General features: G+C 39.7%; 52 protein-coding genes (1 of these 52 only partly in view). 14 read left to right on the forward strand and 38 right to left on the reverse strand.

Annotation, left to right across the window (positions count from 1 at the left end; genetic code table 11):
- Nucleotides 1-362: the final stretch of a serine hydrolase gene (locus M3P19_RS16515; protein ID WP_313791631.1), read on the forward strand. Its footprint begins 655 nt before the window's first position; the window shows 362 of its 1017 coding nt (coding positions 656-1017); its start codon lies beyond the left edge, outside the window; its stop codon occupies nt 360-362.
- A 17-nt stretch (nt 363-379) separates the two neighbouring features.
- Here M3P19_RS16515 and M3P19_RS16520 read toward each other — a convergent pair whose 3' ends face one another.
- From M3P19_RS16520 to ftsY, 12 genes are all read right to left on the reverse strand, one after another.
- Entirely contained in the window at nt 380-1999 is a 1620-nt protein-coding gene (locus M3P19_RS16520) for a Gfo/Idh/MocA family protein (protein ID WP_249658808.1), read from the reverse strand.
- Nucleotides 1996-2484: a DoxX family protein gene (locus M3P19_RS16525; protein WP_249658809.1), complete on the reverse strand. Its 489-nt coding sequence runs from the start codon at nt 2482-2484 to the stop codon at nt 1996-1998. The genes M3P19_RS16520 and M3P19_RS16525 overlap by 4 nt, the downstream gene beginning before the upstream one ends.
- A gap of 92 nt (nt 2485-2576) precedes the next feature.
- The gene (gene rimO, locus M3P19_RS16530) at nt 2577-3884 is read right to left on the reverse strand and encodes a 30S ribosomal protein S12 methylthiotransferase RimO (protein ID WP_249658810.1); all 1308 of its coding nucleotides are present in this window, start codon (nt 3882-3884) and stop codon (nt 2577-2579) included.
- Nucleotides 3885-4025: 141 nt separating this feature from the next.
- A complete protein-coding gene (locus M3P19_RS16535; RefSeq protein WP_249658811.1) occupies nt 4026-4544 on the reverse strand; it encodes a cupin domain-containing protein in 519 nt (172 codons plus the stop codon).
- 3 nt (nt 4545-4547) lie between these two features.
- A complete protein-coding gene (locus tag M3P19_RS16540) occupies nt 4548-5159 on the reverse strand; it encodes an FMN-dependent NADH-azoreductase (protein ID WP_249658812.1) in 612 nt (203 codons plus the stop codon).
- A gap of 60 nt (nt 5160-5219) precedes the next feature.
- Nucleotides 5220-5603, reverse strand: coding sequence for a RidA family protein (locus M3P19_RS16545; RefSeq protein ID WP_249658813.1), 384 nt, complete (start codon nt 5601-5603; stop codon nt 5220-5222).
- Nucleotides 5604-5650: 47 nt separating this feature from the next.
- A complete protein-coding gene (locus M3P19_RS16550; protein WP_249658814.1) occupies nt 5651-6490 on the reverse strand; it encodes a sigma-70 family RNA polymerase sigma factor in 840 nt (279 codons plus the stop codon).
- Between the two features lie 58 nt (nt 6491-6548).
- Complete coding sequence (locus M3P19_RS16555) at nt 6549-7418, reverse strand: DUF2911 domain-containing protein (protein ID WP_249658815.1); 870 nt, start codon at nt 7416-7418, stop codon at nt 6549-6551.
- A 16-nt stretch (nt 7419-7434) separates the two neighbouring features.
- Nucleotides 7435-8838: a sialate O-acetylesterase gene (locus M3P19_RS16560; protein ID WP_249658816.1), complete on the reverse strand. Its 1404-nt coding sequence runs from the start codon at nt 8836-8838 to the stop codon at nt 7435-7437.
- Nucleotides 8835-10988 carry a GDSL-type esterase/lipase family protein gene (locus tag M3P19_RS16565; RefSeq protein WP_249658817.1) on the reverse strand — a complete coding sequence of 718 codons (2154 nt, stop codon included), beginning with the start codon at nt 10986-10988 and terminating at the stop codon, nt 8835-8837. Before M3P19_RS16565 ends, M3P19_RS16560 begins: the two co-directional genes overlap by 4 nt.
- A 175-nt stretch (nt 10989-11163) precedes the next feature.
- A complete protein-coding gene (locus M3P19_RS16570) occupies nt 11164-11562 on the reverse strand; it encodes an RDD family protein (protein ID WP_249658818.1) in 399 nt (132 codons plus the stop codon).
- Nucleotides 11563-11565: 3 nt separating this feature from the next.
- Complete coding sequence (ftsY, locus tag M3P19_RS16575; RefSeq protein WP_249658819.1) at nt 11566-12522, reverse strand: signal recognition particle-docking protein FtsY; 957 nt, start codon at nt 12520-12522, stop codon at nt 11566-11568.
- A 171-nt stretch (nt 12523-12693) separates the two neighbouring features.
- Here ftsY and M3P19_RS16580 point away from each other — a divergent pair, with 171 nt between their 5' ends.
- The gene (locus M3P19_RS16580; RefSeq protein WP_249658820.1) at nt 12694-14607 is read left to right on the forward strand and encodes a hypothetical protein; all 1914 of its coding nucleotides are present in this window, start codon (nt 12694-12696) and stop codon (nt 14605-14607) included.
- Between the two features lie 49 nt (nt 14608-14656).
- Here M3P19_RS16580 and M3P19_RS16585 read toward each other — a convergent pair whose 3' ends face one another.
- The 10 genes from M3P19_RS16585 to recR form a co-directional block, all read right to left on the reverse strand.
- Nucleotides 14657-14809, reverse strand: a complete 153-nt coding sequence (locus tag M3P19_RS16585) for a DUF4295 domain-containing protein (RefSeq protein ID WP_090299557.1) — start codon at nt 14807-14809, stop codon at nt 14657-14659.
- A gap of 38 nt (nt 14810-14847) precedes the next feature.
- A complete protein-coding gene (gene rpmG / locus M3P19_RS16590; protein WP_136468368.1) occupies nt 14848-15030 on the reverse strand; it encodes a 50S ribosomal protein L33 in 183 nt (60 codons plus the stop codon).
- Between the two features lie 26 nt (nt 15031-15056).
- Nucleotides 15057-15284: a 50S ribosomal protein L28 gene (gene rpmB, locus M3P19_RS16595; protein WP_249658821.1), complete on the reverse strand. Its 228-nt coding sequence runs from the start codon at nt 15282-15284 to the stop codon at nt 15057-15059.
- Nucleotides 15285-15356: 72 nt separating this feature from the next.
- Nucleotides 15357-16604 carry a competence/damage-inducible protein A gene (locus M3P19_RS16600; RefSeq protein WP_249658822.1) on the reverse strand — a complete coding sequence of 416 codons (1248 nt, stop codon included), beginning with the start codon at nt 16602-16604 and terminating at the stop codon, nt 15357-15359.
- Entirely contained in the window at nt 16605-16943 is a 339-nt protein-coding gene (locus tag M3P19_RS16605) for an Hpt domain-containing protein (protein WP_249658823.1), read from the reverse strand. It lies immediately after the preceding gene.
- The gene (locus M3P19_RS16610) at nt 16943-17554 is read right to left on the reverse strand and encodes a fumarylacetoacetate hydrolase family protein (protein WP_249658824.1); all 612 of its coding nucleotides are present in this window, start codon (nt 17552-17554) and stop codon (nt 16943-16945) included. The genes M3P19_RS16605 and M3P19_RS16610 overlap by 1 nt, the downstream gene beginning before the upstream one ends.
- A 17-nt stretch (nt 17555-17571) precedes the next feature.
- Nucleotides 17572-18348, reverse strand: coding sequence for a 3'-5' exonuclease (locus M3P19_RS16615; protein ID WP_249658825.1), 777 nt, complete (start codon nt 18346-18348; stop codon nt 17572-17574).
- A gap of 5 nt (nt 18349-18353) precedes the next feature.
- Nucleotides 18354-19136 carry a carboxylesterase family protein gene (locus tag M3P19_RS16620; protein WP_249658826.1) on the reverse strand — a complete coding sequence of 261 codons (783 nt, stop codon included), beginning with the start codon at nt 19134-19136 and terminating at the stop codon, nt 18354-18356.
- Nucleotides 19137-19202: 66 nt separating this feature from the next.
- Nucleotides 19203-20546, reverse strand: a complete 1344-nt coding sequence (locus M3P19_RS16625) for a dihydrolipoamide acetyltransferase family protein (RefSeq protein ID WP_249658827.1) — start codon at nt 20544-20546, stop codon at nt 19203-19205.
- A gap of 93 nt (nt 20547-20639) precedes the next feature.
- Complete coding sequence (gene recR / locus M3P19_RS16630) at nt 20640-21260, reverse strand: recombination mediator RecR (protein ID WP_249658828.1); 621 nt, start codon at nt 21258-21260, stop codon at nt 20640-20642.
- Between the two features lie 76 nt (nt 21261-21336).
- On the opposite strand from recR, the gene M3P19_RS16635 reads away from it, so the two are divergent.
- On the forward strand, nt 21337-22818 hold the full coding sequence (locus tag M3P19_RS16635) for a sodium:solute symporter (protein WP_249658829.1): 1482 nt from the start codon (nt 21337-21339) through the stop codon (nt 22816-22818).
- Here M3P19_RS16635 and M3P19_RS16640 read toward each other — a convergent pair.
- Nucleotides 22802-23161, reverse strand: coding sequence for a CoA-binding protein (locus M3P19_RS16640; protein ID WP_249658830.1), 360 nt, complete (start codon nt 23159-23161; stop codon nt 22802-22804). The two genes, M3P19_RS16635 and M3P19_RS16640, sit on opposite strands and share 17 nt — an antisense overlap.
- Nucleotides 23162-23507: 346 nt before the next feature.
- On the opposite strand from M3P19_RS16640, the gene M3P19_RS16645 reads away from it, so the two are divergent.
- On the forward strand, nt 23508-25964 hold the full coding sequence (locus tag M3P19_RS16645) for a TonB-dependent receptor (protein ID WP_249658831.1): 2457 nt from the start codon (nt 23508-23510) through the stop codon (nt 25962-25964).
- A gap of 96 nt (nt 25965-26060) precedes the next feature.
- Here the strand turns inward: M3P19_RS16645 and M3P19_RS16650 are convergent, their stop codons facing one another.
- From M3P19_RS16650 to M3P19_RS16665, 4 genes are all read right to left on the reverse strand, one after another.
- Nucleotides 26061-26600: a pyridoxamine 5'-phosphate oxidase family protein gene (locus M3P19_RS16650; protein WP_249658832.1), complete on the reverse strand. Its 540-nt coding sequence runs from the start codon at nt 26598-26600 to the stop codon at nt 26061-26063.
- Nucleotide 26601: 1 nt separating this feature from the next.
- A complete protein-coding gene (locus M3P19_RS16655) occupies nt 26602-27609 on the reverse strand; it encodes a 3-oxoacyl-ACP synthase III family protein (protein ID WP_249658833.1) in 1008 nt (335 codons plus the stop codon).
- Between the two features lie 93 nt (nt 27610-27702).
- The gene (locus M3P19_RS16660) at nt 27703-29013 is read right to left on the reverse strand and encodes an ABC1 kinase family protein (RefSeq protein ID WP_249658834.1); all 1311 of its coding nucleotides are present in this window, start codon (nt 29011-29013) and stop codon (nt 27703-27705) included.
- A 6-nt stretch (nt 29014-29019) separates the two neighbouring features.
- Entirely contained in the window at nt 29020-29676 is a 657-nt protein-coding gene (locus tag M3P19_RS16665) for a TetR family transcriptional regulator C-terminal domain-containing protein (RefSeq protein WP_249658835.1), read from the reverse strand.
- A 333-nt stretch (nt 29677-30009) separates the two neighbouring features.
- Here M3P19_RS16665 and htpG point away from each other — a divergent pair, with 333 nt between their 5' ends.
- A complete protein-coding gene (htpG, locus tag M3P19_RS16670) occupies nt 30010-31896 on the forward strand; it encodes a molecular chaperone HtpG (protein ID WP_249658836.1) in 1887 nt (628 codons plus the stop codon).
- A 76-nt stretch (nt 31897-31972) separates the two neighbouring features.
- Here htpG and M3P19_RS16675 read toward each other — a convergent pair whose 3' ends face one another.
- Together M3P19_RS16675 and M3P19_RS16680 are read right to left on the reverse strand one after the other, a co-directional pair.
- The gene (locus M3P19_RS16675; RefSeq protein ID WP_249658837.1) at nt 31973-32371 is read right to left on the reverse strand and encodes a hypothetical protein; all 399 of its coding nucleotides are present in this window, start codon (nt 32369-32371) and stop codon (nt 31973-31975) included.
- Entirely contained in the window at nt 32358-32942 is a 585-nt protein-coding gene (locus tag M3P19_RS16680; RefSeq protein WP_249658838.1) for an RNA polymerase sigma factor, read from the reverse strand. The genes M3P19_RS16675 and M3P19_RS16680 overlap by 14 nt, the downstream gene beginning before the upstream one ends.
- A 136-nt stretch (nt 32943-33078) precedes the next feature.
- Between M3P19_RS16680 and M3P19_RS16685 the strand changes: the two genes are divergently transcribed.
- From M3P19_RS16685 to M3P19_RS16695, 3 genes are all read left to right on the forward strand, one after another.
- Complete coding sequence (locus tag M3P19_RS16685; RefSeq protein WP_249658839.1) at nt 33079-33432, forward strand: DUF6249 domain-containing protein; 354 nt, start codon at nt 33079-33081, stop codon at nt 33430-33432.
- A 61-nt stretch (nt 33433-33493) separates the two neighbouring features.
- Nucleotides 33494-34132: an MOSC domain-containing protein gene (locus M3P19_RS16690; protein ID WP_249658840.1), complete on the forward strand. Its 639-nt coding sequence runs from the start codon at nt 33494-33496 to the stop codon at nt 34130-34132.
- Nucleotides 34133-34411: 279 nt separating this feature from the next.
- Nucleotides 34412-35569, forward strand: a complete 1158-nt coding sequence (locus tag M3P19_RS16695) for an Omp28-related outer membrane protein (protein ID WP_249658841.1) — start codon at nt 34412-34414, stop codon at nt 35567-35569.
- A 339-nt stretch (nt 35570-35908) separates the two neighbouring features.
- Here the strand turns inward: M3P19_RS16695 and M3P19_RS16700 are convergent, their stop codons facing one another.
- Nucleotides 35909-36259 carry a hypothetical protein gene (locus tag M3P19_RS16700; RefSeq protein WP_249658842.1) on the reverse strand — a complete coding sequence of 117 codons (351 nt, stop codon included), beginning with the start codon at nt 36257-36259 and terminating at the stop codon, nt 35909-35911.
- A gap of 203 nt (nt 36260-36462) precedes the next feature.
- Between M3P19_RS16700 and M3P19_RS16705 the strand changes: the two genes are divergently transcribed.
- Together M3P19_RS16705 and M3P19_RS16710 are read left to right on the forward strand one after the other, a co-directional pair.
- Nucleotides 36463-37338 carry an AraC family transcriptional regulator gene (locus M3P19_RS16705; protein WP_249658843.1) on the forward strand — a complete coding sequence of 292 codons (876 nt, stop codon included), beginning with the start codon at nt 36463-36465 and terminating at the stop codon, nt 37336-37338.
- A gap of 1 nt (nt 37339) precedes the next feature.
- On the forward strand, nt 37340-37936 hold the full coding sequence (locus M3P19_RS16710; RefSeq protein WP_249658844.1) for an alpha-ketoglutarate-dependent dioxygenase AlkB family protein: 597 nt from the start codon (nt 37340-37342) through the stop codon (nt 37934-37936).
- On the opposite strand, the gene M3P19_RS16715 is transcribed toward M3P19_RS16710, so the two are convergent.
- Entirely contained in the window at nt 37929-38699 is a 771-nt protein-coding gene (locus tag M3P19_RS16715; protein ID WP_249658845.1) for a S1/P1 nuclease, read from the reverse strand. The two genes, M3P19_RS16710 and M3P19_RS16715, sit on opposite strands and share 8 nt — an antisense overlap.
- Before the next feature lie 164 nt (nt 38700-38863).
- On the opposite strand from M3P19_RS16715, the gene M3P19_RS16720 reads away from it, so the two are divergent.
- Genes M3P19_RS16720 through M3P19_RS16735 form a run of 4 tightly spaced genes read left to right on the forward strand, consistent with a single transcriptional unit; the run spans nt 38864 to nt 43894 of the window.
- Nucleotides 38864-41062 (forward strand): DUF5916 domain-containing protein, encoded by a 2199-nt coding sequence (locus M3P19_RS16720; RefSeq protein WP_249658846.1) that lies wholly within the window; start codon nt 38864-38866, stop codon nt 41060-41062.
- Nucleotide 41063: 1 nt separating this feature from the next.
- Nucleotides 41064-41861 (forward strand): Cof-type HAD-IIB family hydrolase, encoded by a 798-nt coding sequence (locus tag M3P19_RS16725; RefSeq protein ID WP_249658847.1) that lies wholly within the window; start codon nt 41064-41066, stop codon nt 41859-41861.
- 33 nt (nt 41862-41894) lie between these two features.
- Nucleotides 41895-43157 (forward strand): DUF819 family protein, encoded by a 1263-nt coding sequence (locus M3P19_RS16730; RefSeq protein WP_249658848.1) that lies wholly within the window; start codon nt 41895-41897, stop codon nt 43155-43157.
- Nucleotides 43158-43201: 44 nt separating this feature from the next.
- Complete coding sequence (locus M3P19_RS16735) at nt 43202-43894, forward strand: DUF4369 domain-containing protein (protein WP_249658849.1); 693 nt, start codon at nt 43202-43204, stop codon at nt 43892-43894.
- Between the two features lie 8 nt (nt 43895-43902).
- Here the strand turns inward: M3P19_RS16735 and M3P19_RS16740 are convergent, their stop codons facing one another.
- From M3P19_RS16740 to M3P19_RS16770, 7 genes are all read right to left on the reverse strand, one after another.
- Complete coding sequence (locus tag M3P19_RS16740) at nt 43903-44175, reverse strand: hypothetical protein (protein WP_249658850.1); 273 nt, start codon at nt 44173-44175, stop codon at nt 43903-43905.
- Nucleotides 44176-44201: 26 nt separating this feature from the next.
- Nucleotides 44202-45170 (reverse strand): type I phosphomannose isomerase catalytic subunit, encoded by a 969-nt coding sequence (locus M3P19_RS16745; protein WP_249658851.1) that lies wholly within the window; start codon nt 45168-45170, stop codon nt 44202-44204.
- 1 nt (nt 45171) lies between these two features.
- Nucleotides 45172-45579: a 6-pyruvoyl trahydropterin synthase family protein gene (locus M3P19_RS16750; protein WP_249658852.1), complete on the reverse strand. Its 408-nt coding sequence runs from the start codon at nt 45577-45579 to the stop codon at nt 45172-45174.
- Nucleotides 45569-46105 (reverse strand): isopentenyl-diphosphate Delta-isomerase, encoded by a 537-nt coding sequence (gene idi / locus M3P19_RS16755; RefSeq protein ID WP_249658853.1) that lies wholly within the window; start codon nt 46103-46105, stop codon nt 45569-45571. The genes M3P19_RS16750 and idi overlap by 11 nt, the downstream gene beginning before the upstream one ends.
- A 73-nt stretch (nt 46106-46178) precedes the next feature.
- Nucleotides 46179-47090, reverse strand: coding sequence for a PorP/SprF family type IX secretion system membrane protein (locus M3P19_RS16760; RefSeq protein WP_283777971.1), 912 nt, complete (start codon nt 47088-47090; stop codon nt 46179-46181).
- A gap of 45 nt (nt 47091-47135) precedes the next feature.
- Nucleotides 47136-49157, reverse strand: a complete 2022-nt coding sequence (locus tag M3P19_RS16765) for an Ig-like domain-containing protein (protein ID WP_313791632.1) — start codon at nt 49155-49157, stop codon at nt 47136-47138.
- 20 nt (nt 49158-49177) lie between these two features.
- On the reverse strand, nt 49178-50666 hold a 1489-nt coding region (locus tag M3P19_RS16770; protein WP_249658854.1), incomplete at its 5' end, for a beta strand repeat-containing protein.

Below are 50666 nucleotides of genomic sequence, written 5' to 3' on the forward strand. Positions count from 1 at the left end.
AGCAGCAACGTGAGCTTTTATTGAAAGACATGCACACCTTACCCCCTGCAATTGGTTATGATCCGGATACTTATTACGACAGTTACGTCAAATTCTTGATGTTCGGCGATACGCAAGATCCAATGCCAAAGCATATCAAGATCTACAATAAAGTAGGTTATGCATATGGTACGCTAACCGATTGTGCTTACATCCAAGATAAAGAAAATGATATTGATTTCTTGGTGACCGCAACCATTTTGGTCAACAAAGATGGCATTTTCAATGACAATGCATACGAATACGACGAAGTTGGAATACCATTTTTAGCTCAACTAGGTCGAGAATTGTATCAATTGGAATTAGAACGTGATCGTAATTGATCAGAATCTAATTCAAATCATACTTCATTTGCTTGTGTAGGAGTGACCCACTTACCATTGTACAACAAGACCTCGTCAAAATCAATACCCTCAATAGGCACAATTTTTTCTGTTTTGGTATCCCATTCAATTTTTCTACCCAATTTCCAAGACAATCCGGCCATATGTGCAGCTATTGCTTCCTCAAATCCTTCTTTGATTCCACAACTTACCTTACCACCATTCTTGATGACACTTAACCATTCTCGCATATGTAAAAAGGTAGAATCTACCCGTACACCGTCGATATAGGTCCACATAAGGCCCTTATCTGCAAAGTATTGTGATGTTGCGGATGAAATTGCATCCGGGACGTTAGCTGCAGGGTTGTATTGATATATTGGGACATTAGGCTGCATTTTACCCAGTTCCAATTGCTCACCATAACGCGTGGAGGCACCGTCTGGCCATACTGTCAATCGGTTACCCAACTCCATTGTTGCATCGTGCCCCATTAATATGGTAGGTCTATTGAATGAGTTACCCAATGAAGCACTATAACAAAACGTCATTCCCTTTTCTTTGCCTTCAATTTGGCTGCTACCGGTTGAAAAATTGGGAAATTCCATATTTACCTGGAGTACGTCTGGTACATTTCTTCCATCATTGTGGGTATAGATTCCTCCAGAGGTAGAGACTGCTTCAGGAATACCCATATTCAAGACACAGTTCAACCGATCATAATCATGGGTCAGTAAATCCCCGGAAAGTCCGGAACCATATGCCCACCACTTACGCCACCTAAAAAAGTGGTTTTTATTAAAGGGCACTTTTGGTGCACTACCCAAGAATTGATCCCAATCTATAGTTTCGGTACTTGCCTGCTTATGGATGTCATAATTCCAAGCGCCGTTATCATCATTTCTATTGGTATTGGTCTGGATTAATGAAACGTGCCCCAATGTTCCTTTTTCCACTATATCCCGAGCGGTACTAAAACTCAAGGTTTGTCTATGTTGGTGGCCAACTGCAAAAATTGCTTTGGATGCCTTGGCCGCATCTTGCAGTGCATAGGTTTCATCTACGGTATGGGTCATGGGTTTTTCCACATACACATGAACATTGTTGTTCAATGCAGCAATTGACATAGGTGCATGCCAATGATCAGGTGTAGCAATGACCACGGCATCTACATCTCCACTCTGAATCATTTCAAGATATGTGGAATATCTTTTCATTTGGTTGTCCGATGTATTAAAGGATTTCAATGCTTTCTCCGCCCGAACATCAAAAACGTCACATACTCCCGTAAGTTTAACATTTAGCTTGTCTTGGTTTTCAAAGTCTTCCAACGCCTTAATGTTTGGGTCTTCCTCCGCAGCAATTCGCATTTCTTCCTTCCACTCATCTGTTGCAAATCCTAAAGACCTGCACAATTGTTCCCCTCTTATTCCAAATCCAATAATACCCACTCTTACAGGTTTTCCGGTGATTCCAGGCACTGTAGGTGGTAAAGAAGGACGTATGTTCAGCTGTTCCAAAATTGCAGATCTCTGTTTTCTTGAACTCATGGTGTTTGCAGCACCTGCCCACCAAACTGCTCCTAAAATGGGTAAACCACCTAATCCTTTTAGTAAATCTCGTCTAGTCCATTTCATTTTTTTTCAATTTTGGTTAAACGTCCTTTTTTTAAGTACCCAAGTCCGAAGTAATTCCCTGTTGGAAAATTATAGATGAGAATACATGCAGCCAATTCAATTAGATTTTTATTGACCAGCCAGTAATTGCCCTCAACATTTAATTGTTGAACACCTGGCAATGATGGATGCGCTAAATAGTATAGTGCAAGCAATCCAATACCGATTATGGCACTTTTTCTTTCAAAGACACCCAATACCAAACATACACCAACAATGAGCAATGCAGCCATATTCATTATATCCACCCAAGCAATGAATGGATCTTGTGCCAAAACAGTAAAAACGGGTTTAAATGGACCTTGAGCCGAAGCAAGATATCCAAAAGCTGTCCATTCAGGATTGAACAATTTCACCACACCTTCATACAGAAAGTGCCATCCAATGAGCACTCGTAGGAGGGTTACACTTAATTTGACCTTTCGGTCTCTAGTAGTACTGACCATAGTCCTATTTTTTTGAATTGAAACAAACTAACCAAAGCTACAACTCAAAATGAAATAGAAAAATGACAAATATCAAATTGAAGATTGACTTGTTAATTGGCGACTGGAGTGCCATATAAATCAAAGTCTGAGGCATCCGTAATTTCTATTTGCGTGAAATCTCCAATTTTCACGTAGTGTTTTGCAGCATCAACCAAAACTTCATTATCCACATCCGGAGAATCAAACTCTGTTCTACCTACAAAGTAATTGCCTTCCTTTCGATCAATAATGCAACGATAAGTCTTACCTATTTTCTCCTGATTCAATTCCCATGAAATTTGGGACTGAAGCTCCATAATTTCATTGGCACGTTGCTGCTTTATTTCCTCAGGCACATCGTCCTCCAAAGTGAAGGCATGGGTATTTTCTTCATGAGAGTATGTAAAACAACCCAAGCGTTCAAACCGCATTTGCTCTACCCAATCTTTCAAAACTTGAAAATCATCTTCCGTTTCTCCTGGATATCCGACAATCAAGGTAGTTCGAATGGTCATATCAGGAACTGCCGTTCTAAAATCCTGCAACAACTTAGTAGTTTTTGCTTTTGTAGTTCCTCTGCGCATACTTTTTAAAATGGGGTCGGCAATATGCTGTAGAGGAATGTCTATATAATTGCAGATTTTAGGTTCTTCACGCATAACCTCCAATACATCCATAGGAAAACCCGTTGGGAAAGCATAGTGAAGACGTATCCATTCAATGCCTTCCACCTTGACCAATGCCCTTAACAATTCAGCAAGGTTTCTTTTCTTGTAAAGATCCAATCCATAATAGGTTAAATCCTGCGCAATCAATATCAATTCTTTGACCCCCTTGACGGCAAGCTTGTTGGACTCCTCCACCAATTCATCAATGGTTTTACTCTTGTGTTTCCCACGCATTAGTGGTATTGCACAAAAAGAGCAAGGCCTATCACAGCCTTCTGCAATTTTTAAATACGCGTAATTCTTTGGTGTAGTGGTAAGCCTTTCGCCTAATAGCTCATGTTTGTAATCAGCTCCCAAGGCTTTGAGTAAATTAGGAAGGTCACTTGTACCAAAGTATTCGTCTACATTGGGAATTTCCTTCTGTAGGTCTGGTTTATAGCGTTCACTTAAACATCCCGTTACAAAGACTTTATCTACATCTCCCGCCTCCTTCTTTTGCACATACTCCAGTATGGTATTCACGCTTTCCTCCTTGGCGTTGGCAATGAATCCACAGGTATTTATAACCACCACATTCCCCTCTTCTTCATGAGCCACTTCCTTATTATTAGCTCTCAACTGACCCATTAAAACTTCAGAATCGTAAACATTCTTACTGCAGCCCAAGGTTACTACATTGATTTTATTCTTTTTAAGGGTTTTTGTGCGCATAGCTTGACTAAATGGTCTGCAAAAATACAACATGACCTGCAACTGGTGCTTTATATTCACCAATTGTTGGCAACAGCACCTTCCAAAACGCAAAAAAGTCCCAGAAAACCGGGACTTTCACTACATATAACACTTACCAAACTAATCCCGCGTTGGAATCATATTGGAAGTATCCACTGGAAAACTATCGTATTTGTTATATAATTTTAGGTACTTTTCAGGGTCAATTGGATCTTCTGAAAGCGTCTCCAATAAACCTCTAAAAAACCCTTCGCGTTTTTGGGATGGATTAAACAACAGGGTCAATTCGACAAATTCGTCCGTATCATTTTGAAACGAATGTGGGGTGAAGCGAGGGACATAAACAATTGAACCAGGAGGTGCTTTTATTATTTCTTCCCCTGCCTGAACTGTTAATATGCCCTTATCTACTATGAATGTTTCATCCATAAAACGGTGATAGTGAAGCTTGGCGCCAATTGCCATTGGCTTAAGCATGATTTTGTATACCCCTAATTGATCATTGGACATTTCACTTGTAACCTTGAAGGTGAAATCGATGTCTTTAAGCTCCAGCTTTTCTCCTTGATTCGGCAGTAAAACTGTCGCGTTGTTTTCCAATAGGTCATTAAAATAATCTTTAGCTATTATCCTCTGCATTTCCTAGTTCTTTAACGTGAGTTCCATTTGTTGTTTCAGTTGTTGTCTGTTGGGTTCCAACACCTCGGTTTTACTTGTGCCTTCCAGATAATATTTCCCATACATTTTCATTCCCATAAATCCGAATATTGTTTCCAAATACGGCTGTTGGAAATCTAAAGGCTCCATTGGTGTACCCTTATAAACTTCTCCTTTAGTGGTAATCAAATAAGCTGGTTTATCATTGAGTAACCCTTCATAACCATTTTCGCCCACTCTAAAAGTATGTCCAACCCGAACAACATGGTCCAAATAGGCCTTTAATGGAGATGGTATGTTCAGATTGTACAGTGGACTACTAATAATGACCTCATCAACTGATTTTAACTCGGTCACCAATTCATCCGATAGCTGTATGGCCCGCTTATGTTTATCGTCCATATCATCCACTTCCATATGAAATGCCTCAATGAGGTTGTTCTGCATATGTGGTAATTCCATGCTGGCCAAATCTCTTTGAATCACATTTCCGTCTGGATTCTTTTTAAGCCATTCAGTGACAAAGTAATCTGCCAACTCCCGCGAGTGTGAACCTTGTGTTCTAGCACTGCTATCTATGCGCAATAAAGTCTTCATAATTTTACTGTTTACTATAAGACAAGCAGCAACGGAAAAACGTGACGAATTTTGTTGATTCTATTGTTTTATCAAAGCAGTAACTTGAATTTCAATTTTCATTCTTTCATCAGAAAGGCCAGAAGAAATCATAGTTGCTGCGGGTCTAACCTCTCCAAAGTACTTTCTGAGCACGGGCCAACAAAACTTAAAATCACTCGAATTTGGCAAAATATATAGCACCCTAACTACGTCAGACATGTTGCTTCCAGCCTGATTTAAGGCCTCCTCGATGTTTTGCATACATTGTTCGGTTTGGTCAACTATATCTTCCTTAATGACCATTGTATTGTAATCAAATCCTGTGGTTCCTGACACAAATACCCATTTACCGTCCACAACCGCCCTGGAATAGGCTATTTCTTGCTCAAAGGTAGAACCTGAGCTAATCAATTTTCTTTTCATTTGATTCTAAAATTATAGGTGAATTGGTTCTTAAGAACCATACTGAATTAAGTCTCAGAAATTGCATTTAATTTATCTGGCGTGAGTTGTGCAAAGATTTTTTCGATTTTTCCATTTGAAATTTGAAAAATCTGACAATTCACCAATTTACTGTCCTCATAATACAGCAATGCAGGCTGATGATTTATATATCCAATTTCTATTTGCTGTTGACGCTGGTAGGTTTTATAAACATAGAGTAGCAGTTTTATGGCTGCCGTAACTCCATGGGTCAATTCGCGGACCACTTGGATTTCTCCACCGCCATCTGCAGCAAGGGATACATCTTCCGATAGTAACTTTTCCAAACTTTGAACATCGCCTTCGCGAATACTCCGGATATATCCTTGAAGAAATTCCTTTGAAGCATTGGTTGTTGAAATTGCTTTTCGATGCGATTGATACCCCTCAAGTTTTAACTTGGCCCTACTCAACAGCTTTCTAGAGTTCTGAAGGGTTAAATTTAAAACCGCCGCAATCTCCTGATGTGAATAATCAAATGCCTCCCTGAGCATGAATACAGCGCGTTCTTTTGATGAAAGTTTTTCTAAAAGTACCAACATAGAATAGGAAATAATCTCAGAACTATCCAATCCATCATAGTTGGAATCAGTGAAAACCGGCTCCGGCAACCACATGCTATCCGCATATGATCTTTGCAATTTCTTCTTCAGGTTTATGGACTCGTTTATGACTGACCTTATTAAATATCCAGTCTCATTTTCAATAGATTTTTTTGATTTTAAATGATATTTCACTACTATTTCCTGAACAGCGTCCTTGGCATCCTCTGTTGAGCCCAAAATGTTATAGGCATAGGGAAATAGTTGTTTTTGATAGTCTTCCATACAAGTATGACAATTGATTGGAGGAAAACGTGACAGGTTTTAAGTTTTTTTTAAAAAACTATTGTTTAACAACATTAGCTTCCCATTTTTCAATGTTTTTCGCATTCATACGCACAAACTCATCTTTTTCCAGGTCTTCAGCTATTTCCAATGATTTTTTTGCCGAGGCAATGGCTGCTTCATAATTGCCTAATGCCGCTTCAACCAGCGATTTTACACGATGAAAATAATAGGTATCACCTCCAAGCTCTAGTGCCATATTCAAATAGCCCAATGCTCGTTCATAATCCGTGGCCTGTTCTTGAAGGTATCTAGCCGCTTCATAATACGTTTGTGCTGTTGGATTTTCCTTTAGCTGCAATTCAATTTCCTTTTCCATTTGGGCATTTGTATCCACTTGTAGCGGAATCTCCACCATGGTATCGCCCCAAATTAGTTTTAGCTGCGCCGAATCATGTGTTATGGCATCCAATGTAATTAGGAAATTCTCTTGGTGATATGCTATTTTTTTCGGTGATACCTCTATACGAAACAGATCTTCTTCAGGCTTGTAGTTTTTTCTACCATCACCCCAATGCCCCGTGTTTTTGTGAAAGGCAATTTTCCATATACTTTCCTCCGGAAAAGCATATAGGGCATAGGTTCCTTTTGGCAATAAATTCCCTTTTACCATAACGTCAGTATCCACACTAAGTTTGGTACTCTCATTAGCACCTACTCTCCAAATTCGGCCATATGGCACCAGCCCACCAAAAATATGGCGTCCTTTAGCTGCCGGCCTTGAGTATTTTATCGTAATATTTGATAGGCCAATATCCTGACTAATTGTAGTAAAGGGACTGGCTTTAGGGTGGGTTATCTGGGCATTTACCGACGAAACCGCCAATACTACCATAAAACCTATTAATTGCTTTCCAAGATTTCCCATATTCCTTTGTTAACTATCAATCCAATTTAATTTCCCAGTCATCTGTCCGAAAAGCTGAGGCCGGTAAACCCTCAGCATTGTATAGGTTTGGTTCTGCTTTATCATAAAAAGCAAAACGAACGGCTTTTGGTTCCTTTACATTGCTCGAATATACCTCTACCGTATTCCCTTTAATTTTACCCTTGGCCTCGTAAAATACTTGATCTTCACCGGCTATGTAAAACTCTTTTAAGGTCTTCCCTTTCATTTGTAGCCCATTTTGTGCATGGTCAAAATGCAGAATGATTCTACTTCCTTTAAGCACCATCTCTTTATATACCGGTCCGCTATAAGTGACAGCTTCTACACCATAAGTCTTGGCCAAGGCCCAAAGGGCCAACCGTCTTCCTACTTCTTGTTTATTGGTTGGGTGAATGTCCTTTAAATTCCCAATATCATTGGTTACGGCCATTCCCGTGTTCGCTACGTTTTGCATCGTAAACAATTGTGCATCCCGCACTATTGCAGCTTTTAGGTCCTTTTTTTCAGCATCGTAATCAAAAGGTGCAATTTGGGCAAAATAAAATGGAAAATCCTTCTCCCATAAGTTCCGCCATGTTTCAATAAGCAACGGGAAAGATTTATAATAGGATTTGGCATTTGCCCGATTGGATTCGCCTTGGTACCAAATGGCTCCAGCGATGTTGAACTTGGTAAGGGGATGAATCATCCCGTTATACGCTGTACCGGGCAAATTTGGCCACCATTCAAACTCCTCTATTTGTTGTGATGCTTGCATTAAAGTTTCATCCTTTTCTAGAATTTCCTTAGGTATCCAAACTTCCACGGGTGTGCCACCCCAATTGGAACTAATAAGTCCAATAGGGACCGAAAGATTTTTATATAGTTTCCTGCCAAAGAAATAGGCCACCGAGCTAAAATCCTGCATGGAGGTTGGAGTACAGTTCACCCAACTTCCCGGTGTATCTTCCTGCGGGGTGGATGTCTTTCGTTGTGGCACCTGAAAGAAACGGATATCGCTATAATTGGCATTATTTACCTCTTCTTCGGCATTGTCCAACCCCATATTGGGTGACCATTGCATATTGGATTGTCCCGATGCAATCCACACCTCACCAATCAAAACGTTGGAATACCTTAATTCCTCATGTCCTTTGATTATGACTTGATAAGGTCCTCCAGCAACAGGTGTTGGTAGTTTTACGAACCACACCCCTTGATGTGCCTTTGTAGTAACCTCAGTATTGTTCCATGTGCCAATAACGGTAATGGTTTCGCTGGTATGGGTAGTCCAGCCCCAAATAGTGGCTTCCGAATTTTGTTGCAAAACCATGTTATCTGAAAGAATTGTGGGTGTCCAAATTTTGGCCATTCCTAGGTTGACCGTCAATGCTACTACGAAGACTACAAGTTTGTTCATTCTGATATCTTTTGGTTTTGGTTGATTTTATTCCATTGCATTTTTATGAATTCTGCCCATACTTGGTATCCTTCGGGCAATAAATGAATGCCATCCGCGCTGAACAATTCTGTATTGAGGAAACCTTTATCATTGCTAAGAAGCGCTTCCAAATTAAAATATTCCACATTCTTCGGAAAATCCATTTGGGACAGTTCTTTATGAATTCTTCTAAATTTTGCGCGTCTAACGGATAAAGGATCCAAACCTGTAGGTAAGGGTCCAAAAAACAAAATAGTAGCATCCGGAAATTGGCCTACGGCTGAATTCAGTGTCTGAACCAAACCAGCTACTATTTCTTCGGAGGAATTATGAGGAAAATTATTGACGCCTATTGCTAGGCTTACCACTTTTGGCTTGCTTGCCGCATAATTTCCTTTCTCCAGTCGCCAAAGGATATGTTCCGTGCGATCACCTGAAATACCAGCGCCAATCCATTTTAAATCATGAAAATAGCTTTGCGCGGCATCCTGCCCTGGCTTATAAGTTACATAATTGCGTGGACCGCCCCAACCTTGTGTAATGGAATTTCCGATAAGCAATAAATCAATTGCGTTACTGGCTTTACATAAAGAGTCAATTTGCAACGCCTGGGACCACCAACCTTTACCTTCCTGCCAACCAGCTGCCGACCTGTATTCTGAACCTGGAGCGGGTATTTCCGCAAAATTGATTTTATGTCCTGTATGTTCTAAAACAAAATCCGCTATGGCTTTTGGATTTTCCAAACTATGCGGATGGTGACCAATTTCTTCTTTTGTTATGACGCTAATGTCCCCTCCCGCAGCTGAAATACGATTTGCAAAAAGTGCTGTATTTTCTTCATAGGGTACGACGGTATCTGCAGTTCCACATACATGAAGCATGGGTATGCCCGATTTCGCAAGAAATTCGGTGTTATGAATGGGCCAAACCCCTGATTGCTGGGCCTGTTGTGCATTTTCCAATTGGTATGCTGCCATTAATTGTTTCCAGTCGTTTGGACTGCCAACGCCCTTCCCAAATCCTCCTGGCCAACTTTCAGGATCCAAAACTGGTGCATCTGCATAAATGCATGCAATTTTGTCCGGGTTTTCTACTGCCCAGTTATATGCTATTAAACCGCCCCTACTCATTGCTTCAAGAGCTGGTTTGGGATTTAATCCTCCTCTGACCATGAGCTGGTAACACCGATTCCACCGATCTACCGCTTCCTTATTCCCATAAAGGTTGCTTACATCGCAATACACCAAATGATAGCCTCTTTCCAACAAGGCTATATCGGTTTGCGGTTCATGACCAAAAAACCGGGCCCTCCAAATCCATGGTTTATCGTACAAAGCCTCCTTTGGTGTCACTACTTTTAGTTGCAGCCCGTCATGTTCAAAGTCAAATTGCTGAAACCCATAAAAGTTCGAGTTTTGAAAATCCTTTATTCCTAGGTCTTGGATAAGATCAAAACTTTGTTTTTCTGTAACGATATGCTCGTATAGCCGTTTGGCTATTTCGGTAGCACCTATTGAGGAAGGGTGAACACCATCAGGCATCAAGTTTGGGCTTTCAATAAATAATTGATACAAATCAATGCTTTCCAAATCAAGGTCGTATGCTACTTTTTGTGTTAATGGGATAATCTCCTTCTTTAGCACTGGATCCCAAATCTTAGTACTGTCCTTTAAAAACGAAGGAACTGGGAGCATCAAAACGACTCGCGCCTGCTCATTGCTTTTCCGGATTTCAGTCACCAACGCCTTATAATCAGTTTCAAATTCACCCAAGTTGTTGCGGTTTTGCAATTTTGAATCATTGGTGCCCAGTTTTATCAGCACGATATCCGCTTTATACTCCAATGCATCTTTAAACTCTTGTGTATCCCAATACGGCAGATCTCCATTTTCTAACAATGTACAGCCACTTACCCCGTAGTTTCTAACTTCATAGCCATCCCCCAATAGTTGCTGCAATTGGACAGGAAAAGCATTGTGGACTCTATCATCCACGCCATACCCATAGGTTATACTGTTGCCAATACATGCAATTTTTATACGATTTGAAGGTGAGTTTGCTTTTTCACTTTCTCCTACACAACCCAACAACAAAAGAAGAAGGAATAGGGAGGTAATTTTTTTCATAAAGGTTGGTTCGTTGGTATAATTATTCAGCAAGGAAATACCAAATAAAAAATCACATACAAATTATGAAAAATATGTGGCTTAACATTTCAGTTAAGAGGTATTGAAAATCGCCAGGAATTAAGAATAAGGTAGCTCGGTTTTTATTGGATCACAAATGGTTCTTGGCTAATATTCAATCTTCTTCATTTTCCGTCAACACAACAGATTTCGCTACCAAATCATGAATGGCCTGTCTGTTTTCAGAACTGGTTACAGTGAGCAAGGAAAGCCAGCCTAAAAATGTCTTGAGAACAAAGCGAAGGATAGCCAAAGGAAAGGAAATGTATTTAGAATGGTTGGATTCACGTCTAACCGTAATACCACTTCTACTATGACCAATGGTACCGCCAAACATACTTGTGAAAATGGGGTCATACAATAACACCACCAAAACGAAGACCGCCATTCTAACATATTCGGGAACCGTTTCGAAGGAAGCAAATAGTTCCGATATCAAATACATCGAGGCAATTAAGATTATCGCATCAATAACCACTGCCTTAATTCTGCTGGGTAAAATGGCGTATTCCATGGATTACAGTTTGAAGAATGAATCCACAAATTCGTATTTATTGAATACTTGAAGGTCGTCTATTCCTTCACCAACTCCGATGTATCTTACCGGAATTTGGAATTGATCCGATATTCCAATAACCACACCGCCTTTTGCGGTTCCATCCAATTTGGTTACCGCCAAAGATGATACTTCGGTTGCTTTGGTAAATTGTTTTGCCTGTTCAAACGCATTTTGTCCTGTAGAGCCATCCAATACCAATAAAACATCATGCGGGGCATCCGGTACCACTTTCTGCATAACACGTTTAACCTTGGACAATTCATTCATCAAGTTGACTTTATTGTGAAGTCGGCCAGCTGTATCGACCAAGACTACATCAGCGCCCTCAGCTACAGCCGAATTTAGCGTATCAAACGCTACAGATGCAGGATCACTTCCCATTTGTTGTTTGATAATTGGGACATCCACCCTATCGGCCCAAACTTGTAATTGGTCTATTGCAGCGGCTCTAAAGGTATCCGCAGCACCCAAAACCACTTTTAAACCCTGACTTTTAAATTGATGTGCCAACTTTCCGATCGTTGTTGTTTTTCCTACACCATTAACACCAACCACCATAATCACATATGGTTTTTTGTCTGTTGGAACGACAAATTCACTTTCCTCCCCAACATTGGTTTCTGAAAGTAAACCCGCTATTTCTTCCCTAAGAATCGTATTTAACTCCTCTGTGCCTAGATATTTATCTCTGGACACACGTTCTTCTATTCGTTCGATTATTTTCAAAGTGGTGTCCACCCCAACATCTGAAGTCACCAATACTTCTTCCAGATTATCCAATACTTCATCGTCTACTTTGGATTTTCCAGCAACGGCCTTTCCAAGTTTCCCCAGAAAGCTGGTTTTGGACTTTTCCAAACCCTTGTCCAATGTCTCCTTTTTATCGGAAGAAAAAATGTTTTTAAAAAGACTCATAATACAATCGTCATCAAGCTGTCAAAGATAGGAAAGTAAGGGGATTTATACCTTGCTACTAACTTTGGAAATGATGATTAAGATAAGTAATATCCCCTTTTTTGAAGCTGTTTTTCCTCAAATACATCATTTTACCTTCCAATTTTACACCTACACAACAAATTCTAGGGATTGCCCTCCACTACCTATACTTTTATCATCCAATTAGTTATTTATCCAATGAATCAGGTCGCTTCGAAATTAATGATGGGGATAGCCATGCTATTTACGCTTTTGGCAACGGCTCAGGATACTTTTTCGGATACCTTTAGTTCTTCCTCTTATGGGAATAACAATGGAACCCAAAATTTTAGTGGAAACTGGACTGAAGTCAACGACGACAACAGTCCCAATAGCGGTAGAATAGAGATCAATTCCAATGCACTGGAATTCAATAACCTTGATAATAGAAGTATAAGTCGTGGATTAGATTTAAATGGTGCCGCCTCTGCGGTTCTAACGTTGGATTACAATAGAACTAGTGGAAATGAAAGTTTGTTGGTCCAATTATTTGATGGTTCCACTTATAACACCATAGCCACATTGGCTGGCACTGGATCAGTCAACTACAATTTATCCGTCTCGGAAATCTCCTCTTCTTCTGCAATTCGGTTTATTACTGGAAGTGGGAACTGGGGTGGTAGCGAAACGATATATGTGGACAACGTCTTATTTACGGCTGTATTTGATACCACGGACACAGATGGAGATGGTGTTTATGATAGTACGGATTTGGACGATGACAATGATGGCATGACGGATGAAGAAGAGTATTGCACATCAGCGAATGCGACGTTTTTAGTATCGGCAGATGTTGGGACACGTAGTGTAGTAGTGAATCATACAGACACAGGGTATTTAAGACTGGATTTTTCTTCCATGGATAATTCTTTTCAGTTGGATATTAATGGTACAACGGTACATCCATCAGTTTTAGAATTCGAGAATGGTGCTCTGGGTGGCGGAGAAGAGTATTTCCTTTTTCAATCTGATGGTGCGTTTATTTCTTCCCCTTGGGTCGCAAATTCCAATGGATTACCAAGACTACGCCTTATTGTGGATGCCAATGGGCAGGTGAATTTGTATGGCACCCGAACTACCAGTTCTACAATTTTGGAACCCATGGCTGCCCAATTTGGCACTCCCTTTAATACTATAACCTGGGTACCGGGCAATCCCAACGTATTTACGTTAACCAATCAGTCTGGTCCAGGGCCTGAAGGATTCAGTGGAAACCTTTTTGCCAGTGCTATTTGTGATACGGACGGTGATGGAATTAGCAATGAATTGGACTTGGATTCGGACAATGATGGAATTTATGATATCGTGGAAGCCGGCGTACTTAATGAAACTGGTGTCAGTGATGCCAATAACGACGGGGTAATCGATGGCGCAATCAGCGGTTCAGGTGCCAATGGGTTATTCAATAGTATTGAAGACAATGATACGGCATATGCGATTCCCAGTTACAGTATATTTGATTCCGATTCGGATGGTACGTATGATGCCTTTGTTTTAGATTCCGATGCAGACAGCTGTTTTGATGTGCGTGAGTCTGGATTTACTGATGATAATAATGATGGACTTTTGGGCCCACTTCCGGTAACTGTTGATGCCAACGGAGTAGTTACTAGCGGCTCTGATGGTTACACCACACCGGATGATAATGATAATAACGCCACCTACGATTACAGGGAAGCAGGTTCAGCTCCAAGCATTAGTGCACAGCCAACAAACATCACCACATGTCCGGATTGTGTGGTGAACATGTCCGTTACAGCTGTTGGCGATACCTTCCAGTGGCAACTTTTCAATGGAACTACATGGGATGATTTATCAGATACCGGTATCTATTCTGGTACCACCACTAATACACTCACCATAACAAATCCAACCGCAGCGGCGAATAACACCCAATATCGAGTTCAAATTGTGAATTTGGGCTTTGTATGTGACGATACGATATCCAATGTCGCATTCTTGTATACTCAAGTAGACAATGTGATTACCAATCGCGGAATAACCTATCGTGTCAATAAGAATTAGGCACAAAAAAAGCCGCTTAAAAAGCGGCTCTACTATTTTCTTGGATTGATTACTTCTTGTTCAACCAATCGTTTACCATTTCTGGTGCCATAACCGACTCCACAAAAGTATAAGCTCCTGTTTTTGGAGACTTAACCATCTTAATGGCCTTTGTCAATCTTTTGGATGATGACTGAAGCGTTGCTACTGTTTTCTTTGCCATGGCTTACTTATATTATTGTTAGGTATTAAACCTACGTATTACTTAATTTCTTTATGAACTGTCATACGCTTAAGAATAGGATTGAATTTCTTAATCTCCATTCTGTCTGGCGTATTCTTTTTGTTTTTGGTTGTGATGTACCTAGAAGTACCTGGCATACCAGAATCTTTATGTTCTGTACACTCTAAAATAACCTGAATTCTATTTCCTTTCTTTGCCATTGTCTTGTACTTAAAATCTTGTCAACTTACTTTCTGGCATTGATATCCTTCAATACAGCTGAGATTCCTTTTTTGTTGATGATTTTCAAACCTCTGGACGAAACGTTCAAGGTAACCCAACGATCTTCCTCTGGAATGTAAAATTTCTTTTTAGAAATATTTACATCAAACCTTCTCTTGGTTTTATTGATGGAGAAGGAAACGTTGTTTCCAAACATCACTTTTTTTCCTGTTACTTCGCAAACTTTAGACATCGCCCTAACTTTTGAGTGATTTTATTGAGGCTGCAAATTTATGGCATTTTTTGGGACGTACAAAATTCTTTTTCAGAAATTTAAAATTTCTTTCCACAATAGCTCAAAGGCCTTGTTTACAGACCTTTTAACAATGCGTTCCCGGTTCTTTCCAATAGTAAATTTTTGAGCAAAGGTATGTTCAGGTGTACTTATGGCAATAAATACTGTTCCCACTTCAGCATCCGAATCTCCTTTGGTAGGCCCGGCATTGCCAGTGGTAGCTATTGAAAAATCGGTTCCTAATTTATTTTTCACATTTTCTGCCATTGCAATAGCAACCTGTTCACTGACTACCGAATGTTCTTTTACAAGTGCCTCAGGAACGCCGAGAATATTTATTTTGGTCTCAGTGGCATAGGCGACAATACTGCCCTTAAAATACGCAGATGCTCCAGGAATTGTAGTGATTTTTTCTGCAACTGTGCCGCCTGTAAAGCTTTCAGCAGTAGCAAGGGTCATTTTTTTCTTTGCAAGATAGTTTCCAATCTGTTGTTCAATGGAATCGCCATCCTCCTCACCGTATATGATGTCTCCAACAAGCTCATATAATTGCTTAACCTCCGAATTCACAGCAGACTCCAGTAATTCTTTACGAGGTCCAAGTGCTGTAAGCCGAAGTCTAACTTTACCTAAATTGGGTAAATAGGCCAATTTTATAAATTCCGGCAGGTTGTTTTCCCAATCCTCGAGTTTATCTGCCAAAGCACTTTCTCCCAATCCGTACGTAATAATCGTTTTGTGAAGGATATGTGGACGTTCGAATGTGGTCGTTATTTTAGGTATTACCAATTCAGTAATAAGGTGCTTCATCTCAAAAGGAACGCCAGGAAGTGAAACAAACACTGTTTCTTCCTTTTGCATCCATAATCCAGGAGCGGTGCCATTGGGGTTTTGTAAAACATGTGCTTTGGAAGGTACCAGGGCTTGTTCCCGATTCAAGTTGGACATTGGTACTTTGAAGTACTTGTTAAAAAGCATTTCAATATGTTTCATGACCGCCTCATCATGCTTCAATTCGTCATGGAAAAATTCACACAAGGTATGTTTGGTGATATCATCTTTAGTAGGCCCCAATCCCCCAGTCATGATAACAATGGACGAACGTTTACTAGCTGTTTCCAGCGCCTGCAAAATATGCTCCCGGTCATCCTGTATGGATGTAATCTCATATACGGAAACCCCTATTTTATTTAATTCCTTGGAAATAAATGCAGAATTGGAGTCTACTATCTGTCCAATGAGAATCTCATCCCCAATGGTGATGATTTCTGCCTGCATTTATAAGTCGAAGTCTTTTTGTAGTTCGGATATTACTTGGAGTACATCCTTTTTAAGCAGGGGGAATTTTTGCTCTATTTCGTCCATATTGGCTGCATTCTTTCCCAAAGTTTCAATTTCCAAGGCGGTTGCACGGGTCTGCTCCATACCTAATAGATCCACGTTGGGTTTTATTTTATGAGCCAACTTATAAACGTTCTCATAATCGCGACTTGTAATGGCTGTTTCCAGACCTTCCAAATCAATCGGTACTTCTTCTAAAAAAACGGAAATGACAGAAATTATGAAGTCGTTATCGCCTTCTGCCATTTCATTGATTTTATCGAGGTTGTAAATCATTATCTCACATTAATTTCAAATAGCCTTTCCTCTTCCAGCATACCTACAAGGTAATCATTTGGGCTTACTTTACCAACACCGGCGGGGGTGCCTGTAAACAAAATATCGCCCTTTTTAAGCATAAAATAGGTAGACACATGAGCTATGAGTTCGTCTATTTTCCACAGCATCAAGGAGGTATTGCCATTTTGGACGTTTTCCCCATTCCTTAACAAGGAAAACCTTATTTTATCAATATTTTCGTACAAAGATTTAGGCTTCCACTTACCAACTATAGCAGATCCGTCAAAACCTTTCGCTTTCTCCCAGGGCAAACCCTTCTGTTTTAGTTTGGATTGAAGATCTCTGGCGGTAAAGTCTATTCCCAATCCAATTTCATCATAATAGGTATGAGCAAATTCCTTTGCAATATGTTTGCCCACCTTTTTGATTTTCACCAAAACCTCTACCTCATAATGCACATCATTTGAAAATTCAGGTATGTAAAAGTCTTGCTCTTTAGGCAAGATGGCTGAATCCGGTTTGATGAACACCACAGGTTCATCTGGACGTTCATTGTCCAATTCGTCAATATGGGCAGCATAATTTCTGCCAATACATATCAATTTCATTGTCTTCTTATTTAAAATTAAGACAGTTTGTTATTGAGCTTGCTCAATTTAATTTGGGTGAGTACTTTTTTCGTGTAGAGGGGAAAGTCCGCATTCAAGATCCAACCAAAGTAACCTGGTTCGGATTCCATTACCTCATCAACCGTTCTACCCTTGTGCTTTCCGAATGCAAATATAGGACGGTCTTCCTTATCCAGACCTATAAAACCGGCAAAATCGAGGGATTGTTTTCGGGTGGTGAATTCAGACAATTTCTTTACGTTGTTCTCCAACTCCGGATATCGGTCCAGTTGGGACAGTAATACTTCATACGTAGCCAAAGTATCCGCTTGGGCACTATGTGCGTCATCCAAATTTTTATCACAGTAAAACTTGTAAGCCGCTTCCAAGGTTCTTTTTTCCATCTTATGAAAAATGGTCTGAACATCAACAGATACCATACTCTTCATATCAAAATCCACATCTGCGCGCAGCATTTCCTCTGCCAAAAGTGGAATATCGAATCGGTCTGAATTATAACCAGCTAGATCACTGTCCTTGATCATTTTATAGATTTCCTTGGACAATTGTTTGAACGTTGGCTCATTGGCCACCTTCTCATTGGAAATACCATGTACGGCCACCACTTCATCCGGAATGTGCATTTCAGGATTTACCAGCCAAGTCTTGCTCTCCTTATTGCCGTTTGGGAACACCTTTAAAATGGAAATTTCCACAATTCTGTCCTTGGCGACATTTATTCCTGTGGTTTCCAAATCGAAAAAACAAATAGGTTTCGTGAGTTTTAATTCCATGGTGTTTATTTCAATTGTGAAAAAATCCAATTCATCAATTCTGGTTCGGCAAAGGTATTGTCCCAGCTATTGTGTCCTACTCCAGGATAAACGGTATACTTTACATTGATACCCATATCACCCATGGCCTTGGCCATTTCAGCTGAATACTTTTCAGGTACCACTTTATCTGCATCGCCATGGAAAATCCACCAGTGTGGTTTTTTCAACTTTTTGCTTATGGCAGGGTTTGCGCCTCCACAAATTGGAAAGGCTGCTGCGAACATTTTAGGGTTTCTACGCACCAATTCAAAGGTACCCATGCCGCCCATGGACAAGCCACCCACATACATTCTATTTTTATCTAGTTTGTAGTTCTTTTTCAGGTACTTTATCAAACCTTCCAGCAACAACATATCCTCGGCAGGTTCTGCATCTTCATAATAAATGAATTGACGGTTTTCAAAATCACCCTCCACATCTATTCGTGCCCAAGAACTATTAGCTGCACATTGGGGGAATACCACTATTGCCTGGTAATTTTCCCTTACATCTTCTTTCAAAAACAACCTGGAGCCATGAACCAATTGCAATTCGTTATCATTACCTCGTTCACCAGAACCGTGTAAAAAAAGAAGTAATGGGTACTTTTTGCCGGGATCATAATCTTTTGGCAACAGCAAACGATACGGTAGGCTATCTCCGTTTTTCTCGAAATATTTCTTTTGATAAGCTGATAAGTCCTGCGCATTCAACGCATTGGACAGTAACATAAGTAACCCCAAGAATAGGGCAGTATTAAGCTTCATGGACTGATGAATTGGTTTGAAGCCCTAATTTAAGAATAGTGAAATGAAAACAATAGTTTTTGGAGACTAGATTTCCCGATTTATGTCCCAAGCTTCCAAATAATCAGCCACGGTTTTGACAAACATACCTCCCAGAGCACCATTGACCACTCTATGATCATAGCTATGCGAAAGGAACATTTTACTGCGGATACCAATATACTCTCCTTGGTCTGTCTCAATTACCGACGGCAATTTCCGAATTGCCCCTAAAGCCAATATTCCTACTTGAGGTTGATTAATAATAGGAGTTCCAAAAACGCTTCCAAAGGAACCAACGTTGGTCACCGTATAGGTCCCATCTTGCACTTCATCTGGCTTCAGCTGGTTATTTCTTGCTCTATTCGCCAAATCATTGACCGTTTTGGCCATACCAACCAAGTTCAATTGGTCTGCCTTTTTAATCACGGGCACTATGAGATTACCATCTGGCAAGGCTGCGGCCATACCTAGGTTGATATTTTTCTTTTTGATAACATTGTCGCCATCCAACGATATGTTCATCATTGGGTATTTTTTTAGCGCCATTGCCACGGCTTCCATAAAAATTGGAGTGAACGTCAATTTCTCACCTTCCCTTTTTTGGAATGCATCTTTAACTTTGTTTCTCCAATTTACAACGTTAGTGACATCCACTTCAACAAAGCTCTGAACATGTGCTGAAGTAGAAACACTTTCCACCATGTGGTGGGCAATCAATTTACCCATTCGGGTTAACGGAATAACCTCATCCCCTTCATTGGTAGCAACAGGCATTTCCTTGGTTGCCTTGGTTTCCTTCTTTTCAGGTTTAGGTGTTACGGCCTCAACTACCTTTGGCTTTTCAACAGCAGTGCTGCCATTGGAAGACCTGTTCTCCAAAAACGCCTTGATATCATTTTTGGTTACCCTGCCTTCTTTTCCTGTTCCGATGATGGCTTCCAATTCTTCCATGGACACGCCCTCTTCTTTGGCAATATTTCGTACCAAAGGAGAATAGAAGCGTTGGGATTCGCCAAAATTAGGTGTAGCGACGGATACAGCAGATTGAATTTCTTCCATTTGTGTTTCAAGTTCCACTGCAGGGGATTCTACTACTTCCTCAACAACTTCTGGAGCTTCAACACCATTTGCAGAAGTTTCAACCGCTTGATCAGTTTCAATCACGGCAACAACTTCGCCAACCTTGATTACGTCATCAACATCAAATCGTTTTTCCAACAATACACCTTCAACCTCACTGGGTACCTCAGAATCCACCTTATCGGTAGCAATCTCAAAAATGGCCTCATCCATTTCAATGGTATCACCCACTTCTTTCAACCATGTGGTCAATGTTGCCTCAGCAACACTTTCTCCCATTTGCGGTAATTTCAATTCAAATTTTGACATATTCTTATTTAACGAATAGATATCGACTTATATTTTGCAAAAATAATAAAGAAATCGTCTTATTCTTAATTTTTATTCATTTTTAAGGAATTCCTAACTGGCCTTTATTGCACTCTCAAAAGGAATTCTATTTAGGATACTTCTACCTAAAGTTACCTCATCCGCATATTCCAATTCGTCACCCACTGAAATACCCCTGGCAATGGTTGATGTTGTGACCTTGAGTCCTTCAAGTTGTTTATAGATGTAAAAGTTGGTGGTATCACCCTCCATAGTTGAACTCAAAGCGAATATCAATTCCTGAACTTCACCTTTTTTGACCTTGTTAACCAGTGAAACAATATTCAAATCTTGGGGGCCTATTCCCTCCATCGGCGAAATCTTACCACCCAAGACATGATACATGCCATTGTATTGGGAAGTATTTTCAATTGCCATCACGTCCCTAATATCCTCAACTACACAAATAATACTGGAATCTCGTTTGGGATTACTGCAAATCTCACAAATCTCGGTATCCGAAATGTTATGACAGCTCTTACAAAAATTAATCTCGCTTCTTAACTTGGATAATGCCTCCGCAAGCATATTGGTCTGATTTTCCGGCTGTTTTAACAAATGTAAAACCAATCGTAAAGCCGTGCGCTTCCCAATACCGGGTAATTGCGACATCTCATAAACCGCATTTTCCAATAATTTTGATGAAAAATCCATAGTCCAAGTTGTAACGCAAAATTACGATTTTACGGTTACCAATTTACTTTTGTACTTTGCAATTCAAATTTACTTTATGTCCGCACTGCAGATTCTCCTTCTTGTTGGCGCCTACTTTTTGGTGCTAATGATCATCTCATATTTTACAGGTAGAAACGATAGTAATGCGGATTTTTTCAAGGCAGGCAAGCAATCACCATGGTATTTGGTTGCTTTTGGGATGGTCGGGGCTTCTTTATCAGGAGTAACCTTTATTTCAGTTCCAGGTTGGGTTGAAGATTCACAATTTGGATATATACAAGTGGTTTTGGGCTACTTGTTCGGATACTTTGTGGTAGCCTATGTATTGCTACCGCTATATTATCGGATGAATCTTACATCCATCTACGAGTATCTTTTGGAACGCTTTGGTTCTGTGAGTCACAAGACAGGGGCTTTTTTCTTTTTCGTTTCTAGAGTTTTAGGTGCTGCCTTTAGATTGTATTTGGTGGCCATCGTATTGCAACAATTTGTTTTTGATGATCTTGGTGTTCGCTTTGAAATAACAGTGATTCTATCCATAGTGTTGATATGGATCTATACGAACAGAGGCGGAATAAAAACCATTGTTTGGACAGATACCTTACAGACCTTGTTTATGATATTGGCCGTTGTGCTTTCCATAATTTTCATCAATAATGAATTGGATTGGAGTTTTGGGGAGTTCTTGGTTTCAGAAGAACTCAAGGTTTATGATAAATTCCTGTTTACTGATAGTTTTTTGGATAGAAATCATTTTGTCAAATCATTTATTGGAGGAATGTTTGTGACCATTTGCATGACCGGACTTGATCAAGATATGATGCAAAAGAATCTGACCTGTAAATCACTGAAAGATGCACAAAAGAACATGGTTTCCTTTAGCTTGGTTTTGGTTTTTGTTACTTTTTTGTTCATGCTGCTTGGAGCCTTATTGTTTATTTATGCAGGCAAAAATGGCATTTCAGTCCCTTTAATGGATGGAAAACCCAAAACTGACCTGTTGTTTCCAGAAATTGCATTGAACAGTGGATTGGGACTTACCCTTGCCGTCACCTTTATGCTAGGTTTAATTGCAGCTGCTTACAGTAGTGCTGATAGTGCGCTAACCTCATTGACCACTTCTTTCTGTGTTGATTTTTTGGATGTGGAAAAAAAAGAAGAAAAAGAACAAAAACGCATACGCAAACGGACACACATATGGATGAGTGCCATGCTTGTGGTTGTCATTATATCTTTTAAATATATTCTTAACAGTAATGTAATTGATAGTCTTCTTACCGTAGCCGGCTACACCTATGGTCCATTATTGGGATTGTTTGCATTCGGTATTTTCACCAAGCATAAGATCCATGATAAGATTTCTTGGTTGGTATGCTGTCTATCTGTCATTTTGATTTATGTGCTGGCCAATATCCCATCCGATTATTTAGGTGGTTATGTATTAGGTTACGAATTGTTACCATTAAATGGTCTACTAACTTTCTTTGGCTTATGGTTGATACGACGCAAGGATACTAGTGTTAATATTGCCCAGTAGAAAGTAGCACAAGAGTACAGGCTTCTTCTACTAGAATACCATGCTTTTTTAATGTTTCCGCAAATTCGTGGTTTTCAGTACCTGGGTTGAAAATGACCCGGCTAGGATTTAAATCAATGATGCTTTGATAAAATTCTTTTTGCCTTGTAGGATTCATATATAAGGTAATCGTATCTATATTTTGGAATTCATCCAAGTTGGTTTTAACTTGTATTCCAGCAACGGTTCCCTCTCGCATACCAAATGCCAAGGTTTCTTGATTATTTTTAACTAATCTTCTGATTGCCAAATTGCTGTATCGGGAAGCGTTTAAAGAGGCACCAAAAACAAGGGTCGTAGTCATTTGTTAATTTATATGTTAAACTGAATTAAAGATTGTAACGATTCAAAAAAAAGGTCGTCTATTGTACATACAAAATTAATCATTGGTAAGTCTGTATTTTTTTATAGTTAATGGTTAGTGTTTAGTATAGCTTATCAATGTATAAAGCCCTGGCGTTTCGATTTAAATCGGAAGTCAGGGTTTCTTTTTTCCGTTCGCCAAACTTTTGTCTTATCAAAAAGAACTGCCTTACAAAGGGTTACAATTTAACGTGCTGTTAAATTATGTTAAACCTGATTTTATCTGTAACAATCTCCAAACAGATTCGTCTTGTAAGCAACATCAATCAATCAAAAACGAACAACTCATGAGAAGAGTAACTTTGCTTTTTGCACTAGTGCTGTGCATTTTATTACCTGAACAATCTAGAGCCAATGACCCTGAATCCGAACCACCAATCGGTTCTATCTCTGGTACTGTAATTGACCAAACACTAAATCAGCCTGTTGCCTACGCGGCAATAGTGGTAAAATCTGAAGATGGTACCGAAACCATTACCGGTGGTATCACTACGGAAAGTGGAACTTTTGAGATCAAAAAACTTCCTGAAGGAAATTTTATTTTAGAAGTGCAGTATATCGGATACAAAACACATTCCCAAAAACTGGAAATTTCCAAAAACAACAGAAAAGTAAACGTGGGAACCATCAGCTTGGAAGAGGAAACAGAAGCCCTGTCTGAGGTAGAAGTTGTGGCGGAACGTACCACAATTGAACAACGTGTGGATAGAAAAGTAATCAACGTAGGAAAGGATCTTACCACCGCTGGTGCCACAGCATCGGACATCATGAACAACATTCCTTCCCTTAACGTAGATTCTCAAACAGGTGATATCACCATGAGAGGAAACAGTAACGTAAGGGTAATGGTAGATGGTAAATTATCCAATGTTCCAGTGGCACAATTGTTAAGACAGATTCCATCCACCTCCATTAAATCCATTGAATTGATCACAAATCCTTCAGCAAAGTACAATCCTGAAGGGATGAGCGGTCTTATCAATATCGTTCTACACAAAAACGCCAATATTGGTTTCAACGGTAACATTACCACTGGTTTGACCAAAGGTATTGAAGCCAAATTCAATAGTTCCATCGATTTGAACTACAGAAACGGTAAGTTCAACTTTTATGGAAACTATGGTAACAATATTGGAAAATATGTAAACGATGGTACCATTCTTCGTTTGGACGAAAACTCGCTGCAATCCTTTGATTTCTTCAACAATAACAAATCACATTTGTATAAAGTTGGAGTGGATTTCTATTTGAATGACAAGAACACCATCTCAGTTTTCACCAATCAGAACATTTTTGACGGTAAAGGAGAAGGTATCACAGATGTTGATTACCGCAACGATATGTCTAGAAATGTTACCCAATTCTTTAACGATGTGAGTGAGAATCGCAGTGAGCAGTACAACTTTGATTACAAATTGGACTTCAACAAAGAAGGTCACAATATTGAATTGGAAATTGATCATAATAGATTTGAAAATGACCAAGATGCCAATTTTAGGACTACCGGGGCAAGTCTTTTCCCGGACTACATGGATTTTGTGGATACCGAGCGTACCCAAACCATTGCAAACTTGGATTATGTAAATCCGGTGGACAGCATTTCCAAATTGGAAATTGGTGTTGAATCCAGATTGTTCGAAACCAATGTAGATTACAGCTCTACAGGTTTATCATTCAACTCCAATGGGAATTTGATTCCCACACCAAGTACTGAATTTGATTATTCAATGGACATTTACTCCGCTTACGTGACATTTTCGCAAAACCGTGAAAAATGGTCCTATCAAGTTGGAGCACGATTGGAAAATGTTGAAGTAAAAGCAGACACCAATCAATTACGCACATTTACCGATAAGTATACACAGATCTATCCTTCTGCATTCTTGACCTATAGACCTAATGAAAAGGATCAAATCCAGGTAAGTTTCAGTAGACGTGTAGATAGACCCGGACTTCAGCAGGTAAATCCGATTCGCGAGTGGGCCACTCCTTTGATTTCTTCCTTTGGAAATCCAAGTTTGGAACCGCAGTTTACCAACTCCTACGAAGCCAATTACACCAAAAGAATCAAAAACGGTAGTATAACCGGGGGTATTTTCTATAGGACCATTACGGATGAAATCAATCGCGCAGTATTTGTAGATCGATTGGATTTCAATAAACTGATTCTCACTTTTGACAATTTTGACAAAACCAATGCCTACGGTTTTGAAGCATCCTTGAATTACAGGCCGGCCAAATGGTGGAGTATAAACGGTAGTTTTGACTACTACCAACAAACCAACCGGGGTATCACGGAGAGTTTACCAAGTGATATCACAGATCCTACTCCAGACGATATTGTAGTGGAGGAAGTTGAAGTAGATAACACCGCGTGGAACCTTAGACTGAACAATAGTTTTACAGTGACTAAAAAGTTGACGCTACAGGCATTTGCCTTCTACAGAGGTCAAAACAGAAATCTACAATTTGAAGTTGACCCGATGTATTTTGTCAACCTAGGTGCGAGGTACACCTTTGCTGAAGGTAAAGGAACGATTAGCCTAAACTGGAATGACATGTTCAATACCATGCGCTTTGCGTTTGATGGAGACCGTCCTTATGCGCAAGTCGGTGGGTTCAATTGGGAATCCAATAATGTTTATGCCGGGCTATCTTACCGATTTGGTAGTGGTAAAAACCGTGCGAAACAACGTAAACGAAGAGATAATAATACCAAGCAATCTAGCGGAGGTATACTTTAATAAAAGTTTGATATGCCTTGACAGAGTGTTGGTTGGTTAGTCTTCAAGGTCTATCATTTAAAAACCCCAATTTCAATTGAAATTGGGGTTTGTTTTTTATTCGCCGCTCTTTTCAAAGCCATCTATACTGGAGGTGTTTTTCTTTTTCCAGTATTTTTCCAATCCTTCATCACCTTGACTTTCCGCCCAGTTAAGAAGTCCATCGCGCTGTGTTTGATATTCCATTAAAGGCACCCCCATTCCACAAGAGGTCTGCACTCGTTCTACAGCAACATCAATCAGCTGGCGGCTCCCTGAAATATCCGGGAATAAATCCTTGTGCCTGTCCCAACCTTCAGAACCAACGTCATATACCTTCGCTGTCCCATAAAGTCGCAAAATGATCGGATCTCCTTGAAACGCACAGAACATAATGGTGATCCTATCCTTATGGCTTAAATGGATAGCGGTTTCGTTACCGCTGCCTGTAAGATTTAACCATATCACGCGATTTTGATCAATAATTCGAAAGGAATCCAGTCCTTTTGGAGAAAGATTGATACTACCTTGCTCCATGGCGGTGGCCACAAAGAACATTTTTTGGGATTGAATGAACTCCATTAAGGCTGGAGTCAAGCCCTCGAGCATTCTTCCCATATTACCACTTGATAATCACACTGCCCCAGGTAAATCCACTTCCAAAAGCAGCCAATACTACCAAATCGCCTTCTTTCACTTTACCTTGCTCCCAAGCCTCTGTAAGAGCAATAGGAATAGAAGCTGCAGTAGTGTTTCCGTATTTCATGATATTGTTGAATACCTGTTCATCCGATAATCCAAATTTCTTCTGGACAAACTGGGAGATACGCAGGTTTGCCTGATGTGGAATCAACATGTTGATATCCTGTGCCCCTAAACTGTTCTTTTGAAGACCTTCCATGATGACCTCGCTAAATCGAACCACGGCATTTTTAAACACAAACTGACCATTCATATAAGGAAAATACGAGGTGTCTTCAGGATCTTTATCATCAATTATGTCAGTTACCCATCGTTTTCCCATTCCTGGTGCAATCAGAGATAGTTCCTCTGCATGCTGACCTTCTGAATGCAAATGTGATGAGAGAATCCCTCTGGAGGTATCTTCTTCACGTGATAGAACCGCGGCCCCGGCTCCATCTCCAAATATTACAGATACGCCCCTACCACGGGTTGTCATATCCAAGCCATGGGAATGCAATTCGGAACCAATGACAAGAACGTTTTTGTACATTCCACTCTTTATATATTGGTCCGCAACAGACACGCCATATACAAAACCAGAACATTGATTTCTTACGTCCAAAGCCCCAACGGTTTTAATTCCTAGGTCGCGCTGCACCAAAACCCCCGGTCCAGGAAAGTAATAGTCTGGACTTAGTGTGGCAAAAACTATAAAATCTATCTCATCCTTATCTATACCAGCGCGTTCAATGGCAATTTTGGCGGCTTTAACCCCCATGGAAGTAGTGGTATCTGTACCTTTAACAACGTGTCTTCGTTCCTTGATACCCGTGCGTTCCTGAATCCATTCGTCACTTGTCTCCATCACTTTGGATAGATCATCATTGGTCACAACATTTTCTGGAACATAATACCCGAGTCCAGTTATTTTTGAATTGTACATAAAGTATTCTTTGCGGTTAGGGTCATAATAGCCGAAACCATTTCATGGCAAAGTAAAAAATATATTCAAAGTAGTAGGTATATCACTTGAATTTTAGTCAACGTACTTTTTAAAGTGGTTGACCTGTACTTTGGCCTTTAGGTCGTGCAGTAAATTATACAAGCCGAAAAAGGTCCTGTTCATATACAGAAAGTGCTTGGAACCCCTGTTCCCGTTCATTTTACGTATTTGTTCATCCTTGGAATAACGTTCGCTTAAATCCGCGATTTTGGACCAAAAGACTTCATCACCAAAATCAAATTCCTCCTTATGGAATGGGGAAGTGAATAAGCTCAACATCTCTTTGAAAAGGGCCTTGAAAAATTCCAATTCTTGCTCCGAATCTGTAGGAGTCAAGATTTCCAAGTCATATAATTTTTCCATGAAAACAGCATTATTGTTGATGTTTTCTTCTTTGGCCAATTCAAAATAGGGTGTGTAAAATTCATCTGGAATTTGCTTGATACATCCAAAATCAATGGCAATTAGCGTGTTTTGCTCACTTACCAAAAAATTACCTGGGTGCGGGTCGGCATGCACCTTACGTAAATGGTGTATTTGGAACATATAGAAATCCCATAAGGCCTGACCCAATTTGTTTCCCAGTTGAGTGTCAAACGGCTGCGCGGTAAATTCACTTAGATGCTTACCCTTCATCCAGTCCATAGTAAGAATGCGCTCGCTAGACAATTCTGGATAGTAAATTGGAAATGCCATATTTGGAATCACGGTACAAGCTTCTGTGATTTCCTTACTTTGCTCCAATTCCAAAATATAGTTGGTCTCCTCTATCAACTTGTTTTCGACCTCTTTGAAATATTTTTCGGAATCCTTGCCTTTTAGGTTGAACATTTTAATTGCAATGGGTTTTACCAAAGCCAAATCGCTACTTATACTTTCAGCAACTCCAGGGTATTGGATTTTGACCGCTAGTTCCTTGCCATTTTTGGTAGCCTTATGCACTTGTCCTATGCTGGCGGCATTAATCGAATTACGTTCAAAATGATCATAAACTTCTTCAGGATATTGATTCAAATACCTTTTAAAGGTCTTACGAACCAAAGGTGCGGATAAAGGTGGTACGGAGAATTGAGAAAGCGAAAATTTATCTACATATGCCCTAGGCAATAGATTTTTCTCCATGCTCAGCATTTGGGCAACTTTCAACGCGCTTCCCTTTAAACTTTTTAGACCATCATAAATATCAGCAGCATTGTTTTCATCGAGCTCTTCCTTCGCATTCTCGGAATTGACCAACTTTTTCCCATAATATTTCACATAGTTCCCTCCTATCTTTACACCGGTTTTAACCAATTTCCCGGCACGTTCCATCTTTCCCGTTGGGATACTATCTAATGTCTTCATAGGCAATTATGCAAAGCTTTCTTTGTATAGGAATTTTCCAAGGTCCAAGACCTTTTCCAGTGGAGTGGTCTCCAAAACTTGAAATATCGTGGTAACTGATTTCTCTATAGCGATATCCGTCTTCTCAAAATCTGGTGAAGAATCATTCATCCAGAACTTTAGTAAAAACAGAAATTGAACCCATGCTCCTTCGGAAAAAAGCTGCGGGCTATACTTTAGCACTTTAAGGTTTTTGGTTTCGTTTCTTTCTTCAATCAATTCGGAGGCAAACGTTTTTATGTTTTTACGTAAACCTTTCAACTGACTTAGCTTTTCCATGCTGTTTTGGTGATCTTGTAGCGTAAAAAGCGCATAGCTCCTATTCAATGTCAGTGCCTCAAAAAGTGTGAAGAAAAACGTTAGCATTTTATCCTCGTTGGACATGTCACCAAAGGATTTATTTTTATGCATTACCTGAAGTGTATTAGCAAAAAATCGTTCCCAAATTGCTTCCCGTAAGCCTTGAAAAGAGCCAAAGAAACTGTAAAATTCTTCCTCTTCAATCCCCTTTTCCTTGCAAAACTTGAATACGGATTTGGGCATGGTTTCATGCTCAAGAACGGTTTCCATATACCATTTAACAATAGTGTCTTCTGTAACCTTGGTTTTTGATGTATTTGCCATTTTGTCAACTGTTTATACAAAAATACGACCCAATAAAATGCGAAATAGTTAAGCTATCTTAATTTTTTATAGAAAACGCGCTATCCTCCGATAGCGCGTTTTACAACAACCTAACCAATAAACAAACTTGTTATAGCATGGAATCATCATAGCAATTTTCCCCCATAACACTACAAATATACATTTTTGTTTATCTTTTTCAAAAAAAGATTAAACAAAGTTATGTTAAAGTTTGTTTTAAAGCGTCATTGCTAGTAAAAATGTCAGTTTGTCAGCTTTCTAATTATGGTATTTTTTTTGCCCATCTATGGGCAAATGAAAACTATTTAACAAATGGCTACAGGCAAAATCAATGTTTCAGTAGAAAACATATTTCCCCTAATCAAGAAATTCCTTTACAGCGATCACGAAATATTCCTTCGCGAACTAATTTCCAATGCCACGGATGCAACTTTAAAACTAAAGCATTTGACCGCTATTGGTGAAGCAAAAGTGGAATATGGAAATCCGCAGATTGAGGTTAAAGTTGATAAGGAAAACAAGAAAATCCACATTATTGACCAAGGAATTGGGATGACCGAGGACGAGGTAAAAAAATATATCAACGAAGTTGCCTTTTCTGGTGCGGAAGAGTTTTTGGATAAATATAAGGACGCGGGTAAGGATGCAGGAATCATAGGGCATTTTGGCCTAGGCTTTTATTCCGCTTTTATGGTCGCTGATAAAGTGGAAATCGTAACCAAAAGTTTCAAGGATGAACCAGGAGTGCATTGGACCTGCGATGGTTCACCAGAGTTTACACTCGCTTCTTCGAAAAAAGAAGAACGTGGCACGGAAATCATACTGCACGTTGCAGAAGATTCCACAGAATTTCTTGAAGACAGTAAAATCAGGGAATTGTTGGTCAAGTACAACAAGTTCATGCCCATCCCTATTAAATTTGGCACAAAAACAGAAACACTGCCCAAACCTGAGGGAGCTAAAGAAGAAGATCCTGCACCCACACAAGAGGTTGATGACATCATCAACAATCCAACACCTGCATGGACCAAGCAACCGAGCGATCTAAAAGATGAGGATTACAAGTCGTTTTATCGCGAATTGTACCCAATGCAGTTTGAAGAGCCCTTGTTCAATATTCATTTGAATGTGGATTATCCTTTTAATTTGACAGGAATCCTTTATTTCCCAAAATTGACCAACGACCTTAATATTCAAAAAGATCGTATACAACTGTACCAGAATCAAGTTTTCGTCACCGATAATGTAGAAGGAATTGTACCAGAATTCCTTACAATGCTCCGCGGTGTCATCGATTCGCCAGACATTCCGTTGAATGTATCTCGATCCTATTTACAGGCCGATGGCGCAGTAAAGAAAATATCCTCATATATCACCCGTAAAGTAGCGGACAAACTCAGCTCCTTGTTTAAAAACAATAGGGAGGATTTTGAGCAAAAATGGAATGACATAAAAGTGGTGATCGAATATGGTATGCTTTCAGAGGACAAGTTTTTTGAAAAAGCAGACAAATTCGCGCTCTATCCTACGGTAGATGGAAATTTTTACACTTTTGAGGAACTTGAAACCAAAATAAAGGACAACCAAACCGATAAAGATGACAAATTGGTCATTCTTTATGCATCGGACAAGGAGGCCCAGCACAGCTATATTGAAGCGGCGAAGGCGAAAGGATTTGAGGTACTTTTATTAGATTCTCCTATTGTTTCGCATTTGATGCAGAAGTTAGAGACATCCAAGGAAAACATTTCATTTGCTCGCGTAGATGCCGATCATTTAGATAACCTCATTAAAAAGGAGGACACAGCAATATCAAAACTTTCCGATGAAGAAAAAGAGCGATTGAAGGAGGATTTGGAAAAAGTGGTCCAGGAAAAAGGATATACCATTCAAATGGAAGCCATGGACAGTGATGCTTCGCCCTTTATAATAACTGAACCAGAATTCATGAGAAGAATGAAGGAGATGCAGCAAACCGGTGGCGGTGGAATGTTCGGTATGGGCAATATGCCAGAAATGTACAATCTTATCGTGAATACCAATCATGAGTTGGTCGGCGAAATCTTGAATACCAAGACCGCTAAGAAACGTGAAAGATTGATCAATCAATCATTGGATTTGGCACGTTTGTCCAAAGGACTTTTAAAAGGGGAGGAATTGACCAATTTCATAGCGCGTAGCTACGAGATGATCAAATAAGTTAGTTCTTCCGAAATATAAAGGTGCAGTAGCTTGATCAATGCAAGTTTGCTGCACCTTTTTCGTTTAATTTGGTTTAGGCAAAACGATTGTTGAAATATCGTTTTAGGATTAGAGCTTGAAAACATACCATTATGCCGATTGAAGCCACGGTATAACTCAGCGTCTTTGAAAATTGCAGTTCAGGAATTCGGTCTGAAAACCAGGATCGGGTATTCATGAGGAATTCCCAATAAGCACCACTGGTCAATTGTGAACCAGAACCATCCATAAATCCGTATAAGAGCAATACTGCAATTATTCCTGCGGTTAGCATCAAGTGTGTTTTGGTAAGCAGCGGTTTATAACGCACACTACTTTTCTGGAGTTGGATTTCCTGCATTACCAAGTGCGTAAAATTTGATGATGGGGCTTCCAAAGGCACCTCATCCATCATTTGCTTTACCAAATTCTCCAATTCTTTATCCGATTCCATAACTTTTCATTGTTTCTGGTTTCAATTGTTCCTTTAAGATATGTCCTAGTCTAGTTCTTGCCCTAAAAAGCTTCACCTTAGCCGTGTTAGCGGACATATTGAGTGTTTTGGCCATTTCGTTAAGATTGTTTTCCTCAAAATAGAAAAGCGTCAATAGCGCTGCATCTACAGGAGATAACAATGCAATACACTTCTTTATCATATTCCTTCTTTCATCTTGTATCATGGCATCCAGAGCATTTTGCATATCTGCTACCTGCACTTCATTGATTTCCTCAATCGGTGAATCATAAATTTCCTTTTTATGCTTTTTTAATCGGTCCAAACAGGTATTATAAGCAATCCGATAGATCCACGATGATAACTTAGCATCTCCTTTAAACCCATTCAAGGATTTAAAAACCTTTATGAACGTATCTTGGGCAACCTCCTCAGCTTCTTCCCTATTTTTAAGTGTACGCAAAGCCACGGTAAACACCAAGTTTTTATACTGATCTACCAACATGGCAAAGGCCTGGGAATCCCCATTGATGATAGCCTCAATATCCAGTTGGTCGGTGGTTTGCTCCATTTGTAATGGTAAGACGATGCCTAAGAGCCTCAGGTTACATTAAAATTAAAAAAAATGGCAATGAGTGTAACCTAGGTCAAAAACGTATCGTCTTATCTGCAAAACGAGTTTATTAATCAATTAAAAAACGAACACAATGGTAGAAGCAATTTTAATCCCAATCAGTTTTTTCCTGGTCATTTTCGCCATTTGCTACTTGTACTTTTCAACCCGCAATAGAGAACGGTTGGCCCTTATTGAAAAAGGTGTGGATGCCAATATCTTTTTCCGAGCCAAAAGTGAACATGACCTTCCCACATGGAAAATCGTGCTGATCAACTTTGCTGTTTTACTCATCGGTATTGGAATGGCCATTTTTATCGGGTCGTTCATGGAAAACACTTTAGGTATTGATGAGGAAATAGCTTATCCAGGCACCATCTTTACCATGGCCGGCATTGGGTTATTGGTAGGTTTTATGATGACCAAAAAATTAGAGAAAAAAGTATAACCTAAACTATCTTTCTGTTAAAGACCATCGGATATCCCGATGGTTTTTTTATTTTCATCCTATGCGAATTATCTCAACTAACCTCGGTAAGCCAACACCTATAACCTGGAATGGTGAACAAACCACTACCGGAATCTACAAATACCCTGTAAACGAGCCTATTTTCCTAAATAAAGAAACTGTAAACCTAGACAACGTTAGCAATAGAAGTGTTCATGGTGGCGAGTTCAAGGCTTGCTACCTGTTTTCAACAGAACAATATCCCTATTGGCAAGCTAAATATCCTGATTTGGAATGGGAATGGGGTATGTTTGGAGAGAATCTTACCGTAGAAGGACTGGATGAAAAAACTTTAAAAATAGGCAATATCTATAAAGTGGGAAGTGCATTGGTCCAGGTTACCCAACCAAGAGAGCCCTGTTTCAAATTAGGAATTCGGTTTAAGGATCAAAACATTTTGAAAGAGTTCATTGATCATGGATATCCTGGCACCTATGTTAGGGTTTTGGAAATTGGTGAAGTACATACCGGAGATGAATTTGAATTGGTTGAGGAATCATCAAGTTCACTAACTACCCACCAGTTTTATGATTTACTGTATTCACGTAAAAAGGATCCAGAAACAGTACAATTAGCTTTGGAAAACGAAGCGTTACCAGAACGAAAACGAGCCAAATTAAAAAGGTTTATTGCCAATTAATGATTGCTAAATTCCGACATCAGTTATCTGACATCAGTTTTCGGTTTTCAGTTGTCTGACTTCTGACCTCCGACTTCTGAATTCTGACCTCTGAATTCTGAGTCCTGACTACTTACCTCCTACTTCTGATTTCTGATTTCCGCTAACTTTTGAACTCAGACATCAACCCAAACTGGTCATCCATCAATTCAAAACAGGGATACGTCCATTAGGCATCTAAATAAGATATGTTCGGATTTAAATTGATTCAATTTTAGTAACGAATCAATTAGTTATCCGATGAAAACATTCAAAATCAAAAAAAATGCTCTTTTTTCCTTCTTGGCGGTATTGACACTTAATCTTACCTCCTGCTCCAAAGATGAGCCTAGTAAACCAGAACCGGAACAAATTTTAGGATGCACCAATCCTAATGCCACCAACTATAATGCTAATGCTACGCAGGATGATGGCACTTGTATATTACCAGTTGCGGTAGTTCAAGGTTGTACTAATCCTACCTCAAACAATTACAATGCCAACGCTACAGAAGATAATGGATCGTGCGTTTATAATTGTACCGATGTCCATGCTGACAATTATAATTCTAATGCAAATACAGACAATGGCACATGTACTTATACCGGTAATCTTACTGGAAATTTTTCAAATGTCCCAAGCGAATTTACCCAGCATGTTCTAATTGAGCCCCTTGTAGGTACTTGGAACGGATGGAGTGTGGATGCCCATTTAAGAGTTACAGAGTTTAAAGATGAAAATATGGGCGAGGTAATTGTTTCCTCAATTTATGAAGGAAGTACAATCGCGAATACTGATTTTCACACTCATATAGATGAGGTATTTGAGGTCGGTGGGTTCCCGTCTGGAATGATTAATCGCAAACCTTCAATAATTAGCGAAGATTATACCATGGGCCGAGGTGAATGGGAATCCAATGTAACGGAGCAGCTTACAAAATTGCCCGATGTTGGCCTTGCTTTAAGCGCACAAATAACCGGTGAAGAATCGTTAGAGGTATTTATTGAAGTAGGATTTATTGCCGATATAGAAGATACAGCACTACATGTTTACCTCATTGAAGATGGTCTAGTTGAAGCCCAGTACAATTACTATAGTTATGAATATGGTGATAACTTTCAGCAGCATCCTTTTTACGACCAACTTTCCTTGATAATGGATTACGTTCATGATGATGTTTTTAGAGCGGCATTGACACCTCTAGAAGGTTTGGAAATACCAAATGAAGTAATTGCCAATCAGCGAAAGTTCCAAAGAATGTTCAAAATCAACGATTTATCCAGTTATAATAAGGAAAACTTGAGGGTTATTGCTTTTGCTGCCAAAAATGGTGAGACCATTGACCAAAAATATGTTTTGAATGCTCAACAAATAAACATAAATGCTGATGGTTCAGTTGCTACGCAGGATTATGAATAGTATGCAGCTTTAAAAATATACTAAATTACGACTCCTCCACTTCAATGGGGGGAGTTTATCTTTAAAATGACAACTGTCAACTGAAATAGGTCATCCATCAATTCAAAACAGGGTTCCATCCATTCAGGCGAAAAAAACACCAGCTACCACCTTAATTTTAGGCCTTAGTGCAACAGAACCATTGCAATCCAAGATTACAATAAAGTGATGTAATTAGTTAGTGTTCTTTTTTTTCCTGCCGGGTGCAATGGCCGAATCTTTCCCGGCAGGTCTTTTTATAACTAAAAAAAGGAGACCCACCACAGATCTCCCTTCAATTGAAATTAACTAAACAAATCTTTATTTGACCTCGAAAGTCTCACTGTAAGTACCTGACTCATTTTTAACCACAACAGTATACTCATCTTCAAAAGCACTTTCAAAATTGAACGCTTTTTCTACTACGAGCTTACCATCAACGGTTTCAATAAATACGACTCTATTTTCGCTGTCATATACTTTCAATGTCACTTTTTCCTGTGAAAGGTTCAACAAGTTCATAAACAACTTATCCCCTTTTTTAACAAATACAGGATCCAGTTCAATTCGGATCAAGTTCTTCTCTACCTCGCTTTTGGCAGGTCCATTGGCGTGTCCTAGTGTACCCAATAGGAAAGCCGCTACTGTAACATAATTCAAAACTGATTTCATAACGTCGTTTTTTTAATAATTACAGTACAAAAGTAGCTTCAGTTGTTGCTGTATAATTCTACAGGATTTTCCAATTTCTATGCAATATTACCCTTTGGGTAGTGTTAAAATATTGTAAATGGTAAAATAGCATAGTTTTTGGTTAATTTTGCACAGATACCCTATTTAAGGCACTGTAATTTTACAATAGCAAAATAGAGAAGATGGCAATTACACATAAGCCTGCATTTGAAGCAATTGAACCTAGTTTTGGAAATTCATTTACCTATCAGAAATTCAATGAATTTTCTGAAAAAAAGGTCAATGGTTGGCATTACCATCCAGAGTTGGAATTGGTCTATATAAATGGTGGATCAGGCAAACGCCAAATAGGAAGTCATGTTTCCTATTTCAGAAATGGTGACTTAATACTTATTGGTTCCAATTTACCTCACTGTGGTTTTACGGATAAGTTAACCGGCAATAAAAGCGAAACCGTTATCCAAATGAAGATTGATTTTCTTGGCAGCGACTTTTTTAGCATCCCGGAAATGAAAAACATTCAAAAACTATTGGAAGTTGCCAAGGGAGGAATCGCATTTTCCGGTAAAACTAAGACCAAAGTAGGTGAAAAAATGGAAATCTTGGAATATCAAACCGATTTTCAACGTTTGCTTTCCATTCTTAATATTCTAAACCAATTGGCTACTTCTGAAGAAATCAAAGTTTTGAATGGCGAGGGGTTCTCCATGGAAACGGAAGTTAAAGACAACAATAGAATCAATCTGGTTTTTAATCATGTTAAAGCCAACTTCAAGGAAGAAATAAGCTTGGATCAAATTGCAGATTTAGTGAGTATGACGGTACCATCGTTCTGTAGGTATTTCAAAAAGATAACCAACAAAACCTTCACCCAGTTCGTCAATGAATATCGGTTAGTACATGCCTCCAAACTTTTGGCCGAACAGCCCATTAGTATCACGCAAGTATGTTATGATAGTGGTTTCAATAATTTTTCCCATTTCAATAAGTCGTTCAAGGCCTTCACTGGACAGAACCCATCAGAGTACAGAAATCAGTTAAAAACCGTATTAAAATAGGATGGGATTATTCCATGAACCCATAAAACTTGATTTACCTGGGGCCGATATAAGCTATTTCCCCTCCTTCCTGACCGATAATGATGCCAGTATCCTATTTGAGCATTTAAGCACCAAAACGCCGTGGAAACAAGACGAAATAACCTTGTTTGGCAAAACACACCCCCAACCAAGATTAACAGCGCTATATGCCAACAACCAGAATAGTTATTCCTATTCCGGAATTACCATGAATCCTCATGCATTTTCAGTGGAATTGAAACAACTAAAACAAGCCGTTGAACGTGCATGCCAAACCACTTTTACAAGCTGTCTTTTAAATTACTATCGTAACGGTAAGGACAGTAATGGATGGCATTCAGACGATGAAAAAGAATTAGGTGAAAATCCAATAATAGCCTCCGTCAGCTTGGGTGCGGAACGCTTTTTTAATCTGCGTCATAAAACCGACAAAACCTTAAAACATAAGTTACTTCTAGAACACGGAAGCTTATTGCTGATGCAAGGTGCTACGCAACATAATTGGCAACACCAAGTCCCTAAAACTTCCAAAAAAATTGGAGGTCGGATCAACCTCACATTTCGGGTAATTATTTAAACAATTCGTTCAGAACCTTTGCCAACCGCAAGCCTCCTCGCTGCAGTTGCTGAAAAAGAACAGTATTGTATTTATAACCGTATTGGTAGCTGAGCTTTTCACCAATTTCGACGGAATCATATAGCGTTGCACAAATCTCATGCGATTCATTGACCCAATCATATATTGTTCCCTCTTGGATTTCTTTCCGTTCTTTACGTGATACGTCAACCAATTCATTGCCTAATTCCGTATATGTCATCCCATAGGAATCAATCAAATTTGTATCCCAGACCCTATGTAAATTGGTACCTACTCCAAACCATTGTACCTGAATATCATTACCGCCTTTGTCTTCTGCTCGACTGACGTGCAACGGCTGATGAAGGTCACCCACGAAATGCACCAATAGCTTTAAATAAAAAACGCGGTCTTCCCTGCTCCTATTTTCATCTTTTACTATTCTCGAGCATTCTTTAATCGCGGTTATCAAATCACCACGATCACTTTTTACAGCATCCTCGTAACGCATGCCCAACGGAAAATTCACATAATGCCATGGAAAAAACCTAGAATATTGACGATCTGCCTTGATTTCATCAGCAAAAGTGGAAACATAGGCTAAACTATGTCCATCCAATAAATCCTTGATAGCTCTTTTTGCTTTGCCTGTTAAATGACTCTGCGCAATATGACCTGTTACCCGATGCCCGGTTTTTCCCCAAAAAGTGTTACCAAAAAACAACATTGGTGCAAGGATAAAAAGTAGAGTGATTTTCTTCATGATTGATGATTTTCCCAAATGTAAAACTAAGCTGGAAAATTGCAATCATGTGCGTTGATATTTTTAATTATGTCGTTTGTCATGTCTTAATTGACGTTTGTAATTTTTGGGATTTTTTTAACGAAACTTGCCCTTAAATTTGTCGATCTAACTCAAAAGTCCCTATGTTAAAACTTCGCTTGGCAATTGCCCTTGGGTTGTTGCCTTTGTTACTAGCCGCACAAAACGAAGACAAGAGGTTTACTGTAAAATACATATCGGAACCCATTACCATTGATGGGGTTTTGGATGAAGGAATTTGGGAAACAGCCGATAGTGCCCGTGATTTCCAACAGTACTTTCCATCAGACTCTACATTAGCCAAGCAGAAAACGGAAATTAAAATGCTCTTTGATGATACCACTTTGTATATCGGTATTCGACAAGAAGCAGGTGGGGATGAATACATTACGCCATCACTTAGAAGAGATTATAGAGCAGGTAACGGAGACAACATCACACTGCTATTTGACACTTTTAACGATGGAACCAACGCCTTTTTGTTTGGTATCAACCCACTTGGAGTACGCAGGGAGGCACTCATATCTGGGGGTGGCAACGATCTTAGGGGATTTACCACTTCATGGGATGTTAAATGGAGAGGGGAATCTAAAATTTACGATACGTATTACACCTCGGAAATGGCCATACCGCTTACCTCCTTTAAATTTAGGGAAGGTGAAACCAAATGGCGTTTCAACAGTTACCGTTTTGATATGCAAGGAAATGAGCGTAGCAACTGGACGGTAATTCCGCAAAATCAGTTGGTGTTCAATCTGGCCTTTATGGGCGATATGCATTTTGAAAAACCTTTAGGCAAGTCAAGGACACCGTTTGCTATAATACCTTATATCAACGGAATTGCCGGAAAAGATTTTGAAATCGATGAAAATGCCAATGATTTTAAGGTTGGTGGAGATGCCAAAATAGCAATTGGCAATGGCATGAACCTGGATATAACCCTGAATCCTGATTTCTCACAGGTGGAAGTGGACAATTTCATCACGAATCTTACCCGATTCGAAATATCACTCCCAGAACGGCGCCAGTTTTTTATTGATAACAATGACCTTTTTGCAAGTTTTGGCGGCGGACGCGATGCCAACCCATTCTTTTCTAGAAGAATAGGTATTGCTACGGATGCCGAGGACAATACCATTCAAAATAGAATTATTGGAGGGGTTCGTTTAAGCGGAAAACTGAATAATAATCTTCGTCTTGGATTCCTAAATATTCAAACTGAAGAAGATGAAGCCAATGAAATCGCTTCGAATAATAATATGATGGTCGCGCTGCAACAAAAGGTATTTTCGCGCTCCAACATTGGGATGTTCTTCATCAACAGGCAAACTTTTGATGCCCCGGATTTTATTGAAGAAAGTGAAGAGTATAATCGCGTGGTAGGTATGGATTTCAACCTTGCTTCCAGCGATAACCTGTGGACCGGTAAAGTATACGGTCATAAGTCGTTTCAGCCCGATGACAGTGAAGGAAATTACTCATTTGGAGCATTTGGCAACTACAACGGTAAGAATTATGGCGGTTTTATTGATGCCGTATATATTGACGAGGACTTTGATTCCGATCTAGGTTTTATTCCTAGAAAGGACATCTTCAAAGTTGCAACAAGCTTTAACAAGAATTTTTGGCCCAAAGGAGGACTTATCAATAATCACACATTTCAGTTATTCGCCATTAATACATGGCGACCAAATTTAGACTACAAACAAACCGACTATTTCTACAATCTTAGTTGGGAAGGGCGTTTCAATAACCTATCTGAAATTAGTGCCGAATTGCAGCATCGATTCATCTTTTTAACCGATGAATTTGACCCAACAGGTAAGGACAATGCAGTTCCACTACCGGCGGATACAGGATACTATTTTACAGCGGTCGCATTGCAATATCAATCTGACCGACGAAAAACATTTTCATTTAGTGCCAACCCCACATACGGGGAGTTTTTTAACGGTAACCGTTTTTCCTTGGAAGCGGATATGACGGTTAGATTTCAACCCAAGTTAAATCTCTCTATGAATTTGGCCTATGATCATATTGAGTTACCTACGCCTCATTCAAGGGCTGATATTTGGTTGGTGGCTCCCAGAGTGGATATAACTTTTAGCAAATCCATATTTTGGTCTACTTTGGTGCAATACAGTAACCAACGCGATAATATGGGGATAAACTCGCGTCTGCAATGGCGATTTGCTCCACTTTCCGATTTATTCCTGGTGTATAATGACAACTATTTTGTGAATACTTTTATGCCCAGAAATAGGTCCATAAATTTGAAGCTTACCTATTGGCTCAATATCTAGCATGAAATTTAAAATTCTATGTTCTGACTTGGATGGCACCCTACTGACAACCAAGAACGACGTTTCTGATTTCACTGTAGCTGAAATCAATAGGATTAAAAACCGGATGAAGGTAATTTTGGTATCGGCCAGGATGCCACAGTCCATGACTTATTTACAAGCCCGATTGGGTATTGAGCAAAATCCGATGGTTTGTTTTAATGGCGCACTTGTAATACATCAGAACACCACTTTGGTCAATACCATGATTTCTGTAGCCAATACCAAAATACTATGGAATCATTGCCAAAATAGAGGCATCCGTATTGGACTGTACCATGGCAATGATTGGTGCGTAAGTGCTTCTTCAGAACGCGTTGAGAAGGAAATATTCAACACCAAGGCCCAACCAAGATTTGAAAAAACAGAAGATACTTTGAATCGCTGGGAATTGGACGGCATTGGACCGCATAAAATAATGCTGATGGGCACCAAAGCAGCCATGGATGATGTAGCACCCATTTTGGAATCCCGATTCAAGGAAGCCCTCAATTGTTATCGCTCCAATGATACTTTGATTGAAATTGCTCCGAAGTCCGTTTCTAAGTTACAGGCCATTAAATCCTTGCTAAAAGACGAAGAATCTCTTGACGATGTCCTGGCCTTTGGCGACAATTTCAATGATGTTGAAATGTTGCAAAATGTTGGTTGTGGTGTTGCCGTTGCGAATGCAAGGGAGGCAGCTAAAAAGGCATCAAATTTTGTTACTTCGGCAAATACGGAAGATGGCGTCGCCCAGTTTATCAAGACACATTTGTGATTTTCCTATATTTGGGACTACTAGTCAAATTTTATGAACCAACTTCCTTTTACTGAAGACACAGTTATCTTCGGTCTTCTTTGTCTTTGTCTCGGCTTTGTTTTTTATACTTCTTCCATCAAAACTGGTTTTTGGAAAAAGTTTTACGGCATTGTGCCTACGGTCCTCATGTGTTATTTACTACCAGCTATTTTAGCCAGTTCAGGTATCATTGACGAAAAATCCTCCAACACCTATTACGTAGCTAGTCGTTACCTGTTACCCGCAGCACTTATTCTGATGACATTGAGCATAGATTTGAAGGCAATTGCGAACCTAGGCTCCAAAGCGCTCATCATGTTTTTAACTGGAACAGCCGGGATTGTGATTGGAGGCCCCATCGCAATTTTGATTGTCTCCATATTTTCTCCAGAAAGTGTCGGTGGTAATGACTTTGATGCTGTTTGGAGAGGATTGGCTACCATAGCAGGTAGCTGGATAGGTGGAGGTGCCAATCAGGCAGCCATGTTGGAAGTTTTCCAATACAATCAAGATAAATATGGTGGTATGGTATTGGTTGATATTGTTGTAGCAAACATCTGGATGGCCATATTATTATTGGGCATTGGTAAGACCAAAACCATTGATAAATGGCTAAAAGCAGACACCTCATCCATTGAAGAATTGAAAGTCAAGGTTTCCGATTATACCGCTAAGATTGCGCGGGTCACGTCCTTACACGATTTTATGATGATGCTACTCTACGCTTTTGCGGGTGTTGGAATAGCCCACTTTTTAGGGAATCACTTTGCGGAATTATTGGAAAACAATTTTGAAGTAATCAGGAATAAAGAGAAGATTCTTTCTTCCTTAGGGTCCAAATTTCTTTGGATGGTAGTTTTTGCTACAGCAATTGGAATTGGATTGTCATTCACGAAAGCCAAAAATTATGAAGGAGCCGGTGCAAGCAAGATTGGAGGAATGTTCATTTATATTTTGGTTGCAACAATTGGCATGAAAATGGACTTGGGCCGAGTAATGGAAAACCCTGGTTTGATTGCAATTGGTCTAGTTTGGATTACAATACACGCCGGACTGCTTATTTTGGTAGCCAAATTGATAAAGGCACCGTACTTTTTCTTAGCGGTTGGTAGTCAAGCAAATGTGGGTGGAGCAGCATCTGCACCCGTGGTCGCTGCTGAATTCCATCCCTCATTGACATCTGTTGGTATTCTTCTAGCAGTTTTTGGATATGTGGTGGGAACAGCAGGTGCTTATTTATGTGCCATCCTCATGGAAGTTGCCTCCAAGGTTTAATTATTCCATAAGTTTGTGCATATTTGCCACGCAAAAATTTTACTATGAAGCGGTTTTTATCAGCATTGGTTATTCTTGTTATTCTTGGATCCTGTAACAGCAAGACGGAAAATACAATGACAGTTTCCGGAAATGTAAAGGGTTTAAAGAAGGGAACGCTTTATCTACAGCAGTTCAAGGATTCTACTTTGGTCATCTTGGACTCCATTCAAATTCAAGGAAACGGGAATTTTGAGTTCGCTCAAGAAGTTCCTGAACCAGAAATTTTCTACCTCTATTTGGACAAAGCTGACAATAATGATGTAAATGATCGCATAACCTTTTTTGGAGAAGCTGGAGAAATCACCATTAATACGGCTTGGAATACATTTGCTTTAGATCCTACAATAAGTGGTTCAGAAAGTCATATTGCCATGACCGAGTTCAATGACATGATGTCCAAATTCAATATTCGGGAATTGGAACTTGTAGGTTTATCCACTCAACCAGAGATACAAGCGGATTCGGTAGTTTTCGATTCCATAAAGAAGTTAATCAACCATAATGGAATTGGCAGCTATAGATATGCTATCAATTACGGACTTGCAAATTCCGCATCCTATGCAACACCTTATTTGGTGTTAAGTGTGGCAGAGGTAATCAATCCAACATTCCTAGACTCCATTTATAACAACTTAAGTCCAGAGGTTGCCGCTTCCAAATACGGCAAAGACCTAAAGGCCTATCTAAATAAGTAAGTTGGCCTTTAGCTGGCTAATTTGTTCAAATCTTCAACTAGTCCAGTAGCCTTTTCTTCCAAAAGGTTCCGAATTTCCCTGAAATGCGCTTTTCTGTTATCCACATCCTTTTGATGGATTTTGGCCATAAGTTCGTCAAAAACATTGATTGCTTTGTCTATGATAACAGTCCCTTCTTCAGAGTCTTTATTGTTTGAACCTGCCTCCCATAAATAGACTGCTTCAATGATATCACCCAAAACAAAATTGACATCTTTCTTTAAATCGCGAATGCTTGCCATATGTGGTATTTTTTTTAAATGTACTATTAAATGGTAACTTCTAAAAGTTTCGCGCCGTCTGTATCTATTGAAACTTCATTACTTGACGCTGGTATTAAAACTGTTTCTCCCTTACTGATCATTACATCTCCTGATTCATTGGATAAGCTTGCTTGTCCGCCAACACACATGTAAATGATAAATGAATCAATAGCGGATATATCTCTTTTTAAAGGTTGTGACAACGCGATGAAATTGGTTTTAAAATAGGGGCTTTCCACCATTTCATTCACAGTGTCCTTTTCTGCACCGTAAGCAACCTTAAAATCATCCTTTTTAGTGTAATCCATAGCATCCAAGGCCAGTTCGGTATGCAATTCCCTAAGATTTCCTTCTTTATCCCTTCGATTAAAATCAAATACTCGATATGTGACATCCGAAGTCTGCTGAATTTCAGCCAGCAGTACACCTGCTCCAATAGCATGGATTTTACCAGTGTTGATAAAAAAAGTGTCTCCCTCAGTGACTTCTTCATAGTTCATAAGACTTTCCAAAGTACCCTCTTCTAGGCTTTTAACATACTCGGATTTTTCTACATCCCTATTGAAGCCCACGATTAATTTGGCACCTGGGTCTGCATCCATTACGTACCACATTTCAGTTTTACCAAAGGAATTATGTCTTTCCTTGGCCAGTTCATCATTGGGATGTAGTTGAATGGATAAATCTTGTTTGGCATCAATGAACTTAATTAGAATGGGAAAGTCGTTTCCGAATCTATCAACCACACTTTTCCCTAGCAGGTTTTCACTGTTTTCCGAAATCAATTGGTTGAGGGAAGTGCCCTTTAATGGCCCATTGGCCACTTCGGATATATCACCCTCCACACCGGAAAGTTCCCAACTTTCGCCTGTGATGTCACTTTCAATATTCTTGTTAAGTACATTTTTTAATTTGGTTCCGCCCCATAATCGTTCTTTGAGGATAGGGGTAAATTTTAAGGGGTATAGGTTCATGTTATCCAGAATATGTTACAAAATTTCGAGGGGTCTCGTACAACACCACTTCTAAGTCCTTGTTCTTATTTATGTGTGGCCGTAGTTTATTCCAAATGACCACGGCTATATTTTCTGCAGTGGGATTATGTTTTTTGAATTCAGGTACATCTAAATTCAAATTCTTATGGTCTAGCGCTTCTTCAACATGCTCCTTAATGAGTTCTTTCAAGATTTTCAAATCAATTACAAAACCCGTCTCTTGATCTATTTCGCCAATAACGCTGACAATCAATTCATAGTTATGGCCATGATATCTTGGATTGTTGCACTTCCCAAATACAGCGTTATTCTTTTCATCGCTCCAGTCCGGTCTATACAATCGATGGGCAGCATTGAAACTGGCTTTTCTACTTGCCTTAACTTTCATGGTTTTCCGTTTTAACCAGGTAATCGTAAAATCGCTCAAAAATTATTTTGAACCAAGCTGTATAGTTGTCTGGGTTTACCGCGATATCATTTTTAATGTCCGCTGGCATCATCCACTTCCAGTCCTCTACCTCCTCTGGGTTGATTTTAGGGGCTTGGGCATAGTGTCCCATCATCACGTGATCCAACTCATGTTCCGTTAAGCCATTATCGAATGGGGCTTTATACACAAACGAGAACAATTCCTTTAGCTCCGTGGTAAAGCCCATTTCCTCCATCAATCTGCGTTTTCCGGCTTCAATATTGGATTCTCCGTCTCGTTGGTGACTACAGCAGGTATTGGTCCATAATAGTGGCGAATGATATTTGTCTGCCGCTCTTTGTTGCAGCATTGTTTCGCCCTTTTCGTTCATAATGAACACCGAAAAAGCGCGGTGTAAGACCGCCTTTTCATGGGCTTCCATTTTAGGCATCAATCCAATGGGTTCGTCATTTTCATTGACCAATATCACTTTTTCCTCTTTCATGAGGTAAAAATATGACCTTTTGGGGGTAAATGCACTCCCAAGCGTTCTAAAAAATATTGAAAATTAACTCAGCTTAGAAGAAACGAGGCGATTTCAAGTTTCCTATGTTTCTGATGAAATCGTAGCGGAAAATCACCTCAAAGGAACCATCATTAAATGTAGTGGCACCTAAATCCGTAATTTCACGGTCATAGGCCAATCCAATAAACATTTCATCGGAAAGCCTAAATCCAAACATACCACTGAATGCAGCGTCCCATCGATATGCAATTCCACCAACAAACTTTTCATTCAACATAAAGTTAGCCGAAAGATCTACTTGCAAAGGTGCACCTTGAACCATTTTTCCAAGTACTGTAGGCTTAAATTTTAAAAATGGGTTAAGATCGTAAACATAACCAGCAATCATATACCAGTTTATACGTTCTTTAGCTGTAGAAACAGAAGCTTCATCAAAATGCGTCGTTTCCAAAAGTCGTGGTGCCGAAGCCCCGACGTAGAATTTATCCGTATGGTAATATACCCCGGCTCCGATATTGGGCGAAAACTTATTTCTAATGTCCTGTTGGGCCTGTAATTGTGGGTCAATTTCAAATTCATCCAACTCAGAATAACGAATATCCAACATATGGGCACTTGCCTTCAGGCCAAAACTCAGTTTACCGTCAAATGAAGTTTGAATCGTATACGAGAAATCTACATCAAAATAGGTTTCAGAAGTGGGGCCAATTTTATCGTTAACTACCGAAAAACCCAAGCCAACACCTCTGTAACCAAGTGGAGTATGGATATTCAAGCTTTGGGTCTCTGGAGCGCCATCTAATCCCAACCATTGATTTCTATATAAGGCTGCAATGCTCATATGGCCTCTAGATCCAGCATATCCAGGATTAACACTTACCGTGTTATACATGTACTGCGTGTATTGTGCATCTTGCTGGGCTTGCATAACACTACCCAGACATAATACAACCAAAAATTGCAACCATTGAGTTTTCTTTCTTAAAAGCTTTACCACAGTTTAAATTCTTTATCGGTTAATGTATAGGTAGCCAGACAGCTGATTCATGTTACCTGATGGATCTTGGTAATCTATTATATAGAAATACGTACCAACAGGAAGTTTGTTGTCCTTGTTCACGGTTACCCGACCTTCGGATGTGCCATCAAACACATTTCCGGTGGTGTTGTATGACTTGGTTGCGTAGACCTGCACACCCCATCTGTTATAAATCTTTACTGTGTTGTTTGGATAATCTTCTAAATTGTTTATTGTGAAAACGTCGTGAATTCCATCTCCATTAGGTGTTATAACGTTTATAACGTCTATGGCATCAACTTGCGTTGGACCTAAGTCTGAATCCAAATAGTTTGGAGTACCATCTGAATCGGAATCGTCGTTGGCATAATTACCGTCTAGATCTAAATCTTCATCAATAGTTTCAATACCATCGTCATCGTCGTCGGTATCCCTATAATCCGCTTCGCCATCGGTATCCGTATCCATTAGATCCGTAGTTGGATCATTTATTTCGTCATTAACATCAATGTCAATTGCCGTTCCGCCCTCAAAGGCATCATCCAGTCCATCATTATCCTTATCAGATCCAGTTAAGGCGTTATCCAATATTCCATCTTGATCACGGTCATTACCTTCAATAATATCTGGAACATTATCGTCGTCACTATCCTCATCAACATAGTCAGGAATACCATCACCTTCGGAATCCACGGGTATTAAACCAACATTGCCCGCATTTTCAAAAGCATCATCAAGTCCATTTCCATTTACATCCGTCAAACTAGGAGCTATATAACCTATTGTAGGTTGTGCTTCAATATTATCTGGAATACCATCATTGTCACTATCAATATCCAAGTAATCTGGAATGCCATCTACATCAGTATCCGTTGGGTCTGTCGCCGGGTCATTGTCTCCATCGGTATTCAGATCTTCAAAAGCATCTACAATACCATCATCATCGCTATCTAAATCAATTACCGGTACATTAACCATAATGGTTATTGTTGCTGTACTGCAATTTCCGCTACCATCACATATGGTATAATCCAAGGAGTCGGTTCCTAAATAACCCAAGTTAGGGGTGTACGTTATGGTATCATCAGATGGGTTAGCCGGTGTACCTCCATCATTTAAAACAATTGACCCATTGGAAGGTGTTGTTGTAGTAATAGAACCAACACTAGGCAAGTCATTATCATTTGCAAGCATATCTACAGTCACTGTAACATCTTGGTCTGTAACTACAGAATCATCAAAAGCATCCACAATTGGGAGGACGTCCACTGTTACGGTTGCCATACTGCATGATCCGAATGGATTGCAAATCGTATAATCAAAACTATCTGGACCATTATAATCAGGGTCAGGGGTATAGGTTACGATATCGTCTGTTGGATCATTTGCCGTACCATTGTCATTTATATTGACCGTACCATTGGCAGGATCTGTTGCCGTTAATAGACCATTTGTAGGTAAATCGGAATCATTTGCAAAGACATCCACAACTATGGAATCGTCCTCATCCACCGTTACTAAATCATCAACCAATGTTCCTGATTGACTCATACAAACAACCGTGAATCTTGGCAAAGTACTTGAATTCCCTGCTTTTGTAATAGTGGCAACATAACGTTCCACAGTTTGTGTACTGGTCACCGTTGGTTGGGTTTGATCACCTGGTAAAACAGGATTCCAACTTACCGTTGCGCCAGAAGGAATGCTTGCTGCTATGTTCAAGGTAACTTGATTATCCGGGGCAGCACAATCTGTTAAAATAAAGTACCCTGTTGCATTGGAACCACAAAGTGTACCATCATAGGTTGCAAAATAAACTCCAGGTTGGGTTGCTTCGTAGAAAAAATCCGTTCCCAGAACTGTTCCAAGGTCAGAAGCTTCATACCACTGAAAGTTGGTTTCATCCCCACTGTTAGGAGCTTGCAAAAGGAATTGTGCATTCACTGTTTGTACGCCCAATAGTGCTATGAACAGTACAAAAAATAAAGACTTATGTATGGTCTGAAATTTCAAAATCCTATTCCGTCTTTAAATTACTTTACCACAAATACCACATTAATCAAAGAATTGTATCCTGTTGGAACCGCATCCACGGTAAATGACATTACTCCACTGTCACTAACGGAAACACCTGAAAAGACCGATGTATCATAATATGTGATATAGTAATGAAGCTCTGTGGCTGTATACGTTGGAATTGCATTTGGCGCCGAAGGACTCTTTACTGCCGGACTACCGAATTGTGCCACATATTGCGCATGCAAATCGATTGGCGTACCCGGGCCTACCGAAGAGGCAGGTACAGCAATGGACGGCGGATAGAAAATCCTAGCCGCTTTTGACGTAATCGGAGCAATGGCTTGTAAGGCCTCTTCAACCGTAGTTTCATTGGTTGGTGAAACCTCGCCAGCTTCATCCATATCTACCGCGGTCACTAAATTCACTTCACTTGCATCCTGATTATCAGTGTTGATGGAACTGATATCAACGGTATTCCCATCAGCTATACTTAAATCTGTGCCAGACAAACTCAAAGTTTGATCATCTGTATCCGTATCAATGGAACTAATATCAATTGTATTTCCATCGGCAATGCTCAAATCCGTTCCTGAAAGGCTTAAAGTCTGATCGTCTGTATCTGTATCGATTGAACCGATATCTATGGTATTTCCACCACTAATTGAGAGATTAGTGCCACTAAGTCCCAATGTTTGACCATCAGTATTAATACTTGAAATATCTACAGTATTTCCGTCGGCAATGCTCAAATCCGTACCGGATAGGCTTAGGGTCTGATCGTCAGTATCAGTATCTATTGAACTGATATCAATTGTATTCCCATCCGCTATGCTCAAGTCAGTACCAGATAAACTCAAGGTTTGATCATCTGTATCCGTGTCAATGCTACTTATATCAATTGTGTTTCCACCACTAATGCTCAAGTCATTGCCGCTCAAGGACAAAGTCTGAGCATCCGTATTTACGTAACCGCTCAAGTCAACGGAGTTGCCATCTGCGATCGCCAACGTATTTCCAGTCAAACTCAAGGTCTGATCATCTGTATCAATGGAGCTAATGTCTACTGTATTTCCGTCAGCGATACTCAAATCGGTTCCAGATAGACTTAAGGTCTGGTCATCCGTATCGGTGTCAATTGAACTTATGTCAATCGTGTTTCCGCCACTAATGCTCAAGTCATTTCCGCTCAAGGACAAAGTCTGGGCATCTGTATTTACATAACCGCTCAAGTCAACGGAGTTGCCATCCGCAATAGCCAATGTGTTTCCAGTCAAACTCAAGGTCTGGTCATCCGTGTCCGTATCAATGGAACTGATGTCTATTGTATTTCCATCTGCAATGCTCAAATCTGTACCAGATAAGCTTAATGTTTGATCATCTGTATCAATGGAGCTAATGTCTACCGAGTTACCATCAGCAATAGCCAATGTGTTACCAGTCAAACTCAAGGTCTGGTCATCTGTATCAATGGAGCTAATGTCAACTGTATTTCCGTCAGCGATA

This window comes from Flagellimonas spongiicola, assembly GCF_023502425.1.
GTDB classification, from domain to species: domain Bacteria; phylum Bacteroidota; class Bacteroidia; order Flavobacteriales; family Flavobacteriaceae; genus Flagellimonas; species Flagellimonas spongiicola.

What these genes read in the sequence shown, in the direction of transcription:
- M3P19_RS16695 (WP_249658841.1), top strand. Translation starts at nt 34,412, where the DNA reads ATGAAAACATTCAAAATCAAAAAAAATGCTCTTTTTTCCTTCTTGGCG.
- M3P19_RS16720 (WP_249658846.1), top strand. Translation starts at nt 38,864, where the DNA reads ATGTTAAAACTTCGCTTGGCAATTGCCCTTGGGTTGTTGCCTTTGTTA.
- rimO (WP_249658810.1), bottom strand. Translation starts at nt 3,884, where the DNA reads ATGCGCACAAAAACCCTTAAAAAGAATAAAATCAATGTAGTAACCTTG.
- M3P19_RS16620 (WP_249658826.1), bottom strand. Translation starts at nt 19,136, where the DNA reads ATGAAGCTTAATACTGCCCTATTCTTGGGGTTACTTATGTTACTGTCC.
- M3P19_RS16565 (WP_249658817.1), bottom strand. Translation starts at nt 10,988, where the DNA reads ATGAAAAAAATTACCTCCCTATTCCTTCTTCTTTTGTTGTTGGGTTGT.
- M3P19_RS16625 (WP_249658827.1), bottom strand. Translation starts at nt 20,546, where the DNA reads ATGTCAAAATTTGAATTGAAATTACCGCAAATGGGAGAAAGTGTTGCT.
- M3P19_RS16690 (WP_249658840.1), top strand. Translation starts at nt 33,494, where the DNA reads ATGCGAATTATCTCAACTAACCTCGGTAAGCCAACACCTATAACCTGG.
- M3P19_RS16610 (WP_249658824.1), bottom strand. Translation starts at nt 17,554, where the DNA reads ATGAAATTGATATGTATTGGCAGAAATTATGCTGCCCATATTGACGAA.
- M3P19_RS16675 (WP_249658837.1), bottom strand. Translation starts at nt 32,371, where the DNA reads ATGGAATCGGATAAAGAATTGGAGAATTTGGTAAAGCAAATGATGGAT.
- M3P19_RS16615 (WP_249658825.1), bottom strand. Translation starts at nt 18,348, where the DNA reads ATGGAATTAAAACTCACGAAACCTATTTGTTTTTTCGATTTGGAAACC.
- M3P19_RS16750 (WP_249658852.1), bottom strand. Translation starts at nt 45,579, where the DNA reads ATGAAAGTTAAGGCAAGTAGAAAAGCCAGTTTCAATGCTGCCCATCGA.
- M3P19_RS16635 (WP_249658829.1), top strand. Translation starts at nt 21,337, where the DNA reads ATGTCCGCACTGCAGATTCTCCTTCTTGTTGGCGCCTACTTTTTGGTG.
- M3P19_RS16705 (WP_249658843.1), top strand. Translation starts at nt 36,463, where the DNA reads ATGGCAATTACACATAAGCCTGCATTTGAAGCAATTGAACCTAGTTTT.
- M3P19_RS16550 (WP_249658814.1), bottom strand. Translation starts at nt 6,490, where the DNA reads ATGGAAGACTATCAAAAACAACTATTTCCCTATGCCTATAACATTTTG.
- M3P19_RS16570 (WP_249658818.1), bottom strand. Translation starts at nt 11,562, where the DNA reads ATGGAATACGCCATTTTACCCAGCAGAATTAAGGCAGTGGTTATTGAT.
- M3P19_RS16640 (WP_249658830.1), bottom strand. Translation starts at nt 23,161, where the DNA reads ATGACTACGACCCTTGTTTTTGGTGCCTCTTTAAACGCTTCCCGATAC.
- M3P19_RS16600 (WP_249658822.1), bottom strand. Translation starts at nt 16,604, where the DNA reads ATGCAGGCAGAAATCATCACCATTGGGGATGAGATTCTCATTGGACAG.
- htpG (WP_249658836.1), top strand. Translation starts at nt 30,010, where the DNA reads ATGGCTACAGGCAAAATCAATGTTTCAGTAGAAAACATATTTCCCCTA.
- M3P19_RS16655 (WP_249658833.1), bottom strand. Translation starts at nt 27,609, where the DNA reads ATGTACAATTCAAAAATAACTGGACTCGGGTATTATGTTCCAGAAAAT.
- recR (WP_249658828.1), bottom strand. Translation starts at nt 21,260, where the DNA reads ATGGATTTTTCATCAAAATTATTGGAAAATGCGGTTTATGAGATGTCG.
- M3P19_RS16715 (WP_249658845.1), bottom strand. Translation starts at nt 38,699, where the DNA reads ATGAAGAAAATCACTCTACTTTTTATCCTTGCACCAATGTTGTTTTTT.
- M3P19_RS16685 (WP_249658839.1), top strand. Translation starts at nt 33,079, where the DNA reads ATGGTAGAAGCAATTTTAATCCCAATCAGTTTTTTCCTGGTCATTTTC.
- idi (WP_249658853.1), bottom strand. Translation starts at nt 46,105, where the DNA reads ATGAAAGAGGAAAAAGTGATATTGGTCAATGAAAATGACGAACCCATT.
- rpmG (WP_136468368.1), bottom strand. Translation starts at nt 15,030, where the DNA reads ATGGCAAAGAAAGGAAATAGAATTCAGGTTATTTTAGAGTGTACAGAA.
- M3P19_RS16535 (WP_249658811.1), bottom strand. Translation starts at nt 4,544, where the DNA reads ATGCAGAGGATAATAGCTAAAGATTATTTTAATGACCTATTGGAAAAC.
- M3P19_RS16585 (WP_090299557.1), bottom strand. Translation starts at nt 14,809, where the DNA reads ATGGCAAAGAAAACAGTAGCAACGCTTCAGTCATCATCCAAAAGATTG.
- M3P19_RS16725 (WP_249658847.1), top strand. Translation starts at nt 41,064, where the DNA reads ATGAAATTTAAAATTCTATGTTCTGACTTGGATGGCACCCTACTGACA.
- M3P19_RS16660 (WP_249658834.1), bottom strand. Translation starts at nt 29,013, where the DNA reads ATGAAGACATTAGATAGTATCCCAACGGGAAAGATGGAACGTGCCGGG.
- M3P19_RS16545 (WP_249658813.1), bottom strand. Translation starts at nt 5,603, where the DNA reads ATGAAAAGAAAATTGATTAGCTCAGGTTCTACCTTTGAGCAAGAAATA.
- M3P19_RS16735 (WP_249658849.1), top strand. Translation starts at nt 43,202, where the DNA reads ATGAAGCGGTTTTTATCAGCATTGGTTATTCTTGTTATTCTTGGATCC.
- M3P19_RS16665 (WP_249658835.1), bottom strand. Translation starts at nt 29,676, where the DNA reads ATGGCAAATACATCAAAAACCAAGGTTACAGAAGACACTATTGTTAAA.
- M3P19_RS16560 (WP_249658816.1), bottom strand. Translation starts at nt 8,838, where the DNA reads ATGAACAAACTTGTAGTCTTCGTAGTAGCATTGACGGTCAACCTAGGA.
- rpmB (WP_249658821.1), bottom strand. Translation starts at nt 15,284, where the DNA reads ATGTCTAAAGTTTGCGAAGTAACAGGAAAAAAAGTGATGTTTGGAAAC.
- M3P19_RS16650 (WP_249658832.1), bottom strand. Translation starts at nt 26,600, where the DNA reads ATGGGAAGAATGCTCGAGGGCTTGACTCCAGCCTTAATGGAGTTCATT.
- M3P19_RS16525 (WP_249658809.1), bottom strand. Translation starts at nt 2,484, where the DNA reads ATGGTCAGTACTACTAGAGACCGAAAGGTCAAATTAAGTGTAACCCTC.
- M3P19_RS16645 (WP_249658831.1), top strand. Translation starts at nt 23,508, where the DNA reads ATGAGAAGAGTAACTTTGCTTTTTGCACTAGTGCTGTGCATTTTATTA.
- M3P19_RS16520 (WP_249658808.1), bottom strand. Translation starts at nt 1,999, where the DNA reads ATGAAATGGACTAGACGAGATTTACTAAAAGGATTAGGTGGTTTACCC.
- M3P19_RS16680 (WP_249658838.1), bottom strand. Translation starts at nt 32,942, where the DNA reads ATGGAGCAAACCACCGACCAACTGGATATTGAGGCTATCATCAATGGG.
- M3P19_RS16700 (WP_249658842.1), bottom strand. Translation starts at nt 36,259, where the DNA reads ATGAAATCAGTTTTGAATTATGTTACAGTAGCGGCTTTCCTATTGGGT.
- M3P19_RS16730 (WP_249658848.1), top strand. Translation starts at nt 41,895, where the DNA reads ATGAACCAACTTCCTTTTACTGAAGACACAGTTATCTTCGGTCTTCTT.
- M3P19_RS16555 (WP_249658815.1), bottom strand. Translation starts at nt 7,418, where the DNA reads ATGGGAAATCTTGGAAAGCAATTAATAGGTTTTATGGTAGTATTGGCG.
- M3P19_RS16745 (WP_249658851.1), bottom strand. Translation starts at nt 45,170, where the DNA reads ATGAACCTATACCCCTTAAAATTTACCCCTATCCTCAAAGAACGATTA.
- M3P19_RS16605 (WP_249658823.1), bottom strand. Translation starts at nt 16,943, where the DNA reads ATGATTTACAACCTCGATAAAATCAATGAAATGGCAGAAGGCGATAAC.
- M3P19_RS16710 (WP_249658844.1), top strand. Translation starts at nt 37,340, where the DNA reads ATGGGATTATTCCATGAACCCATAAAACTTGATTTACCTGGGGCCGAT.
- M3P19_RS16540 (WP_249658812.1), bottom strand. Translation starts at nt 5,159, where the DNA reads ATGAAGACTTTATTGCGCATAGATAGCAGTGCTAGAACACAAGGTTCA.
- M3P19_RS16740 (WP_249658850.1), bottom strand. Translation starts at nt 44,175, where the DNA reads ATGGCAAGCATTCGCGATTTAAAGAAAGATGTCAATTTTGTTTTGGGT.
- ftsY (WP_249658819.1), bottom strand. Translation starts at nt 12,522, where the DNA reads ATGAGTCTTTTTAAAAACATTTTTTCTTCCGATAAAAAGGAGACATTG.